Annotated in this window: 57 protein-coding genes (2 of these 57 only partly in view); 30 read left to right on the top strand and 27 right to left on the bottom strand. The window is 68.2% G+C overall.

All coding sequences use genetic code 11. The features are described 5' to 3' along the window. The 3 genes from NMI01S_RS31470 to NMI01S_RS31460 form a co-directional block, all read left to right on the top strand. Positions 1–1,776 carry the 3' portion of a VWA domain-containing protein gene (locus NMI01S_RS31470; RefSeq protein WP_063002362.1) on the top strand. Its footprint begins 177 nt before the window's first position, so only the last 1,776 of its 1,953 coding nucleotides appear in the window; the start codon falls outside the window, past its left edge; it ends in the stop codon at positions 1,774–1,776. A gap of 175 nt (positions 1,777–1,951) precedes the next feature. Next, positions 1,952–2,326 (top strand): PLDc N-terminal domain-containing protein, encoded by a 375-nt coding sequence (locus tag NMI01S_RS31465; protein ID WP_063002361.1) that lies wholly within the window; start codon positions 1,952–1,954, stop codon positions 2,324–2,326. A gap of 33 nt (positions 2,327–2,359) precedes the next feature. Beyond that, entirely contained in the window at positions 2,360–2,563 is a 204-nt protein-coding gene (locus NMI01S_RS31460) for a DUF8691 family protein (RefSeq protein ID WP_063002360.1), read from the top strand. A 25-nt stretch (positions 2,564–2,588) separates the two neighbouring features. On the opposite strand, the gene NMI01S_RS31455 is transcribed toward NMI01S_RS31460, so the two are convergent. Further along, entirely contained in the window at positions 2,589–3,185 is a 597-nt protein-coding gene (locus NMI01S_RS31455; protein WP_157126458.1) for an Rv1733c family protein, read from the bottom strand. Positions 3,186–3,369: 184 nt separating this feature from the next. On the opposite strand from NMI01S_RS31455, the gene NMI01S_RS31450 reads away from it, so the two are divergent. Both NMI01S_RS31450 and NMI01S_RS31445 read left to right on the top strand, forming a co-directional pair. Next, complete coding sequence (locus NMI01S_RS31450) at positions 3,370–3,543, top strand: CsbD family protein (RefSeq protein ID WP_030518399.1); 174 nt, start codon at positions 3,370–3,372, stop codon at positions 3,541–3,543. Between the two features lie 237 nt (positions 3,544–3,780). Next, positions 3,781–4,248 (top strand): STAS domain-containing protein, encoded by a 468-nt coding sequence (locus tag NMI01S_RS31445; protein ID WP_063002358.1) that lies wholly within the window; start codon positions 3,781–3,783, stop codon positions 4,246–4,248. A gap of 4 nt (positions 4,249–4,252) precedes the next feature. On the opposite strand, the gene NMI01S_RS31440 is transcribed toward NMI01S_RS31445, so the two are convergent. Beyond that, positions 4,253–4,627 carry a hypothetical protein gene (locus tag NMI01S_RS31440; protein WP_063002357.1) on the bottom strand — a complete coding sequence of 125 codons (375 nt, stop codon included), beginning with the start codon at positions 4,625–4,627 and terminating at the stop codon, positions 4,253–4,255. Positions 4,628–4,753: 126 nt separating this feature from the next. Between NMI01S_RS31440 and NMI01S_RS31435 the strand changes: the two genes are divergently transcribed. From NMI01S_RS31435 to NMI01S_RS31410, 6 genes are all read left to right on the top strand, one after another. Continuing rightward, entirely contained in the window at positions 4,754–5,944 is a 1,191-nt protein-coding gene (locus NMI01S_RS31435; RefSeq protein ID WP_063002356.1) for an alcohol dehydrogenase catalytic domain-containing protein, read from the top strand. Positions 5,945–6,133: 189 nt separating this feature from the next. Beyond that, complete coding sequence (locus tag NMI01S_RS31430) at positions 6,134–6,334, top strand: hypothetical protein (protein ID WP_063002355.1); 201 nt, start codon at positions 6,134–6,136, stop codon at positions 6,332–6,334. Positions 6,335–6,776: 442 nt separating this feature from the next. After that, on the top strand, positions 6,777–7,385 hold the full coding sequence (locus tag NMI01S_RS31425) for a sigma-70 family RNA polymerase sigma factor (RefSeq protein ID WP_063002354.1): 609 nt from the start codon (positions 6,777–6,779) through the stop codon (positions 7,383–7,385). A gap of 249 nt (positions 7,386–7,634) precedes the next feature. After that, positions 7,635–8,105: a putative copper homeostasis (lipo)protein LpqS gene (gene lpqS / locus NMI01S_RS31420; RefSeq protein ID WP_063002353.1), complete on the top strand. Its 471-nt coding sequence runs from the start codon at positions 7,635–7,637 to the stop codon at positions 8,103–8,105. Positions 8,106–8,203: 98 nt separating this feature from the next. Continuing rightward, positions 8,204–9,313 carry a PLP-dependent cysteine synthase family protein gene (locus NMI01S_RS31415; RefSeq protein ID WP_063002352.1) on the top strand — a complete coding sequence of 370 codons (1,110 nt, stop codon included), beginning with the start codon at positions 8,204–8,206 and terminating at the stop codon, positions 9,311–9,313. Beyond that, on the top strand, positions 9,310–10,584 hold the full coding sequence (locus tag NMI01S_RS31410; protein ID WP_063002351.1) for an MFS transporter: 1,275 nt from the start codon (positions 9,310–9,312) through the stop codon (positions 10,582–10,584). The genes NMI01S_RS31415 and NMI01S_RS31410 overlap by 4 nt, the downstream gene beginning before the upstream one ends. Before the next feature lie 55 nt (positions 10,585–10,639). Here the strand turns inward: NMI01S_RS31410 and NMI01S_RS31405 are convergent, their stop codons facing one another. Next, positions 10,640–11,068: a nitroreductase family deazaflavin-dependent oxidoreductase gene (locus NMI01S_RS31405; protein ID WP_063002395.1), complete on the bottom strand. Its 429-nt coding sequence runs from the start codon at positions 11,066–11,068 to the stop codon at positions 10,640–10,642. A gap of 111 nt (positions 11,069–11,179) precedes the next feature. Here NMI01S_RS31405 and NMI01S_RS31400 point away from each other — a divergent pair, with 111 nt between their 5' ends. Continuing rightward, positions 11,180–13,927: an ATP-binding protein gene (locus tag NMI01S_RS31400; protein WP_063002350.1), complete on the top strand. Its 2,748-nt coding sequence runs from the start codon at positions 11,180–11,182 to the stop codon at positions 13,925–13,927. Positions 13,928–13,979: 52 nt separating this feature from the next. On the opposite strand, the gene NMI01S_RS31395 is transcribed toward NMI01S_RS31400, so the two are convergent. The 6 genes from NMI01S_RS31395 to NMI01S_RS31370 all read right to left on the bottom strand — a co-directional run bounded on the left by NMI01S_RS31395 (position 13,980) and on the right by NMI01S_RS31370 (position 19,778). Then, on the bottom strand, positions 13,980–15,413 hold the full coding sequence (locus NMI01S_RS31395; RefSeq protein WP_063002349.1) for an MFS transporter: 1,434 nt from the start codon (positions 15,411–15,413) through the stop codon (positions 13,980–13,982). Positions 15,414–15,455: 42 nt separating this feature from the next. Beyond that, positions 15,456–16,271: an alpha/beta fold hydrolase gene (locus NMI01S_RS31390; RefSeq protein ID WP_063002348.1), complete on the bottom strand. Its 816-nt coding sequence runs from the start codon at positions 16,269–16,271 to the stop codon at positions 15,456–15,458. A 42-nt stretch (positions 16,272–16,313) separates the two neighbouring features. Continuing rightward, positions 16,314–16,682, bottom strand: a complete 369-nt coding sequence (locus NMI01S_RS31385) for a nuclear transport factor 2 family protein (RefSeq protein ID WP_036507740.1) — start codon at positions 16,680–16,682, stop codon at positions 16,314–16,316. 108 nt (positions 16,683–16,790) lie between these two features. Beyond that, positions 16,791–17,897 carry an NAD(P)/FAD-dependent oxidoreductase gene (locus tag NMI01S_RS31380; RefSeq protein ID WP_063002347.1) on the bottom strand — a complete coding sequence of 369 codons (1,107 nt, stop codon included), beginning with the start codon at positions 17,895–17,897 and terminating at the stop codon, positions 16,791–16,793. A gap of 65 nt (positions 17,898–17,962) precedes the next feature. Beyond that, positions 17,963–18,733, bottom strand: a complete 771-nt coding sequence (locus NMI01S_RS31375) for a maleylpyruvate isomerase N-terminal domain-containing protein (RefSeq protein ID WP_063002394.1) — start codon at positions 18,731–18,733, stop codon at positions 17,963–17,965. Between the two features lie 85 nt (positions 18,734–18,818). Next, a complete protein-coding gene (locus tag NMI01S_RS31370) occupies positions 18,819–19,778 on the bottom strand; it encodes an alpha/beta fold hydrolase (protein WP_218021172.1) in 960 nt (319 codons plus the stop codon). A 374-nt stretch (positions 19,779–20,152) separates the two neighbouring features. Here NMI01S_RS31370 and NMI01S_RS31365 point away from each other — a divergent pair, with 374 nt between their 5' ends. Together NMI01S_RS31365 and NMI01S_RS31360 are read left to right on the top strand one after the other, a co-directional pair. Continuing rightward, positions 20,153–20,842, top strand: coding sequence for a DedA family protein (locus NMI01S_RS31365; RefSeq protein ID WP_063002392.1), 690 nt, complete (start codon positions 20,153–20,155; stop codon positions 20,840–20,842). Positions 20,843–21,054: 212 nt separating this feature from the next. Continuing rightward, positions 21,055–21,912 carry an alpha/beta fold hydrolase gene (locus NMI01S_RS31360; RefSeq protein WP_063002346.1) on the top strand — a complete coding sequence of 286 codons (858 nt, stop codon included), beginning with the start codon at positions 21,055–21,057 and terminating at the stop codon, positions 21,910–21,912. Between the two features lie 30 nt (positions 21,913–21,942). On the opposite strand, the gene NMI01S_RS35480 is transcribed toward NMI01S_RS31360, so the two are convergent. From NMI01S_RS35480 to NMI01S_RS31350, 5 genes are all read right to left on the bottom strand, one after another. Next, the gene (locus NMI01S_RS35480) at positions 21,943–22,098 is read right to left on the bottom strand and encodes a hypothetical protein (protein WP_167669968.1); all 156 of its coding nucleotides are present in this window, start codon (positions 22,096–22,098) and stop codon (positions 21,943–21,945) included. Positions 22,099–22,175: 77 nt separating this feature from the next. Then, positions 22,176–22,316, bottom strand: a complete 141-nt coding sequence (locus tag NMI01S_RS35180; RefSeq protein ID WP_157126457.1) for a hypothetical protein — start codon at positions 22,314–22,316, stop codon at positions 22,176–22,178. Positions 22,317–22,471: 155 nt separating this feature from the next. After that, positions 22,472–23,098, bottom strand: a complete 627-nt coding sequence (locus tag NMI01S_RS31355) for a nitroreductase family protein (RefSeq protein ID WP_063002345.1) — start codon at positions 23,096–23,098, stop codon at positions 22,472–22,474. A 161-nt stretch (positions 23,099–23,259) separates the two neighbouring features. Next, on the bottom strand, positions 23,260–23,415 hold the full coding sequence (locus tag NMI01S_RS35475; RefSeq protein WP_086007330.1) for a hypothetical protein: 156 nt from the start codon (positions 23,413–23,415) through the stop codon (positions 23,260–23,262). 123 nt (positions 23,416–23,538) lie between these two features. Then, entirely contained in the window at positions 23,539–23,919 is a 381-nt protein-coding gene (locus NMI01S_RS31350; RefSeq protein ID WP_174554594.1) for a hypothetical protein, read from the bottom strand. 139 nt (positions 23,920–24,058) lie between these two features. Here NMI01S_RS31350 and NMI01S_RS31345 point away from each other — a divergent pair, with 139 nt between their 5' ends. Continuing rightward, positions 24,059–24,283, top strand: a complete 225-nt coding sequence (locus tag NMI01S_RS31345; protein ID WP_063002344.1) for a hypothetical protein — start codon at positions 24,059–24,061, stop codon at positions 24,281–24,283. Between the two features lie 10 nt (positions 24,284–24,293). Here NMI01S_RS31345 and NMI01S_RS31340 read toward each other — a convergent pair whose 3' ends face one another. Beyond that, positions 24,294–25,196, bottom strand: coding sequence for a Cof-type HAD-IIB family hydrolase (locus tag NMI01S_RS31340; RefSeq protein ID WP_245717106.1), 903 nt, complete (start codon positions 25,194–25,196; stop codon positions 24,294–24,296). Between the two features lie 149 nt (positions 25,197–25,345). Further along, complete coding sequence (locus tag NMI01S_RS31335) at positions 25,346–26,467, bottom strand: PucR family transcriptional regulator (RefSeq protein WP_063920925.1); 1,122 nt, start codon at positions 26,465–26,467, stop codon at positions 25,346–25,348. 300 nt (positions 26,468–26,767) lie between these two features. Here NMI01S_RS31335 and tatA point away from each other — a divergent pair, with 300 nt between their 5' ends. Next, positions 26,768–27,019 (top strand): Sec-independent protein translocase subunit TatA, encoded by a 252-nt coding sequence (tatA, locus tag NMI01S_RS31330; RefSeq protein ID WP_063002342.1) that lies wholly within the window; start codon positions 26,768–26,770, stop codon positions 27,017–27,019. Positions 27,020–27,151: 132 nt separating this feature from the next. Then, positions 27,152–28,267, top strand: coding sequence for an XdhC family protein (locus NMI01S_RS31325; RefSeq protein ID WP_063002341.1), 1,116 nt, complete (start codon positions 27,152–27,154; stop codon positions 28,265–28,267). A gap of 21 nt (positions 28,268–28,288) precedes the next feature. Here the strand turns inward: NMI01S_RS31325 and NMI01S_RS31320 are convergent, their stop codons facing one another. Genes NMI01S_RS31320 through NMI01S_RS31300 form a run of 5 tightly spaced genes read right to left on the bottom strand, consistent with a single transcriptional unit; the run spans position 28,289 to position 34,418 of the window. Continuing rightward, positions 28,289–28,789, bottom strand: coding sequence for a nucleoside deaminase (locus NMI01S_RS31320; RefSeq protein WP_063002389.1), 501 nt, complete (start codon positions 28,787–28,789; stop codon positions 28,289–28,291). After that, entirely contained in the window at positions 28,789–29,868 is a 1,080-nt protein-coding gene (locus NMI01S_RS31315; protein WP_063002340.1) for a hypothetical protein, read from the bottom strand. The genes NMI01S_RS31320 and NMI01S_RS31315 overlap by 1 nt, the downstream gene beginning before the upstream one ends. A gap of 34 nt (positions 29,869–29,902) precedes the next feature. Further along, positions 29,903–30,871, bottom strand: a complete 969-nt coding sequence (locus tag NMI01S_RS31310; protein WP_063002339.1) for an antibiotic biosynthesis monooxygenase — start codon at positions 30,869–30,871, stop codon at positions 29,903–29,905. Positions 30,872–30,885: 14 nt separating this feature from the next. Continuing rightward, a complete protein-coding gene (locus tag NMI01S_RS31305; protein ID WP_063002338.1) occupies positions 30,886–33,600 on the bottom strand; it encodes a molybdopterin-dependent oxidoreductase in 2,715 nt (904 codons plus the stop codon). Continuing rightward, positions 33,597–34,418, bottom strand: a complete 822-nt coding sequence (locus NMI01S_RS31300) for an FAD binding domain-containing protein (protein ID WP_063002337.1) — start codon at positions 34,416–34,418, stop codon at positions 33,597–33,599. The genes NMI01S_RS31305 and NMI01S_RS31300 overlap by 4 nt, the downstream gene beginning before the upstream one ends. Positions 34,419–34,862: 444 nt before the next feature. Here NMI01S_RS31300 and NMI01S_RS31295 point away from each other — a divergent pair, with 444 nt between their 5' ends. From NMI01S_RS31295 to NMI01S_RS31275, 5 genes are all read left to right on the top strand, one after another. After that, complete coding sequence (locus NMI01S_RS31295; RefSeq protein ID WP_063002336.1) at positions 34,863–35,297, top strand: hypothetical protein; 435 nt, start codon at positions 34,863–34,865, stop codon at positions 35,295–35,297. A gap of 690 nt (positions 35,298–35,987) precedes the next feature. Further along, complete coding sequence (locus NMI01S_RS31290; protein WP_157126456.1) at positions 35,988–36,779, top strand: hypothetical protein; 792 nt, start codon at positions 35,988–35,990, stop codon at positions 36,777–36,779. A gap of 86 nt (positions 36,780–36,865) precedes the next feature. Next, on the top strand, positions 36,866–37,504 hold the full coding sequence (locus NMI01S_RS31285; protein WP_063002334.1) for an HD domain-containing protein: 639 nt from the start codon (positions 36,866–36,868) through the stop codon (positions 37,502–37,504). Positions 37,505–37,543: 39 nt separating this feature from the next. After that, positions 37,544–38,464 carry an NADP-dependent oxidoreductase gene (locus NMI01S_RS31280; protein WP_063002333.1) on the top strand — a complete coding sequence of 307 codons (921 nt, stop codon included), beginning with the start codon at positions 37,544–37,546 and terminating at the stop codon, positions 38,462–38,464. Between the two features lie 203 nt (positions 38,465–38,667). Beyond that, on the top strand, positions 38,668–39,402 hold the full coding sequence (locus NMI01S_RS31275; protein ID WP_063002332.1) for an SDR family oxidoreductase: 735 nt from the start codon (positions 38,668–38,670) through the stop codon (positions 39,400–39,402). 151 nt (positions 39,403–39,553) lie between these two features. Here NMI01S_RS31275 and NMI01S_RS31270 read toward each other — a convergent pair whose 3' ends face one another. Together NMI01S_RS31270 and NMI01S_RS31265 are read right to left on the bottom strand one after the other, a co-directional pair. Next, positions 39,554–41,218, bottom strand: coding sequence for a phospholipase D-like domain-containing protein (locus NMI01S_RS31270; protein WP_063002331.1), 1,665 nt, complete (start codon positions 41,216–41,218; stop codon positions 39,554–39,556). A 404-nt stretch (positions 41,219–41,622) separates the two neighbouring features. Beyond that, complete coding sequence (locus NMI01S_RS31265) at positions 41,623–45,309, bottom strand: NACHT domain-containing protein (RefSeq protein WP_063002330.1); 3,687 nt, start codon at positions 45,307–45,309, stop codon at positions 41,623–41,625. Positions 45,310–45,535: 226 nt separating this feature from the next. On the opposite strand from NMI01S_RS31265, the gene NMI01S_RS31260 reads away from it, so the two are divergent. From NMI01S_RS31260 to NMI01S_RS31240, 5 genes are all read left to right on the top strand, one after another. Then, a complete protein-coding gene (locus NMI01S_RS31260) occupies positions 45,536–46,720 on the top strand; it encodes an acyl-CoA dehydrogenase family protein (protein ID WP_063002329.1) in 1,185 nt (394 codons plus the stop codon). A 49-nt stretch (positions 46,721–46,769) separates the two neighbouring features. Then, positions 46,770–47,675: a VOC family protein gene (locus NMI01S_RS31255; RefSeq protein WP_063002328.1), complete on the top strand. Its 906-nt coding sequence runs from the start codon at positions 46,770–46,772 to the stop codon at positions 47,673–47,675. Next, a complete protein-coding gene (locus tag NMI01S_RS31250) occupies positions 47,672–49,444 on the top strand; it encodes a 3-ketosteroid-delta-1-dehydrogenase (RefSeq protein WP_245717105.1) in 1,773 nt (590 codons plus the stop codon). Before NMI01S_RS31255 ends, NMI01S_RS31250 begins: the two co-directional genes overlap by 4 nt. Before the next feature lie 137 nt (positions 49,445–49,581). Beyond that, a complete protein-coding gene (locus tag NMI01S_RS31245) occupies positions 49,582–50,718 on the top strand; it encodes a 3-ketosteroid-9-alpha-monooxygenase, oxygenase component (protein ID WP_063002327.1) in 1,137 nt (378 codons plus the stop codon). 32 nt (positions 50,719–50,750) lie between these two features. Further along, on the top strand, positions 50,751–50,981 hold the full coding sequence (locus NMI01S_RS31240; RefSeq protein ID WP_063002388.1) for a hypothetical protein: 231 nt from the start codon (positions 50,751–50,753) through the stop codon (positions 50,979–50,981). A gap of 70 nt (positions 50,982–51,051) precedes the next feature. Here NMI01S_RS31240 and NMI01S_RS31235 read toward each other — a convergent pair whose 3' ends face one another. After that, positions 51,052–51,366 (bottom strand): MmyB family transcriptional regulator, encoded by a 315-nt coding sequence (locus NMI01S_RS31235; RefSeq protein ID WP_245717112.1) that lies wholly within the window; start codon positions 51,364–51,366, stop codon positions 51,052–51,054. Between the two features lie 17 nt (positions 51,367–51,383). Between NMI01S_RS31235 and NMI01S_RS31230 the strand changes: the two genes are divergently transcribed. Next, positions 51,384–51,626, top strand: coding sequence for an SDR family NAD(P)-dependent oxidoreductase (locus tag NMI01S_RS31230; RefSeq protein WP_218021170.1), 243 nt, complete (start codon positions 51,384–51,386; stop codon positions 51,624–51,626). A gap of 70 nt (positions 51,627–51,696) precedes the next feature. On the opposite strand, the gene NMI01S_RS31225 is transcribed toward NMI01S_RS31230, so the two are convergent. Beyond that, positions 51,697–52,470 (bottom strand): IclR family transcriptional regulator, encoded by a 774-nt coding sequence (locus NMI01S_RS31225; RefSeq protein ID WP_245717104.1) that lies wholly within the window; start codon positions 52,468–52,470, stop codon positions 51,697–51,699. 203 nt (positions 52,471–52,673) lie between these two features. On the opposite strand from NMI01S_RS31225, the gene NMI01S_RS31220 reads away from it, so the two are divergent. Next, positions 52,674–53,309 (top strand): TetR/AcrR family transcriptional regulator, encoded by a 636-nt coding sequence (locus tag NMI01S_RS31220; protein ID WP_245717103.1) that lies wholly within the window; start codon positions 52,674–52,676, stop codon positions 53,307–53,309. Between the two features lie 40 nt (positions 53,310–53,349). Here NMI01S_RS31220 and NMI01S_RS31215 read toward each other — a convergent pair whose 3' ends face one another. Both NMI01S_RS31215 and NMI01S_RS31210 read right to left on the bottom strand, forming a co-directional pair. Further along, positions 53,350–54,213, bottom strand: a complete 864-nt coding sequence (locus NMI01S_RS31215; protein ID WP_063002324.1) for an alpha/beta fold hydrolase — start codon at positions 54,211–54,213, stop codon at positions 53,350–53,352. A gap of 95 nt (positions 54,214–54,308) precedes the next feature. Beyond that, positions 54,309–54,971: a TetR/AcrR family transcriptional regulator gene (locus NMI01S_RS31210; RefSeq protein ID WP_063002323.1), complete on the bottom strand. Its 663-nt coding sequence runs from the start codon at positions 54,969–54,971 to the stop codon at positions 54,309–54,311. Between the two features lie 135 nt (positions 54,972–55,106). Between NMI01S_RS31210 and NMI01S_RS31205 the strand changes: the two genes are divergently transcribed. Beyond that, a protein-coding gene (locus NMI01S_RS31205) for a VOC family protein (RefSeq protein ID WP_063002386.1) crosses the window boundary here: on the top strand, positions 55,107–55,481 show its start. The gene runs 759 nt beyond the window's last position; the window shows 375 of its 1,134 coding nt (coding positions 1–375); it begins with the start codon at positions 55,107–55,109; its stop codon lies beyond the right edge, outside the window.

The following is a 55,481-nucleotide window of genomic DNA, read 5'->3' as shown; positions in this document are numbered from 1 at the left end:
CTGGACGAGCTGACCCGGCGGTTGTGGCAGCGCCGTGCCGAGCTCACCCGGCAGCACCGCCTCGACGGCACCCTGCAACAGGTGCGCGAACTGCTCGACCAGGCGTTGGAGGCCGAACGCACCGCACTGTTCCCCGACCCTTCCGACGATGCCCGCTTCGCCGAGGCCGAACTCGACGCGCTGCCGTCGAGCACCGCCGCCGCGGTGACCGAACTCGCCGACTATCAGTGGCGCTCGGAGACGGGCCGTGCCAACTACGAGCAGATACGAGAACTGCTCGGCCGCGAACTGCTCGACTCCCGCTTCCAGGGCATGAAGCAAGCGCTCGAGAACGCCACGCCCGAGGATGTCGAGCGGGTGCGGCAGATGATGTCGGATCTGAACCAGCTGCTCGCCGCCCACGCCCGCGGTGAGAACACCGAGCAGCAGTTCGCCGAGTTCATGGCCGAACACGGCGAGTTCTTTCCCGAAAACCCCCGCAACACCGAGGAATTGATCGACGCGCTGGCCGCCCGCGCGGCCGCCGCGCAGCGGATGATGAATTCGCTCTCGCCGCAGCAGCAGGCGGAGTTGAGCGAACTGATCGGCCAGGCCTTCGGCGATCCGCGTATCGCCGAACAGGTTTCGGCACTCGATGCCGCGTTGCGTGCACTGCGCCCCGGCGAGGATTGGGATTCGGGGCAGCGGTTCCGCGGTCAGGACCCGCTCGGTCTCGGCGAGGGCGCACAGGCGATGCAGGATCTGGCCGAAATGGACGCGCTGGCCGAACAACTCGGCCAGTCCTATCCCGGCGCCCGGCTCGAGGATATCGACCTCGACGCCCTCACCCGCCAGCTCGGCGCCGACGCCGCCGTCGATGCCGCCCGCCTGGCCGAACTGGAACGCGAACTGCGTCGCCAGGGCCTGTTCGAACGCGCCCCCGACGGGTCGCTTCGCTTGACGCCCAAGGCGTTACGCCGTCTCGGCGAGGTGGCGCTGCGCGATGTGGTCGGGCGGCTGCGGGCTCAGCGCGGACAGCGCCAGACGGTGACCGCGGGGTCGGCCGGCGAACCGACGGGCGCGACGCGGCCGTGGCTCTTCGGCGACACCGAGCCGTGGGATGTGTCGAAAACCGTGCGCAACGCGGTCCTTCGGTCGGCGTCGACCGGCAGCCGCCGGGTGTCGCTGTCGGTGTCGGATGTCGAGATCACCGAGACCGATCAGCGGTCTCGCGCGGCGGTGGCCCTGTGCGTCGACACGTCGTGGTCGATGGTGCAGGACGGGCGCTGGCTGCCGATGAAGCGGACCGCGCTGGCCCTGCACCAGTTGATCAGTACCCGATTCCGTTCCGACGCCCTGGAAGTCGTGACGTTCGGCCGCCACGCCACCACCGTCGACATCGCGGAGCTGACCGGCCTGGAAGCGGTGTGGGAACAGGGCACCAACCTGCATCACGCCCTGTTGCTCGCCGCCCGCCACCTGCGCCGCCACCCCGACGCGGTCCCGGTGGTGCTGGTGGTGACCGACGGCGAACCCACGGCCCACCTGGAGCCCGACGGCAGCTCGTACTTCAACTGGCCACCCGACCCCCGAACCCTCGCGGTCACCATGGCCCAGGTCGACGCCCTCGCGAAACTCGGCGCCTCGGTCTCGGTATTCATCCTCGGCGAAAACCCCAGGCTCGCAGCATTCGTCGATCTGATGGCCCGCCGCAGCGGCGGCCGGGTCATCGCCCCGGATCTCGACGGCCTGGGCGCGGCGGTGGTCTCCGACTACCTGAGCGGGCGGCGCCGATAGCGTCGACCGGGGAATGCGGTGGCGCCTTCGCAAGCTCACCCGCAACGGGTGAAGCGCCACCCGGGGCCGGGGCGTGAACTTGTCGGCGTACCGCGGTTGCCGCTGCCCGGGCCGGGAGCATGCGGTGGCGGGAAGCCGTTCGGAGGAAGCCGGACGCTGTCATCGAGGAGACGTCATGCCCGTGTGGGATGTGTTCTGGCTGATCATCATGAGTTTCGCGTTCGCCGCGTATCTGGTGCTGCTGTTCTGGATCTTCACCGATCTGTTCCGGGATCGCGGCACCTCGGGCTGGGTGAAGGCGGTGTGGGTGGTGTTCCTGTTCGTGCTGCCGCTGCTCACCTCGCTGGTGTATCTGATCGTGCGCGGCGGTGGTATGGCGCAGCGGTCGGCGCGGGCGGCGAAAGAGGCCGAGCAGGCACAGCACGCCTACATCAAGGACGTGGCCGGAACCAATTCGGCCACCCAGATCGCCGATGCCAAACGACTACTCGACGAGGGCACGATCACCGCACAGGAATTCGAGCAGCTGAAGAGCCGAGCCCTGGCCTGAGCCGTACGGCGCCGGTGATCGAGAGGCGGTGCGGTGCGCTACGAATTCTCCGTCGACGGCGAGTTGTCCGGCGACATCTGCGCCGAATTTCCCGAACTGGCCCGCAGTACCGTGGCCGCGCCCGGTACCACCACGCTGTTCGGCCCGCTCGAGGACTACACCGCGATGCGCAGCGTGCTGGCGCGCATCGACGCTTTGGGGCTGACGCTGATCGAGATGCGACGCCTGCCGGATTGAGGCGCCGGCCCATCGACGTGGCCGATCAGGAGTGGCCGTGTCCCACCTGCGGGCTGATCTGCCGCCATTCGCGTTCCCACTCGCCGGCCCGGCGCCGGTCCAGGGCGTAACCGGCGCATCGGGCCAGCCCGTAGGCCAGTGCCCAGCAGGCGAGCAGGGCGGCGGTGCCGGTGGCGATGCCCTTGGCGACGGCGGCGTCGTCGGCGACCGGAGGTGTGGTGGGATCGCCGGGACCGGTGAGCCACAACGGGATTCGGTCGCCGCGATGCGTGGTGCCGTCGACGTCGACCATCGCCTGGCCGGGATGCCCGTCCCGGTTCCACTGCGCCTCGGCGCGGAGCTGATCGGCGAACATGCCGTTGGGCGCCGGCATCCGGATCGGATCGCTCGTAACCTCGGCTGTCACAGCCGTTTTCGTGGCGTTGTCGGCGTGGATGGCGGCGAGTTCGGCCCGGTACTGCGCGGTGCCGGCGACGACGGCCAGCAGCACCGCGGCCAGCGCGCTCATGACCAGTGCGAGTCGCAGCGCCTGCTCGAGGCGGTCGGCACGGCGCATCAACGGCGAACGCGTCCAAGGCGCGACCCGCCCGGCTCGTAGCACCGCGAAGGTAGTACGCAGCATTTTCACTCTCCCACCACGACCGGCAGAGGCACGGTCGGAGGATAACCGTTCGCCGCCTCGACAAACGGTGTTCGGCGTGGATCTTCGTCACGGCCGGCCGCAGGTTTGACCCGGATCTGCGGGGTTATCGCTCCGATGCGACCCGCATCGTGCGGGTGGTCCGGCAATTCGGAAGGAGCACGGTATGAGTGCCATCGATAAGGCCAAGAACAAGCTCGAGGACGCCGCCGGTCAGGCGAAGGAGAAGCTCGGCGCGGCCACGGGCGATCCCGACAAGAAGAACGAGGGCAAGGCCGATCAGACCAAGTCGAACCTGAAGGACGCGGGCGAGAAGGTCAAGGACGCCTTCGACCACTGATCTCGTCCGGGATAAACCTCGTCGCGAGGCCCGGACCGGTGCGGCACATGCGCCCGGTCCGGGCCTCGTTCCGTTCCCGCGGCGGTGGTGGCGCACGCGCTGGAGCTGGGCTTACGCCGTTTCGGCTGTACAGACCGCTTCGTCTCTGTTATGAAGGTAGGGCGGGTCGGTCTTCATGTGGTAGGACGCCCGCAGCGGGCTCGCGCCCGTTGCCCTCGGCTCCGGTTGGAGACCTCAATGAGCTCGAGCGCCGAATTACGTCCCGTACCCACCGCCGATGAATCCGGCACACCTCACCTCGCCGAGGCGCGCCTGTCGGCAGTCGTGCGTACCCGCGGCCCGGCGCTGGTGCTGTCGTTCCGCGGTGAGGCCGACAGCTACACCATGCCCGGATGGAGAGAGCGCATCCGCTCCGCTGCCGAAAGCGGTATGCGCATCGTCGTGATCGACACCAGCTGCCTGAGCTTCCTGTCCTGGCGCGCCCTGCTGATGCTGGCCCGCGAGGCCGAGCACTACCGGTCCGCGGGCGTGCATCTGTGCCTGGTCACCCAGTCGCACACGATCATGCGGATCGCCGCGCTGGATGCGCTGACCCGGCAACTACCGATCCATTCGACGGTCGTGAGCGCGGTCAGCCGCGCCACCTACGACGCGGCCGGGCCGTACGACGCGGCCGGTCCCGCGATCGCAGCCACCCCCGGTTGAGCCGCTACTCGTCGGGAAGCGGGAAGTAGGAGTCGTCGCCGGTGCCGGATTCGCGCCGCACGATCTCCTCGACCGCTTCGGCGTCACTGGCGCCTTCGGGTGATCCGGTGCGGATCGAATCCAGGCCTTCGGTCGCACCGGATTCCGGCAGCGTCGGCTCCGCGGAAGGCCCAGCCCCCACATCCGGCTCTTCTTCGGCCAGTCGTTGGGACAGCGGGCGTTCCGTGCGCTGTTCGCCGGCCGTCATGCCGTAGCTGTCGACTCCCGACCAGTCGTCGGGCGGTTCCACGATCTCGTCGCCGTCGTCGTTGCCCACATCGTCGGAATCCAGTCCCTCGGTCGGGGTGAGCAGGTCTTCGTCGGATTCGTTTCCAGCCATGTGCTTCGCGTGCCCGCAATCGCCCGCGGCAAACCGCCGGCGGCGTGCCGGATTCGTTTGGCCACCCGGGCGGCGGGTAGGCCGACGGTGGCCGTATCCAGCACAGATGCAGATCGAGGTGACACGATGAAAGCAGTGACATGGCAGGGCCGGCGCAAGGTTTCGGTGGACGAGGTGCCCGACCCGCGGATCGAGGAACCGACCGATGCCATCATCGCGGTGACCTCCTCCGGAGTGTGCGGGTCGGATCTGCACCTCTACGAGGTGCTGGGCCCGTATATGAGCGCCGGTGACGTGCTCGGCCACGAACCGATAGGGGTGGTGGTCGAGGTCGGTTCGGACGTGCGGTCGCTGGCGGTGGGCGATCGAGTGGTGGTGCCGTTCCAGATCGCGTGCGGGCACTGTGTCATGTGCGATACCGGATTGCCGACGCAGTGCGAGACCACGCAGGTGCGCGAATACGGCAGCGGCGCAGCCTTGTTCGGCTATTCCAAGCTCTACGGGCAGGTGCCCGGCGCCCAGGCGCAGTACCTGCGGGTCCCGCATGCCGATTTCACCCACATCCCGATTCCGGCCGGACCCGACGACAGCCGCTTCCTGTATCTGTCCGATGTTCTGCCGACGGCGTGGCAGGCGGTGGAATACGCCGGCGTGCCCGACGGAGGCTCGGTCGTGGTGCTGGGACTGGGCCCGATCGGGGATATGGCGTGCCGGATCGCGGCCCATCGCGGATATCGCGTGATCGGTGTCGACCGGGTGCCGGAACGACTGCGCCGGGTGGCCGACCGCGGTATCGAGGTGATCGACCTGGAACAGATCGGTGCCCCGATCGGGGATGTGATCCGCGACCGCACCGACGGACGGGGCTCCGACAGCGTGATCGACGCGGTCGGTATGGAGGCCCACGGATCGCCCGTCGCGGAGTTCGCCCAGCGCTCGGCCGGCTATCTGCCGGCGATGGTGTCGCAGAAGTTGATGGACACCGTCGGTATCGACCGGCTCGCGGCATTGAACAGCGCGATCGATATCGTGCGCCGCGGCGGCACCATATCGCTGTCCGGGGTCTACGGCGGCATGGCCGACCCCTTGCCGATGCGCATCCTGTTCGACAAGCAGATTCAGCTGCGGATGGGTCAGGCCAACGTCAAGCGATGGGCCGGCGACATCCTTCCGCTGTTGCGGGACGGTGATCCGCTCGGTGTGGAAACCTTTGCCACTCATCGGCTTCCGCTGTCGGAGGCGCCGCGGGTGTATCACGACTTCCAGCGCAAGGCCGACGGCATGGTGAAGGTGGTGCTCGATCCCGCGGCCGTGTGATCGGCGGGGGCGTCGGCCGACGTGCCCGAATTGCCCGGCACCGCAAGATATTTGCGTGTGTCACCAGTGCCTTCGCAATCCATCGGCATACCGCTGCATAGACCGGGGAGCCCCGGGTAGTGCCTCTGATGTGGCCGGAGAGCACACCGGCCGCGTTCGAAGAAGTCCCTACTGTGAAGGAGGTCCGCAATGGCCGACCAGCACAATCCCGGACAGTTCGGCAACCGCAGCGACACCGAGGAACAGGCTCGCCGCGGCGGCCAGGCGAGCACGGGTAGTTTCGGCCGGAGCAACGCCGCCGATCCGCGCGAAGCGGGGCGCAAGGGCGCCCAGGCGCAGCCGACCGCGGCCAAGCAGGCCGGTGGTCAGCACAGTCACGGCGGTCGCTGACCCGAATCGCGACAGACGGACTCGACAGCGTAGGCCGGATCAGGGGATCCGGCCTACGCGGCTGTCTGGACCCGTGTATCGTGCCGTTGCGGCGGTGTGTGACAACGTTCGGGCTCGGATTTCCGCCACCCAAGTGGCAGCGAATCCAGAGCGCGGCAGCTACCGAATCATCTGCAGCCCGCAGCGGGCCTCGATCGCGGAATTACGACGTTCTCGAGATTGTTCCACTTTTGTGGTTAACATCTGGCACTCAGATTTCGATGCTAGATATGTCGTTGATTGTGACGGCAGCGATCGGTCGGTTCCAGCGGCTCGGATCGGGTATCACGCGTTCGGCCGCGAGCATCGGCGCTCTGCGACGCAAGGATTGACCAGGCGGTTCGGCAACCTAGCCGATTTTCACCGCAGGTAACGACTATCCCGCGAAACGAAACGGTGTGCGATGGACATCGATCAGCGTTACCGTCAGAGCAGTTCGACCACCGTCACGGCAGCGGAACTGGCTACCTTGCTGCACAAGACCGCGGCGGGGGACGCCGAATCCTTCGCGGCCTTCTATCGCAGCACCAACGCCCGCCTGATGGCCCGGTTGACCGCGATTCTGCGCAGTCCCGGATTGGCTCAGGAAGTGAGCCAGGAGGTCTATCTGCAGGCATGGTCCGCGGCCGGCGACTACGACGCCGGGCGGGCCAGCCCGATGGCCTGGCTGATGATGTTCGCGCACCGGCGTGCCGTCGACCGGGTGCGCTCGGAGCAATCGATGGCGGATCGGGAGCGCGCATTCGGTCGCGGTCAGTATCAGCCCGAATGTGATGTGGTGTTCGACGAGGTGACGCAGCGGCTGGACGAGCGCTCGGTCGCGGGGGAGGTGCACCGGCTGGGGCATCGGCAGCGGGAGGCGATTCTGCTCGCCTTCTACGGCGGTCGCACCTATCCGGAGGTGGCGCAGGATCTGGGTATTCCGCTGCCCACCGCCAAGGCCCGGATCCGGGCCGGATTGAAAACGCTCGGTTCCAGACTTTCCGAGAAATCGCGCGACGACACGAAGTGAGGACGGCCGGGTCCCGGTAGTCGACCTTTCTACCCCCTAGGGGTATATTGTGAGGTGTCGCCCGACTGGCGGCACCGGCCGTTTCGGCGGTTATGATCTACTAGTTGCGTACGTATTTAGTAGATGATATCGAGCCTGTGATCGCGTTCCCCAGCGGTGGGGTGACGTTCGGCTCGATGCTCGGCAGCACCGTGCGAAGGTGTTGCGCGACAGTGGCGATCGTGGTGAGGAGGCTGGGTTGGTGGATCGGTGTCCGACCCGGCGTGGACTCCGGCCTCGGGTCTGTTCGCCGCTGCGGTCGGTCCAGCGGCGGGTGCGGATGCGGTGAGCTCCGTCCTTCGGTCGCGGCGGGGTGTCGCGGCCATGATCTTCGTCGCCTTGCTCACTCTCGTTGCGCTGCATACCGATTGCGCGGTCGCCGATGCCGAGACGGCCGGTCCTTCCGCGTCGTCCGCCGCCCCGAAATCCGCACCGGCCCATCTCGGATCGCATCTTCCCGCCTGGGACGACTGCTGTGCGCACGACAGGCACGTCGTCCTGGATTCGGTGCTTCCGGCGGATCCGGCGAAGCTGTGGCCGCCCGGCCATCTGTGGGACGCGGTGGCTACGGTGACCGCCGCACGGCGGCACCATCGCGCGACCACCGTGCGCGGGCCGCCGGGCCCGCCGCCCCGCACCGGTCGCGACATTCTGACGCATCTCGGTATCGCCCGCCGCTGATCGGTCAGCGACAGGCCGCCGGCTCGTGCCGGTGGCCGGTGTCCGCTGCCCGCATCCGTACCGCCCGCATTCGGGCGGAGATACCGAAAGCGACAGTCATGGACGACATCGTGCTCGACCACCCGCAGCCGATCCCGGCAGCGCCGACCCCGGCGCACCGCCCGCGCGGCCTGGTCGGCAATACGCCGGTGCTCTGGATCGGCGAACCGCTGAGCGGCCGCGGTCGCGGCTTCTGGGCCAAACTCGAAGGCGCCAATCCGGGCGGCATGAAGGACCGGCCCGCGCTGCACATGGTGCGCAGCGCCGAACGCCGCGGAGATCTGCGGCCGGGTGCGCGCATCGTCGAATCATCCAGCGGCACTCTGGGATTGGGGCTCGCGCTGGCGGGGATGGTGTACTCGCATCCGGTGACAGTCGTCACCGACCCCGGAATGGAACCGATGGTGGTGCGACTGCTGCGCGCCTACGGCGCACGAGTGGAGACAGTCACCGAACCGCATCCGGCCGGCGGCTGGCAACAGGCGCGCCGCGATCGGGTCGCGGCATTGCTGGCCACCGAGCCGGACGCCTGGAGCCCCGACCAGTACAGCAATCCCGACAATGTGGACGGTTACGAATCGCTGGCCCTGGAGATGGTGCAGCAATTGGGCCGCATCGACGTTCTCGTATGCGCGGTCGGGACCGGGGGACACTCCGCGGGCGTCGCCCGGGTGCTGCGCCGGAACAATCCGCGACTGCGGCTGATCGGCGTGGACACCGTGGCCTCGACGATCTTCGGCCAACCGGCCGGGCCGCGTCTCATGCGCGGGCTGGGCTCGAGCATCCACCCCCGCAACGTCGACTACGACGCCTTCGACGAAATCCATTGGGTGGCACCGGCGGAAGCGGTGTGGGCATGCCGGACGCTGGCCGCCACCCACCACGCCAGCGGCGGCTGGAGTGTCGGCGCGGTGGCGCTGGTGGCGGGCTGGGCCGCGCGTGTGCACGACACCGGCACCCGGATCGCCGCCGTCTTTCCCGACGGGCCGCATCGCTACGCCGACACCGTCTACAACGACGCCTACTGTGACGAACACGGCCTGCTCGATGCCGATCCGCCCGTCGAACCCGACACGATCGGCCATCCCGCCGACCGAGTGGTGACGTCGTGGACGCGCTGCACCACCGTCGTCGACCCCCGCACCCTCGACCCGGAGCCCGCCGCATGAGTGTCCTCGCCCGATTCCGCAGCTTCGACCCGGCGGCCCGGTTGCTGATGGTCAATCAGTTCGGCATCAACCTGGGCTTCTACATGCTCATGCCGTACCTGGCCGGATATCTCGCAGGCCCGATCGGCTTGGCGGCGTGGGCGGTCGGACTGGTGCTGGGCGTGCGCAACTTCTCCCAGCAGGGCATGTTCCTCGTCGGTGGCACGCTCGCCGACCGGCTCGGCTACAAACCGCTCATCGTGGCGGGATGTCTGCTGCGCACCGCGGGATTCGCGCTGCTGATCTTCGCCACCTCGCTGCCGATGCTGCTGATCGCCTCGGCCGCAACGGGTTTCGCCGGTGCGCTGTTCAATCCGGCGGTGCGCGCGTATCTGGCCGCGGAGACCGGTGAGCGCCGCGTGGAGGCGTTCGCGGTATTCAACATCTTCTATCAGGCCGGCATCCTCGTCGGGCCGCTGGCCGGACTCGCCCTGCTGGTGACCGACTTTCGCGTGACCGCCGCGGCGGCGGCCGTGGTCTTCGCCGTGCTGACCCTCGCGCAACTGTTCGCGTTGCCGCCGCGACGGGCGAGCGAGCCCGCGGTGCGCACGACGGTGCTCCAGGATTGGCGGACCGTACTGGCCAATCGCCGTTTCCTGGCCTTCGCGGTCGCGATGATCGGTTCGTATGTGCTGTCGTTCCAGGTCTATCTGGCGCTGCCGTTGCAGGCCGGATATTTGAGCCCCGGCCACGCGCAGGCACTGACCTCGGCATTGTTCGTGGTGTCGGGCGTGGTCGCGGTGGCCGGGCAGCTACGCATCACCGCATGGTTCCGCCGCCGGTGGGGGACCGGCCGCGGCCTCGTGGTCGGCATGGGGGTACTGGCCGCGTCCTTCCTCCCGCTGCTGCTGGTGCCGGGCCCGCGCCCCTTCGGCACGGTGGCTGCCGTTGCGGCGCTGCTGATGTCGGCGGCGATCCTCGCGGCCGGGACCGCGGCGGTGTTCCCGTTCGAGATGGATACAGTGGTCTCGCTGTCCGGCGGCGCGCTCGTGGCCACGCACTACGGGTTCTACAACACGGTGGTCGGAGTCGGAATCCTGACCGGCAACCTCGTCACCGGCGTGGTGCTGGACGCCGCTCGGTCGGCCGGACTCGACGCGGTGGTGTGGGCCGGGTTCGCCGCTATCGGGGCGCTGGCGGCGTTCGCCCTGGCCGCGCTCGAGCGGAGCGCACGCGCGCAACCCGTTGGGGGAGAAGAAGTTCCGGTGGACTCGGTGCGCGAATCCGCGTGACCGGCGATGGCCGGCACTCGTCCGCCGCCATGGTGGCGGACGAGTGCCGGGCAGGCTATGCGCGCCGCAGTTCCAGCACCGGAATGGTGCGGATCCCCTCGGTTTTGCGGGCGTAGCCGGCGAATCCGGGATAGCGGCGGGCCTGTTCGGCGAAGATGCGGTCGCGGCGCTCACCGGTCACCTCGGTGACCGCCGCCGGGTAGCGGTCGGTGCCGCGTTCGATCTCCGTCGTCCCGGCGGTGGTCAGGTTGTAGTACCAGTCCGGATTGGTCGGCGCGCCGGCCTTCGACGCGAAGACATAGATGCTGTCCGGGTTCTCGTCGTCGGCCAGATACATCATCGGTGTCACCAGTTCGCGGCCGGATTTGCGGCCGCGATGATGCACCAGCACCATCGGCGCGCCCTCGAAATCGCCACCGACGCGTCCCTCGTTGGCTCGAAATTCCTCGATGATCGCGGTGTTCCAATCGCTCATGACCTGCATTCTGCTGTCGAACCGGTGGCCGCGGCGGGAGGCGCGCACGTGGGAATACCGGCGATGGTCGGTATGCGATGATCGGTCCGGTGTTCGTGATCCGATTCGTGGCGCGGTGCCATGGCTGAGCTGTACGGGCGGGCGGCCGATACCGCAGCCATCGCCGCCCTGCTGGACCGGGCCCGCGCGGGGGAGAGCGGTTGGCTGGTGCTGCGCGGCGAACCCGGAATCGGTAAGACCGCCCTGCTCGACCAGGCCGCCGATCTCGGCGCCGACCTGCGGGTCCTGCGCGGGGCGGGGGTGGAGATCGAGGCCGAACTTCCGTTCGCCGGTTTGCAGTTGCTGCTGCGGCCGGCGGTCGCGCATCTGCCCGCCCTGCCCGCGCGCCAGCGGGCGGCGCTGGAGGCGGCGCTGCGCCTCGGCGACGATCCCGGCGGGGATGCGATGCTGGTCGGATTGGCGGTGTTGTCGCTGCTCACCGAATACGCCGGCGATACCGGGCTGGTCTGTCTGATCGACGACGCGCAATGGCTCGACCGGGCCTCGCTGGACACGATCCTGTTCGCCGCCCGGCGGTTGTACGCCGAGGGGGTCGTGATCATCCTCGCCGCCCGCGACGGTGCCGCGTTCGCGCGGTCCGCGGATCTGCCCGAACGCCGCATCGCCGGGCTGGACTCGGAGGCCGCGGCCGCGCTGCTCGACCGCCGCGAACTGCCCGCCGGGGTGCGCCGGCAGGTCCTGTCCGAGGCACAGGGCAATCCGCTGGCCTTGCTCGAATTGGCCGGCTCCACACGCGACGGACGTCCCGGCGCGGCCCATCCCGGTGCGCTGGCGTTGACCGACCGCCTGCAACTGGCCTTCCACGGACAGGTCAGCCGGATGCCGAAATCGACGCAGGACGTGCTGCTAATCGTCGCGGCCGAGGAGTCCGGCGAAGTGTCGGCGGTACTGCGCGCCGCGGCCGCCGTCGGCGCCGGACTCGACGATCTGGCCCCCGCCGAGGAGGCGGGACTGCTGGTGCGCGGCGAGACGGCGGAGACGATCGCCTTCCGTCATCCGCTGCTGCGCGCCGCCGTCTATCAGCGAGCGCCGCTGGGACAGCGAGTGGCCGCACACCGCGCGCTGGCGGCCGCGCTCGACGGCCCTGCCGACGCGGACCGCCGTGCCTGGCACGCGGCCGCGGCGGCCACCGGCCCGGACGCGGAAGTCGCTGCGGCCCTGGAGGATACCGCTGCGCGCGCGCTCGCCCGCAGTGGCCACGAGGCGGCCGCCGCGGCCTACGAACGCGCCGCCCGGCTCACCGCGGACTCCGGGCTGCGCGCGCATCGGGAGGCGCTGGCCGCCCAATCGGCCTTGAACGCGGGCGATCTGGAACGTGCCGCGGCGCTCGCGCGCCGTGTGGCCGGAAGAGCCGGTGCGACAGCGGAATTGCGGGCTCGGGTCGCGCACGTCGAAGGGCTCGCCCACTTCTGGCAGGGCCGTTTCGCCGAGGCGGACGCATTGCTGCGCACGGGCGCCGCGCAGGTCGCCGGCCGTGATCCCGCGCTGGCGGCGACCATCCTGATCCAGGCCCTGCACACCGGCTGGTATCTGGGGGAACGGTATGTCCGCGACTGCGTGGCGCAGTTGACCGCGGTGCCGCTGGCCGACACCGATCCGCTGCACCCGGTCGTGACCTATATGGCGAGCGTCCTGGATCGCCGCGACACCGCGGGCGCACCAACGGAATTGACACGGACATTGGAAGAATCCGCGCGGCGGGGCCAGGTGCCGGATCAGGTGCGGCTGATGCTGTGCGGCGTGGCGATGGCCTGCGGCCAGGATGCCGCCGTCTACGGGCCGGCCGAGGCGCTGAGCCGGGAGTACCGCGGCGCCGGTGCCGCCGGCCGGCTGCCCACCACTTTGTTCTTCGCCGCCGAAGTGGAGATCTTCACCGGTCGTCTGCGCGATGCGCGAACCACCGCGGCCGAGGCGCTGCGTCTGGCCGCAGATCTGGGCCAGCGCCAATGGGTCAGCCAGCTCAGCAGCGTTCTCGCGCATATCCATGCCGCCGAGGGCGACGAGGACCGGTGCCGGCACTACGCCGAGGCCGGACTCGCCGACAGCACGCCCGGATCCGTCTCGCCCGGCGCGGCGTGGGCGCATTGGTCGCTGGGGTTGCTCGACCTCGGTTCGGGCCGGGCCGAATCGGCGCTGTCGCGCTTCGAGCGGCTGACCCGGGACCCGTTGCGCCATCATTTGTGCGCGATGCGTTCGATACCCGATCTGGTCGAGGCGGCGGTGCGGGTCGGGGCCGCCGACCGGGCCGCACCCCACGCCGATCGGCTCGCCGACTGGGCCGCCGAGGTGCGGCAGCCGTGGGCCGAGGCGCTCGTATTGCGTTGTCGCGCACTGCTGTCCGACGACGACAGCGCCGAGACCCACTATACGCGGGCGCTGAAGCTGCACGATCGCGAGGAACGTCCGGTGGAATACGCGCGCACCGCGCAACTCTACGGCGAGTGGCTGCGCCGGGCCCGCCGCAAGAGCGAGGCGCGAACGGTGCTGACCGAGGCGCTGGACATGTTCGACCGCATCGGCATGCGCCCGTGGGCCGAACGCGCCCGCAGCGAACTCGTCGCCACCGGTGCCGCGCCGAGCGGGCCTGGCGGACAACCGGATTCGCGGTCGAGCGCGGCGGTCACCGGGCTCACCCCGCAAGAGTTGCAGATCGCTCGCCTCGCCGCCCGGGGCCTGTCCAATCGCGATATCGCCGCCCAGCTGTTCCTCAGTCACCGCACCGTCGGCTACCACCTCTACAAGGCTTATCCGAAACTCGGAGTGACCTCGCGCGGTGAGCTGAAAACCATTGCGGATCAATTGCTTTGACGATCGCGGACATGCCGCAGCCCCGGTGGTGTGACCACCGGGGCTGCGATCTCTACTTCCGGAGGCGTGTGCCGGGGAGCAGCTGCACCAGTGCCGCGGTGAGCAGGCACAGCAGCGCCATCGGCACCAGACTCGCGACGAAGGCCGACGCGAATCCGCCGGGCGCCGCGAGCCGGTCGTAGAAGACGATCCCGACCACCGCGATCCCGATCGCGCCGCCGACCTGCTGCGCGGTGGCCAGCACGCCGCCCGCCGCGGCGGCGTGCCGCGGTGTCACGCCCGCCAGCACGATGCCCGGCATGGGTACTAGCGCCAGACCCATACCCGCGCCCGCGACGATCATCCCCGGCAGCAGGTCGAGCACCGAGCCGTCGGCGCCGAGCTCGTGCGCGGTGATCGCGAGCAGCAGATATCCGCCGGCCTGCAGCACCGCGCCGACCGCAACGACCTGGCGGCCGAGCCGGGCGGCCGCCCGCTCCGACACCATCGAGGTGAGCAGGTAGGCCCCGCCGAGCGCGAGGAACAACAGGCCCGAGCCCAGGGCCGACAGGCCGCGTCCCTGTTGCAGATACAGCGCCAGGAACAGGAAGAACGATCCCATGGTCATCTGGTAGCTCAGTGCGATCGTCGAACCGACCGCGAACGAGCGTTCGGCGAACAGCGCGGGATCGACCAGCGGCTCCCCGCCGCGGGCCGCCGATCGCCGTGCGGCGGTGACGAAGACGGCGATCAGCGCGGCGGCGGTGGCCAGTGAGAGCCAGGTCCACAGCGGCCAGCCCTGCTCTCGGCCCTGGATCAGCGGCAACACCACCGCCGCCAGCGCGGTCGCGACGAGGCCGACGCCGAGCCGGTCCAGCCGGGTCCCGCCGTCTCCGCGTGATTCGGGGACCAGCCGTGCCAGCACCGCGAGGGTGAGCGCACCCACCGGCACGTTGATCCAGAAGATGGTGCGCCAGCCCAGTCCGAACAGATCGGCCTGGATCAACAGCCCGCCGATGAGCTGGCCGAAGACCGCGGCCAGGCCCATGGCCAGCCCGTAGGCGGCGAACGCGCGCACCCGGCGCGTGCCGGTGAACACCACGCTGATGATGCCGAGGACCTGCGGCATCAGCAGCGCCATCCCGGCCCCCTGGGCGATCCGGGCGACGACCAGTTCGGCGGCGTCACCGGCCAGCGCGCAGGCCGCAGAGGCGAGGGTGAACACCGCCATGCCGAGGCCGTAGAGCCGGCGGCGGCCGTACAGGTCGCCGAGCCGTCCGCCGGTGATCAGTCCGGCCGCGACCGCGAGGCCGTAACCGGCGACCACCCACTGCATGGTGGCGCTGCTCGCGTGCAGATCGGCCTGGGTGTCGGGGATGGCGACGTTGACGATGAAGAAGTCCAGTGTGGCCATGAAGATCCCGGCCAGCAGGACGAGCAGGGTGGCCCGTGCGGGCGGTGCGCTCGCCGGGCGGGTGCCATGGGCGGGCAGGGTGGGTGTGGACATGGGTGTTCCTCGGGGATCGTGCTGCGGGACAGAGGGTTTCGCTCAACCCTTGACGAATTCCAGGAGATCGTTGTTGAACTCGGCGGCATGTGAGGTGTAGAGACCGTGACCGGCGGTCGGGTACTCCTTGTAGACGGCCTCCGGCATCAGCTCCGCGGTGCGCCGGCCGGTGACCTCGGCGGGCGCGGAGAAGTCCAGGGCGCCGTGCACGATGAGCGTGGGAACCGTGATGGCGCGCAACGCTTCCCGGTTGTCGCAGTGGAAGACCGCCTGCTGCATGTGCAGCGTCGCCCACGGCGCGGTCGACAGGCACTGACGGTAGGTGATGTCGATATGTTCGGGCGACACGTCGGGATTCAGGTGGCTGTTGAAGTAGATCTGCGACTGGCGGGCCAGCCACCGGCCGCGGTCGGTGCGAATGCTGGCGACCAGCGCGTCCAGCATGGCTTCCGGGATGCCGCCGGGGTTGTCGTCGGTGGCCTTCATGAAGGGCAGGATCGCCGCGAGGAAAACCACTCGGGCGACGCGGCTTTCACCGTGGCGGGCCAGATACCGGGCGATCTCAGCGCCGCCGGTGGAGTGGCCGACCAGGGTGGCGCCGCGCAGGTCGAGATGATCGAGCAGGGCGCCCAGATCGTCGGCGGTGGTGTCGATGTCGTAGCCGGTGGACGGGCGGTCCGAGCGGCCGTGGCCGCGACGGTCCAGGGCGATGCAGCGGTAGCCGCGCTCGGTGAAGTACGGAATCTGGTATTCCCACATCTCGGTGTTGAGCATGGCGCCGGCGACGAAGACGATCGGCTCGCCGGTGCCGTAATCCTCGTAGGCGAGGGTGGTTCCGTCGGTGGTGGTGAAGTACATGATCGATCCTTTGCGGAGTGAGTGTCGGTGTCGGGAGCGGGATCAGGCGCCGGTGGGCACCTTGTCGAGGAAGCCGAGGATCTGGCGGATGCGGCCGTCGTCGCCGAGCGCGGCGACGTCGAAGCCGATCACCAGCGGCTCCTCGCCCGGCCGCCCCAGATGCCAGGTGAAGCGGGCGATGCCGTGGTGGCTGTCGATCGGGCCGCCGAGAGTGAATTCCAGTCCGGCGAACTGCTGCTGGACCGCGGCGACGGCGGCGTCGAGTCCGGCGTGGCCGCGCACCGACACCAGCGGATCGGTGTATTCGGCGTCGTCGGTGAGCAGGTCGGCGATCTGCGCGGCGCGGGCGGCGGGATCGGTCTCGTTCCAGACGGCGAGGTAGCGTTCGACCAGGTCGTTGATGTCGCTCACGGGATTCTCCTTCGTGGTGGTGACGTTCCGACCACAAAGTTATGGAGTTCCGGGCGACGGGGAATCTGTCGCGCTTAAGTACTTTCGACTGTAGTGCCGGGCGACGTACTACCGGTCGGCGGCGGGATCGCCGAGCCGCCGCGACGGGTCCAGGGTGGCGGCGGGTTGTCCGGTGGTGATGCTGTCGGCGAGCGTGGCGCCCAGGACCGGAGCCAGTTTGAACAGATTGTGCCCGGCGAGGAAGGCGGCGCCGCCGTCCTGCCAGGCGGCCAGCCCGTCCTCACCCCACGGTAGCCGGGTCACCCAGCAGTGCACGTAGCCTTCCGGTTCGGGTGCGAGTCCGGGAAGTGCGCGCTGGACGTAGCGGGTGGCGCGCTCGGCCAGCCCGGCCAGCGCCGTGGGATCGACCGCGCCGCCGTCGTTGCTGGGCACGGAATCGCTGAGTCCGAGCGCGTAATGAGTGTTGCCGGGGAACGCGGCGGCATAGATTCCGGTTTCGCCGAAGTCGCCGCTGCTGTCCTGCAGTGTGGCCAGTGTGGCGGGCGGCGCCGATCGCGGGCGGAAGGTCACCCGGACATGTGCGGACACCTGCACCGGCAGGGCGAGGCCGAGTGTCCGGGCCAGCGGCGCGGTGCCGCGGCCCGCGCAGACGACGACGCCGCCGAAGTCCGAACAGGTTGTGCCGGTGCGTAATTCGACGGTTTCGGCCGTGGTGTGTCGCAGGGTGAGGACGTGGTCGGTGACCACCGAATTACGCAACCGCTCGGTGAGCGCGTCGATCGCGGCGACCGTGCGGATGGAGCCCCCGGTCGCGTCCAGCATGGCCGGTCCGTCGTAGTCGGCCAGCGGCGGCAGCCGGGTCGCCAGTTCCTCGGCGTCGATACCGCGGGCGTCGATTCCGGGCGTTCGCCGCAGGATCTCCAGCTTGTCCGCCACGCCGGCCCCGAGCGCGACCGCCCCGTCCCGCGAGATCAGTTCGGTGCCGAATTCGCCTTCCCAGTCGCGCCAGACGCGCCGCGCGGCCACCGCCATCTCGACCAGCCGGGGATCGGTGTGCGCGTGGCGGAAGATGCGGGAATGACCGGCCGACTGGCCGCCGCCGGGCCGGCCCGACTCGTACACGGTGACCGACAGCCCGGCCCGGCGCAGTGCGTGCGCGGTGGCCAGGCCGACGATTCCTGCTCCGATCACGGCGACATCGGTTGCGGCACCCATCTCCGCGGACTACCCGCCCGCACGGCCCGCAATCCCCGGCGGCACACCGAACGGTGGGCCTGGGCTCAATACCCGCCGAGCAGCGCGCGGAGCCGGCCCAGTTCCTCGGGGCCGGCGGTACTGTGCCAGCGCGTCGGGTCGGCCGGTCGTCGACCCCACAGGAACAGCGCGCGCACGGCCGGATCGCTTTCCACGGTCGCCCGTCCGCGCGGCGGCACCAATTCGATGGAGTTGCCGTCCGGCTCGGCGACGACCAGGACGTCGTCGGTGCCCGGCGCCCGCAATCTGCCCTCGATGCGGCCCTCGGGGCCGAAATCGATATCTCTGCTGCCGCGCGCGAGCAAGGGCGGACCCACATCGCGCACGCTGTGACGAGTTATCCACGGCTGCATGAGCATATCGATCGCCGTCGCGTCGTCGCCGGTCATATCCCAGCGGTGCAGCACCATCTCCTGACGCATGTGTTCGAGGAAGAAGTCCGGGGCGACGGTTCGCCCGGTCCAGCCGATCGCCTCCAGCGGAGACAGCGTGTCGATCACCTCGGCGGTCTCGACGAGTTGTTCGCACCGGTCCACGAACGCCGCCCACAACTCGGCGTCCGGCATCGCGCGGTAGGGCGCCTCCCGCTCCTCGAAACCGCGGGTCGGCACGGGGCTGCCCGCCGCGTGGGCGGCGAGCACCCGCGCGAGTTCGGCCGCGTTACCGGTGTTGTGGATCAGGACATCGCGGACGGTCCAGCCCTCGCACCAGGTGCCCGCGTCGGGCCGGCGCGCCTGCACGGCGCGGGCGAAGGCCTCCCATTCCGGCAACGCTTCGGCGGCACTGTGTGAAACCATCGGCATCTCCTCCGACCGGGCCCGCGGTGCCCGGTTGTCGTGGCGGATCCGTCCTGATTCGCGCATACCCCGCCGCTGCCGGAAGTCACCCGGTAGTTCGACCCCGCGGTGCGTATTCGTCGATGATCCGGACTATTTCGGCGGCGACGAGCCCGGGCCGCTGGGTCGGCACCATATGCCCACAGTGCTCGGCGACGACATGTCGGCCGTGCGGCCGTGCCGCGCGCCGCTGGTGTGCGGCGTTGATCGCGGCACGGGAGCGCGCCGAGATGCCGACGGAGGGGGAGTCGGCGGACACGATCGTGACCGCGACATCAGGGCGGTCGGGACCGGCGTCGCGCAATTGTTCGAGATCCGCTGTGTGGCTGGCGAGTTCGGCGGCGCGGGTTCGCATCGCCGCCGATGTGAAGCCTTCGGCGCGGAAGTCGGCGCGGGCATCGGCGGGTAGCGCGGTGAGGGTGTCGCGGTAGGCCAGTCGCAGTGCGCCGATCCGTGCGAGCGCGGCGCTGAGCCGCTGTCCGGTTCGGGCCGCTCGCCGCGACGACGCGGTGAACAGGTGGTCGCAGAATTCGTCGGTGGGGTCGACCAGGACCGTGCCCGCGATCCGGCCGGGCCGGTCCGCGGCGGCGACCCGCACGATCGGACCGCCCCAGCTGTGGCCGACCAGCACGAGGCGCGGTGCGGCGAAGCGTTCGGTGAGGTGATCGAGCAGATCGACGAGGTCGTCGGCCAGGCGCCGGAGTTCGCGCGGTGCGCTGTCGGGGGCGCTGCGGCCCAGACCGCTGCGGTCGTAGACCACGGTCGCCGCGTAGTCGTCGAATTCGCGCTGCACCGCCGCCCAGTAGGAGCGGGTGCAGGCGAGTCCGCTCTCGAAAACGACCAGGGCCGAACGATGGTCGTCTCGCCCGGGCCGGTGCATGTAGTACAGCCGGCGTCCGTCGCGGGTGGGCGCCGTGCTCGCCGTGCCCTGGCTGTGCGGTGCGGCGGGATCGGCTCGTTGCCGCGCGAATCGTCCCGCCCGAGTCCCCTGCGTGCTCCCAATCACATTGGTTAGCCTAACCTGACTCGCCCACGCCGCAGACCCGCACCTGCCGCTCGTCCTGTTCTGCCGTTCCTTCGGTGCGGGCACCGCGGTGGTGGCGATGGCCTCCGATGCGGCGGTCCTCGGACACATTTCCGGAGTGGTTCTGCTCGGCGCTCCGGAACAGGCTCCCGCACAAGACTTCTCGACGCCGCAGGTGCCTACCCTGGTACTGCGCGGTATCGACCGGCGCGCGCCGCTGGACGAGCGGCGCCCGCGCTTGCCGGACGGTCGAAATCCCCGATGCCGGACACGATCTGCCGCACGAACCCGAGCACCGCCGTGTGACCGGCGAGATCCTGGGCACTCGCCAGCAGACCAGGAAGGGTGTCGATGGCATGAACCAACTGCAGGATCTCGTCACCGGCGCGGCCGGGTCGCCGTGGGTGTACTTCGCGCTGCTGGGCGTCTGCGTCATCGACGCCTTCTTCCCGCCGGTCCCCAGTGAATCGGTGATCGCCGCACTCGCCGCCATCGGCAGTTCGACCGGGAATCCCTCGGTCTGGCTGCTGCTCGTCGCCGCCGCGATCGGCGCGATCATCGGCGACAACCTGGCCTATACGATCGGCCGCGCGATCGGCACGGATCGATTCGCGTGGATGCGCAAGCCGAAGATCCGGCGGGCATTCGACTGGGCGCGCGGAATGCTCGACAAACGCGCGGCCCTGCTGATCATCACCGGCCGCTACATCCCGGTCGGTCGCATCGCGGTCAACATGACCGCCGGGGCGACCGAATATCCGCGCCGGAAATTCGTACCGCTGACGGTTATCGGAGGCATCAGCTGGGCGGCGTACTCGGTGGCGATCGCCAGTGCGTTCGGGCGCTGGCTGCGCGATCAGCCACTGTTGGCCGCAGTGATCGGCATCGCCTGCGCGATCGTCCTCGGCTTCCTCGTCGACCGCATCGTGCGGCACTTCTTCCCGGGCACCGACGAGGACGAATCCGGCGACGAGCACGACGACGAAAACCGGGGCGAGGACGACGCGGGGGAGAGAGCGCAAGCACGTCGGCGACAAGCGACGTGACTGCGCATCGAGCGTCGTCACACGACATCGGCGCATTCAGGATCGTCCACACGACGCAGGCGACGATCCCGCCGACCTCGTCCTCCGGTCGGTCGGGGAATCCGTCCGCGGGTGGATGAGCGCGGCCCCTGCGGCCCGTTACTGTCGGCACCGCGTCGACCGGCGCCGCGCTCGCGGTTGTCGTTCGCGCACAGTCAGGGGAAGGCACGGACATGGACACGTTCACGCACGCCGGATTCGTCTTCGACGTCAGCGACACGCCACCGACCTCCGGCAGCGGAACGCCGGAAACCGTGATCCTGCTGCACGGTTTTCCGGAGGATCGCCACTGCTGGGATGCGATCACGACAGCCCTCACCGCGGCGGGCTATCGCGTACTGGCACCGGATCTGCGGGGCTACTCACCGGGTGCGCGCCCGGCCACGCGGTCGGCATATGCCACGGCGCGCATGACAGGTGACGTGTACGCCCTGGCCGACGCGGCCGGTGCCGAACGCTTTCATCTGGTCGGCCACGACTGGGGAGCCGCGCTCGCCCGGGCCGTCGCTGCCGAGCGGCTGATGTCGCTGACCGCCCTGTCGGTGCCGCATCCCATGGCCTTCGCGCGCGCCATGGTCACGAGCGGCCAAGCCCTGCGGTCGTGGTACATGGCCGCCTGTCAGCTGCCGTGGTTACCGGAACTCGTGCTCTCCGCACAGGGTGGCCGGGCGATGCGCCAGGCCCTGCTCCGCACCGGGCTCGATCCGGACTCCGCGAACCGGTACGCGGCACGGGCGGCGCGTCGACGGGACATGCGCGGCCCGGTCAACTGGTACCGGGGACTTCCGTTCGCGCTACGCCGCCCGGTCGGCTCCGTCGACGTCCCCACGCTGTTCTGCTGGGGCACCGCGGACCGTTACGTCACACGGTCCGCGGCGCAGGCGTGCGGGCGTTACGTCACCGGCGCGTATCGCTACGAAGCCCTCGACGGCGGCTCGCATTGGTTGCCCGAACAGGCCTCCGACCGGGTCGCCGCCCTGCTCCTCGAGCATTTGCGAGTTTCGGTGGCCGGTGTCGCCGACCGTTTCTGACCGAGCTGCCGTCGCGGATCGGGGCGCGGATCAGTCGGGTGGTTCCTGGGCGTTGTCCTCGGTGCCGACATCGTCGGCGACCTCCCGGGTCGCCATCCCGCCGTTGTCGCCCTCGTCCACCGGCCCGGGCCGCCCACCTCGCGGTTCGTCGGTATCGTCGTCGTGCGGATGATTCGGATGGGACATGAATCCGTCCTTTCTCCAGGTTCGTGGCGGACTACCTCGACAGCCCGGCGGCAAACGCCGGCTCCCGTTCGCGTCGGCTAGAGCGAGACAAGCAGCACGCCGGCCGCGACGATCAATGCGGCCCAGACCATCAGGACGAGGACGGCCGACCGGGCGTCCTCGGGTTCGCTCGTCGTGGCCCGGCGGCGACGGTGGGAAGCGGTGATCGAAACGTTCACGAGCTCTCTCCTTCCGCGATCTGTCGGTACTACCGGTCGGCCTACCCCGAACCCGAAGCGCCACAACATTTTCCGCACCTTCGGCGTATGGGTTGTGTCACATCGTCCGGGAACCCGGTGGCTTCGAACGTCGTCCGGCGAGAGTCCGGCCGCCGTCACCAGCCGTTGATGTGCAGGACCGAATCCAGATCCACACGTGGGCCGGGGCGGAAGTCGGTGCCCTTGGTGTAGGCGACCGGGAGTAGCACGCCCTGGCGGACGTCGTCGGGAAGGCCGAGAATCTCCGCCACCTCGCGCTCGTACTGCAAATGCAGTGTCGTCCAAGCGGTTCCGAGGCCGCGTGCGCGCAATGCCAGCGCCAGGCTCCACGCCGCCGGGAGCAGTGACCCCCACAGGCCGGCCTGGTTCTCGGGCAGCGCGGTGGTGCCACCGGTGCTGATCGCCCCGATCACCAGTACCGGAACCTCGGCCATCACCTCACGCAGATAATCCGAACTCGTGGCGATGCGGGCGGCGCTCTCGTCGGCCGGTTCGCCTCCGGCTTCCCGGTACGCCAGATGTGAGCGCCGGTAATGCTCGGCGACCTGCGCCTTGATCGCCGGATCGGTGAGCACGATCCACTGCCAATGCTGCCGATTGCCTCCCGACGGTGCCTGCAGCGCCACCTGCAATGCTTCGCGAATCACGTCCAGCGGCACCGGCCGGGTCAGATCCAGGCGGCGGCGCACCGCACGCGTGGTGGTCAGCAACTCGTCCGGGGTGAGCGGAAGCAGTTCGGTCACTACGGGTCTCCTTCGGGATCGGCGTATACCGTCCAAGGATGCCCGACCCGGGTTTTGTTCCCGGATGTGCGAGGCGATGCGGTCCGCGCGGACGCACAGCGAAGCGCGTACTTCCCCCGCACGGGGGAAGTACGCGCTCCGGAGAAAGGAATTCGCTACCGCTAGAAATAATGCGCGCGGCCGGCGACCGGACGTCCGAACGCTCCGAGCAGGGCGAGGATCGCGCCGATGACGACGGCGATGATGCCCAGGGTCCAGAGGATCGGGATGCTGAAAACGAACCCGAGAACGAGGAGGATGACTCCCAGAATAATCATGTGAAACTCTCCCTTTGCCTTTTGTTATCCAGGCGCTGCCGCGTTCGGCCGTACTTCGATAACAAATCGCAGATACCCGGCCTCGACGGGCGTAAACAGAACGTATCGGGAGAGAATTCGGGCTCAGGGAGCTCGGGCCAGCCACCGCCAGCGCGGCAGCTCGGTGCCGACGGTCGCGACCGCCGGCACGGTGACGAGGACGGCAACCCAGGCCGGCCAGGCGAACCAGGCGCCCAGCACCGCCGCGGCGATCAGCACCAGCATCATCGCGATGGTGGCCCAGCCCGGAACGGCGACCAGCACCTGCTTCTTGTCACCGCGGGTCGCGAAGATCGACGGCACGCCGATCAGGACGATCACCGCGATCACCGCCGCCGCCACGGACCACGACGCCAGCGCCCACGGCGCCGCGACCCAGGCGATCAGTTCCGTGGCGAATCGCGCGATGGCGGGGCCACGGCCCTGTTCGGTGAGATTCGGTGAGACATCCGCACGTTCGGACATATCGCTCAGCCTCGCACGTTCGTGTTCAGTTCGTCGGGTGAAAGCCACAGCGTGCCTTGGCGATAGCCGACCGAGTCCGCGACCATGCTGCGGGAGGGTTTCACCCGCGCGGGTATCGCCGGCACGCGAAGCGAATTCGATGCCTTCGCCGCGCGGCGAGGTCGTGGTCATCTCCGCGCTGCGGGCCAGTCGGTTGCACGCTCGGCATCACGACACCGTCCGCGAATACCAACGCCGATTCGCCGATGGGGTGAACGGCCGGTTCGAAGACGCGGACTCCGAGCACATCGTGCCGGCCGAATGCCCGGATCAGGTGGCCGCCGCGGTGCTGCGGGTGGCCGGAGCGCAGGAGCGCGCGGTGTGACGCTCGGTGCTCAGGAACCGAACAGCCGCGCCAGCACCGTCACGACGCCGTCCTCGTCGTCGGCGGGTGCGAGGTAGCGGGCGCGGGCGCGAACGTCGGGGTGAGCGTTGGCCATCGCGAACGACCACCGCGCGGCATCGAGCATCTCGAGGTCGTTGAGGTAATCGCCGAACACCGCGGTCCGGGCCGGTGGGATACCGAGTGTCTCCTGCAGCGACCGCACCGCGCGCCCCTTGTCCGCATCGCGGCTCATGATGTCGATCCAGTGTTTGCCGGACACCACGACCTGCTCGCGTGCGGCGAGGGATCCGAAAACGTGATCGGCTGTCCGCTCGGCATCGGTGAAGTCGTAGATCGCCAGTTTCAGCACCTTGTCGGTCACCGCGGTGAGATCGTCGACATGCTCGAGGCGGGCGTAGTACTTCGCCGCCTCGGCGACGAACGCCGGATCCGTGCGCTCGATATAGGCACTGTCCAGGCCGCACACCACCAAGCCGAGCTCAGTGGCTTCGGGCGCTTCCCGCACCGCCTGCACGACCTGTTGCACGGTATCGGCATCGAGGCAGGTCGCGGATACCGTGACGCCGGAATGGACTATCAGGCAACCGTTCTCGGCGATGTAGGACATTCCGCCCGCCGCCTGCTCGAACAGTGCGGCGAGTGTCGCGTACTGCCGCCCGCTGGCCGGCACGAAGGTCACTTCGCGCGAACGCATCACCTCGAGCAGTGGCCAGAACGTGTCGGGCACGGTCCCGGCCTTCGTGAGCAGGGTGCCGTCCATATCGCAGACGACCAAGCGCACGCCGTGGTCGCCGGGCGGTATCGAGGACCACGATGGTGGTGCCGGGTCGGCCGAACCGCCCAGGGGGCCATCGTCTTCCGGTAGTTCGTCGCTTGCCGATCCGCTGCGCACCTGTCCACTTTCGTCGTCGACGACGCCGTGGGCACGGTCGTCGTCGCCTCTGCTGTGACGTGGCCAGTATGTACGACCCGTGCCGCCAGTCGGATCCATCCCCGAGGGAGGTGCACGCTCCATCTCCGCCGGGGCCGTCGTCGGGTGCGTCAGTGGGCCGGCATATGCGCGCGATAGGCGCGGGCGACGAGCGCGGCCCGGACCTGGAGCAGTCCGGAAGGTGAGGTCGGGTCCACTCCGATCAGCCGGCCGATGCGTTTGAGCCGGTAGTCGACCGTATTGGTGTGAACGCGCATCTCGTGTGCGGTGCGCTGCCGATTCAGCTCGTTACCGCAGTGCCGCACCAGCGTCTCGGTCAGTTCCGGATGGTCGTCGAGCGGGTCGAGGAGGGTGCCGAGGATTTCCAGCGCCGGTCCGGGCCGCGTGAGCTGATATTCGAGAGCGAGGTCGCGCATGCGGTAGAGGCCGGGCCGGCATCGCAATGCGTGCACGGTGTCGAGCAGCTCGTGCGCTTGGGTGGCCGCCGCGGGGACAGCGGCCCGGGTGGCGTGGACCGCCGTGGCGGTGATCGGTGTCCGGGTGGCCGCGGCCAGCGTGTGCACGACGTGATCGAGACAGCGGTCGGAACCGACGACCGGATAGGGGACCAGCACGGTGCCGCCGCTCGGGGACAACTGGAACAGCACCGCGCCGTTGTTCATCCGTTCCAGGACGGCACGGGCCCGGTGCATGGTCCGTCGCGCCCGGACCGAAACGTCGCAACCGGGGCGGTCACCGCCGGACTCGGTCGGGAACGACATCGCCAGCACCTGGTAGCGGTCGGCGAGTTCCACTCCGCATTCCCTGGCCGCCGCGGCGGCGGATCGGCCGCCGAGCAACGCGGAGGTCACCGCGTCGCTGCTCGGCCGGTAGTCCTCGGCGGCGTCGGGAACCGTCGCCGAATAGGCGTCCGCGATACCGGTTGTCACGATTTCCAGGGCGTCCAATACGCGACCGACCGACGTCACGATCGTGTCGACGTCGTCGCCGGAACTTCGCATCGACCCCAGGTGCCGCCGGAATGCCTCGAATACCGTGTGCTGAACGGTCTCGAGTGTCAGCCCGCACCGGACCCAGCGGTCCGCGGCGGTGGTCAATCGCGCGGCCGCGCCCGAACAGCTTCCGCCGAAGGACAATTCGTCCAGAACGTCGTGGCACCGGCCGGTGATCTCGTCCACCTCGACGGGCAACTGCTCGACGGACGAAGGGGCCGCGGCAATCTCGACACCCATGGCAACCTCCACCTGCGTTCCGGTGCACATCACACGCGACCGGCTCTTCGACTCTGTCGCTGCCGACCCGGTGACCACCACGTCGGCAACGGCGAGTATGTTACTGCACATTCACATGCTGTGGTAGCTTTGTAAAACTTCATCAAGCCAGGTGAAAGCGCAATTTACTTCCTTTGCAGCCGTGGCAAGTTATCATGAACTCGTCCAATGCCGACGCCGGGGACGAATGGTCTCGCCGGTGGATTCCGCCGGGCCGACGGTCACCGTCCGAGCGGCTCCGGCGCACGAACGGAGGCTCCGATGGGTTCGTTGAGTCCGACCCACTGGCTCATCATCGCACTGGTGGTCGTGGTGTTGTTCGGCGCCAAGCGCCTGCCCGACGCCGCCCGCGGCCTCGGCCGTTCGTTACGCATCTTCAGAAGCGAAATGAGCGAGATGCACTCCGAGGATTCCGGCTCGCCGCACCCCGCATCGGCGCCCGCGACTCCGCTGGCGCCCACGCAACCGGCGAATCCCGCATCGTCTGCCGTCGAGAATCGGCACACGAGCTGACCGCCGCCGGTCATCGATCGCCGCGGCTCGTCGACGCGTTGTGGCGGCACGAGGCTGCGGGGACGGGCATCATTCAGGGATGCGGTTACAGCAGGCGAGCGCTGCGGCCACGACCGAAGGGCGCGTACGGCAGTGCGCGACATCCTGGCGGCACTGACCTCCGTCTGGCGATCCGGTGGCACCGCCGGTGTCGCCACGGTGGTCCGCACCCGGGGATCGGCGCCGCGACCTGTGGGCGCGGCGATGGTCGTGGCTCCCGACGGCACCGTGGCCGGATCGGTCTCCGGTGGCTGCGTGGACGCGGCCGTCTACGAGCTGGCCGCCGAGGTGGCGGTGACCGGACGGCCCCGGCTGCACAGCTACGGGGTCGACACCGACGAACTGTTCGGTACCGCTCTCACCTGTGGCGGTGAGATCGACATCTTCGCCGAGCCGATATCCAGGAAGACGTGCCCCCACCTGCCGGTGGTGATCGCCGCGGTCGCCGCGGACCGCCCGGTCGCGATCGCTACCGTCGTCGCGGATTCGGACCGTGCGCGGCCGGGCCGGCGGCTGATCGTCACCCCGGATGCGATCCATGGCTCGCTCGGATCCGCCCGAGCCGACGCCGCGGTGGCCGAGCGGGCCCGCGAACTGCTCGCGGCCGATCATGCCGAGCTGATCGGCTGCTCGCCGTTGGAGGCCGGCACGGACGTCTTCGTGAACACCTTGGCTTCCCGCCCGCGGCTGTTGATCTTCGGCGCCATCGACTTCGCCGCCGCGCTGGCACAGCAGGGCGCGCTGCTCGGATACCGGGTGACGGTCTGCGACGCCCGTCCGAGGTTCGCGACCGTGGACCGTTTCCCGGCCGCCGACGAGGTCGTCGTGGACTGGCCGGATCGCTACCTCAGCGCAGAGGCCCAGCGGAATACCCTCGACGGCCGGACCGTCGTCTGCGTCCTCACCCACGACCCGAAATTCGACGTCCCCTTGCTGCGGGTGGCATTGCGGCTCCCGGCACTCGGTTACATCGGCGCGATGGGATCCCGGCGCACCCACGACGATCGGCTGCGCCGGCTGCGCGCGGCCGGAGTCACCGATACCGACTTGTGCCGGCTCGCCAGCCCGCTCGGTCTCGACCTGGGCGCTCGTACCCCACAGGAAACGGCGGTGTCGATCGTCGCGGAGATCATCATGCGCACCCGCGGCGGTGCCGGTCACCCGCTGACCGAACTCGGAGGACGGATCCATCACGACCCCACGCCGTGACACGGCGCGAATACCGTTGTGTCACAACGATGCGCCGCCATGCCGTTCTTCGAACAGCTTGTAGACCTCCACGGCATCGGCACGCGGCAGATAACGCATCGGCAGCCGCCGCTCATTCCAGGGTTTGGCGAACTCCGCGTAGAAGGTGGCGGGTTCGAAGTACTTGTCCCTCCCGCCCGCCATATACGGCGCGCAATCCTCCCGGGTGGCCAGGAAGACGACCTCGTCGGGCGCGCAGTGGTACAGCGCCGCCAGGCACATCGGACACGGGTGGGCGATCGCGTAGACCGTGCACCCGGTCAGATACTCGGTGCCCAATGTCCGGCACGCCTCGCGGATGGCGTGAATCTCCGCGTGATCGGTCGGATCATGAGTACTGGCAACACAATTGCTGCCCTCGGCGAGAATCGCGCCGTCCTTGACGATCACGGTCCCGAACGGCAGCCCGCCCGCGGCGACACTGTCGCGAGCGATGTCGACGGCACGCTGGGCGAAATCCGCGGAACTCGTCGCCTCCGGCATCAGCCGACCGGCTCCGGGCGGATCGGGCATCCGACATCCTCCAGCCGTGCCGGGCCGGTGCCCTTGGCGGGATCGGTCTTCCACGGCCAATCGTCGGAACGGAACGGCGCCAGGGGCGGCAGCACCGGTTCCCTTCCCCGCGCGGCCATTTCGCGTTCGATGGCCGCGCGCCCGCCGCCACCGAGCAGTTCGACGTCCATCAGGTAGTAGTCGCGGAAGAACACCATGCCCAGCGAGCGGTCGGCGACGATGCGGCCGAGCACATCGAGCAACTTCTCGGGCGTGGTCTCGAATTCCGTCGTCTCGACCAGCAGCAACCGGTCGCCCATCGTCTCGGTGCCCATGAATTGGACGAGAACGCTGTAGAGGATGTTGTTCTGCCGCGCGACGTACAGCGAGTTGCTCACCGCATAGGCGCGCTCCCAGTCCTCGCCGAGATTCGCCTTCCATTCGTCGAGGACCGACATCCAGTGGCCGACTTGAGCTCCCGAGCCGATACCGATCGACCGGGCCGAATACGGTTCGGTGTCGCGAATGTATTTCTCGACGTCGTGGTAGCTGTAACCGCCCCGGGCGAGGCATTCGTCCATGAAGGTCAGATTGCGGTGCAGGATCTCGTGCAGCACCGCGCGGTCCTCGTCCGAGATCTCCAGCGCGCCGAGGTTGTCGAAGGCGGTGCGGTGCTGTGCCCGGTACATCTCCAGCGGCGGACGCCACAGCTGATTCGCATACGCGTTGGATATGTACGGTGCGACGATCTCGTAGATCGCCATCGTGCTGTGGCCCACCGACTTCGCCAGCTGGTAGACGATCGGCACCGGCGGTGCGACTTCCGGTTCCCGGCCGGGCCGGTACAGGATCATCTGCCCACCCGCGCCGGTGAACAGCGCCAGGATGATGGGCACCTGGTCGAGCATGTTCTGTTTGAATTTCTCCAGCGATGTGTCGTACAGCTGCAACATGGCGGCGTTCAGCGCCAGTACCGACTGTTCGGCGACGGTGCGGGCGCTGGCGGGCGGCTCGTCGGCGATCACCGGGCGCATGAAGGCCGGGACCGTGCTGCCGTTGGATTCGGTCATTGTCGTCACTTCTCCTTCTCGTTGTGGGCCGGTGTCACGGCAGATGCCAGAACACGGCGGTCACCAGCCAGAACAGCACCGTCCAGAACGTCATCACGGCGGTGATGAGCACCGCGCCGCGGATCTCGATCGCCTTCCGCGGCGACCCGGGGGCCGGCTGCAACCAGCGTTGGAGCAAGGGATTCACATAGCGCGGCATCGTCACGAACGTCATGACGAAGCTGGACAACAGATTTCCGATCAGCATGCCCAGCCACAGCGGCATTCCCGCGGGCGCCAGCGCCAGCGAGAGCAGCACGACCGTCGGATACAACCCGACCCACACCGCGATCGACGTCTTCGTCTGCGACGGTGCGTGTGCGGGACCGTCCTCGTCGAAGGCGAACCAGCTGCCGAACGAGTTGTCGATCGTGCGTAAGCGGAAGTCGCTGAACCGTTTCCCCTCCTCGAGCAGCCGCTGCCGCTCGCTGGAGGTCAGCCAGCGGTCGAGGTCGGCGGCGCTGTCGTAGCGGTAGAGCATCGTCCACTCGTCCTGCACGCCCTCGATCGGCCGGAAGATCTCCGATCCGCGGAAACCGGGAAACCCGTTCTCCGCGTGGCGAAGTCGTTCCTGCCACGCCAGGAACTCATCGATCTGCTCGGGAACGACTCGATGGGTCACCACCGCGGTGACGAGGGTGTCGGGCGGTGCGGCCGCGCCGGTGACGATCTGCTGGGTGGGCGGGCCGTCGAGATAGCGTCGCCCCTCGGCGAGGCTGTCCTGGCGGGTGGCGCTGTTGATCCACGCGCGCAGATTCGGAATCGAGTCGAAGCGGTAGATCAGCGACCAGTGCGCGTGCGGCTGGGCCGGTGGGTCGATCTCCGCGGCGATGAATCCCGGATACTGCGCCGCCATGCTGTTGAGCCCGTGCTGCCAGGCCAAGAACGCCTCTTCGCAGCCGGGACGAACCTTCTCACCGATGATGACGGTGGCGGCGTGTCCGGCCGGCGTCTCGCGGGGCATCGTGGTCTCCCGGCTCAGCCGGTCGAGGTCAGCCGGGATGCCCGCAGCGCCGCGAAGATCCGGTCGGGCGTCAGCGGTAGCTCGCGGTAGCGGACACCGGTCGCGTCGTACACCGCGTTGGCCAGAGCGGGCGCCACGGGATTGACGCAGGATTCGGCGATGCCCTTGGCTCGCACCGGTCCCGCCGAATCGGTCGAGCCGACGAGGATCACCTCGGTGCGCGGAGCGTCGGCGTAGGTGGGGATGCGGTAGTTGCGCAGCGTCGGATTGGTGACGACGCCGTTGGTCATCAGATGGTGTTCGGTCAGGACGAAACCGACGCCCTGGACCACACCACCTTCGATCTGTCCGCGGACCTGTTCCGGGTTGATCACTACACCGGCGTCGATCGCCTGGACGCTGTAGAGGATCCGGATCTCGCCGGTCACGCGGTGGACCGCGATCCGGAATCCGTGTGCGTTGCAGGACAGGCTGCGCGGCGAGCCGTACGCCTTGCGCGATTCGGTCAGTCGCGCGCCCCGGCTCCGGGCGGCCGCCGCGAGGTCGGCCAGTGGGACGCGGGTGTCACCGCAGCGCACGGCGTCGTCGTCCATGGCACACGATTCCAGGGCGACACCGGTGTAGTCGGAGACGAAGCGCAGGATCCGGTCGCGCAACGCCGCGGCGGATCGCGCGACGGCGTTGCCGGCCACGAAAAGCCCCGCGCTGGCGAAGGCACCCGTGTCGAAACCGGTTCTGTCGGTGTCGGATTGGACGAGCCGGATCTGCGCCGGCGTGGTTCCCAGCTCGGCTGCCGCGATCTGGACATGCGCGGTCGAGGTGCCCTCACCGAATTCGACTGTGCCCACGGCGATCTCGTAGATTCCGTCGTCGCCGAGTGTGGCCAGCCCGACCGAGATGTGTTCGGTCGGGGGTGCGGTTTCGTGTATCGAGGCGGCGGTGCCGACGCCGATCGACCAGTCCGCGCCCAGCGCCTGCCCGTCCGGGTGCGCGCGCAGTGCGGCGTCGACGCGGTCGATACACGCGCCCAGCCCGTCCTCGGTGAAGGCGACGTCGTCGGCCTCGTCGTGTATCGACAGCAGCGCCTCGCCCGGGCGAACGATGTTGCGGCGCCGCAATTCCAGCGGGTCCATGCCGAGCGCGACGGCCAGTTCGTGCATCGCCGATTCCATCGCGAAGACCGGCTGGGTCATGCCGTAACCGCGCAAGCCGCCACTGGGCAGGGTGTTGGTGTAGACCACGTAGCCGTCGAACTTCTTGTTGGGGCAGCGGTAGGCGGCGACGGCCGAGCCCCCGGCGAACAGCGTCTCGCCGCCGTGGTTGCCGTACGCGCCGGTGTTGGAGACGTTGCGGAAGTGGATCGCGGTCAGGGTGCCGTCGGCGCGCGCCCCCAGCTTGACGGTGATCTTCATCGGATGGCGGGTCGGGGCGCTGGTGAACTCCTCCTCACGGGTGTATTCGAGGCAGGTCGGGCGACCGGTGTCCAAGGTTGCCAATGCCACCAGGTCTTCGCTGAGCACCTCCTGTTTGCCGCCGAAACCACCGCCGACGCGTTCGCAGAAGACCCGGATCCGGTCGGGGCGCAGGTCGAACAGATGGGCCAGTTTGCCCTTGGCGACCCACGGAGATTGCGAACTGGTCCGCACATGCAGCCGGCCCGCCTCCATCCAGGCGATCGATCCGTGTGTCTCCAGATGCACATGCTGCACCCGCGGTGAGAAGTACGTGCCTTCGTGAACGACGTCGGCCTCGGCGAAACCCGCTGCGGTATCGCCGATTTCGCCGTGCAGCTCGATGAGGACGTTGTGGGCCGGATCGTGGACGAACGGATCGTCGGAGCCGTGCAGTTGCGGCGCGCCGAAGCCCATCGCCTGCTCGGGATCGAACACCGCGGGCAGCACCTCGTATTCGACGACGACCCGGCGGCAGCCCTCTTCCGCCGCGGCGATCGAATCGGCGAGGACCGCGACGACCCGCTGGCCGACGAAACGCACGACGTTGTCCAGGATGTAGGTGTCGTCGGGGTCGACGAGGTGGTCGGTGTGGACGGCGGTGGTGAACAGCTTGCGCGGCACGTCTTCCCAGGTGTAGACGCGTTGTACGCCCGGCACGGCGAGCGCCGCGGACTTGTCGACGGAGATGATGCGCGCGTGCGCGTGGGGGGAGTGCAGCACTTTCAGATGGAGCATGCCCTCGGGTGCGGTATCCATCGTGTACTCGGCGCGGCCGGTCACCACGCCGGTGGCGGCCGGTGCCGCGACGCTGGTGCCGATCACCGCGCCCGGCTCCGCCACCTCGATCGCGCAGACGCCGTTGATCGCGTCCTCGACGGCCCGATAGCCGGTGCAGCGGCAGAGGTTTCCCTTCAGCGCGTGTGGCAGGTCCTGCTTCTGTTCGTCGGTCAGGGCCGCCGCGGTCATGATCATGCCGGCGGTGCAGAAGCCGCACTGGAATCCGGGGGCGTCGCGGAACTGCCGCTGCATCGGATGCGGATTCTCGGGCGTTCCGAGGCCCTCGATCGTCGTCACCTCGTGTTCGTCGGCGCGGAACGCCGGTGTGATGCAACTGTGCACGGGACGACCGTCCAGCCAGACCGTGCAGGCACCGCAATCGCCGGCGTCGCAGCCCTTCTTCACCCCGAACCACCCCAGGTGCCGCAGGAAGGTCCGCAGGCACTGCCCGGGCCGTGGCTGCTGGGAGAACGTCTTGCCGTTGACGACGAAGCTCATCTCGCGCCTCCGAGTTCGGCCCGGAGTTCCTCGGCGTAGTGGCGGGCGAGGTGTCTGCGGTGCTCCGGTGTGCCGTTGGCGTCGGCGAACCACACGTCCGCCGGGATCGCGTCGATACGGTCCCGCACGGTGTCGGCGCCGGGTGCGGAATCGAAATGCAGGACAATCGGATACGCGGTTGCCGCCGTGATGCTGAGGCACAGCTCGTCGGTGCCCGGCGTTCGGGTGGCGACCATGAATATCGTGGACCTGCCCAGCTTGGTCAGCGTGAATCGCCGGTGCGCGTACGATTTCCGTAACGCCTCGGCAGGGATATGAATGCTTCGAAGTATTTCGCCCGGCCCCAGCGCGTTCAGATGATCGCCGCCCACGAAATTCTCGGCCGCGACCGTTCGCTCCGTCCCGTCCGTCGCCCACAAGCGATAGGTCGCCTCGAGTGCCACGCTCATGGTGATCATCGGACCGGCGGGCAGCGACATGCAGATGTTGCCGCCCACGGTGGCGGCGTTCCATATCTTGAACGACGCCAGGAACGCCTCGCAGCTGGTCCGCAGCAGTCCGCCGGCGGACCAGTCCTCCGGCGGAGCGAACTCGTGCAACTCCTTGATCGTGCACGTCGCGCCGATTTCCAGGCCCTGCTCGGTGGGCGCCAGGCTGGGCCAGCCGAGCGCGGTGAGATCGATGAGCCGGCGCAAGGTGGGCTGCGGTTCGGAGAACAACCACGTCCCCCCGGCCAGCCACGCATCTCCGGCGTGCCAGTCGGAACCCGGGCGGGCCGAGGGCCGGCGAATGACGTCCTCGACGGTGTTCAGATCCATACGAGCCTCCAAGACCCGCGACCGGCTCTGCTGGACATATCGACTGTAGAGTTTTATGTCGATACCGGGGGCGTTTCGCAATATTTCGCTTTTGCCGATAAATTGCTTGAGTTTTTCTCGCATATTCGATCAGTGGTCTGCGGCGACGGATCGCCGAAACTCGCGTCGCGATGGCGCCCGCGGGCCCGGGGGAACGACCGCCGCAGCCGCATCATCTCTCCCTGGTGGCGAGGCAGTGGCAGTGAGAGTGTGCCGCGAGGCTGTGTCGAGGACCTCCACCCTGAGATCCGGGCTCGCATCCGAAAGCGGTTGAGCTCGGCCGGCTCCGGCGGCCGCGCGGAGCCGCGTGTGCGAAGTGTCTTGCCGAGAAGGTTGTTTGACGATCCGAAAGCCGGTTATTTCCGAACTACAACAGTCCATCGATGTTGAGAATCGGTAGTAGCCATGATTGTATTCATCGGGTTGATCATTCTGTTCGCCGCAGTGGTGGTCGGAATCGCCGCAGCGCTGGCAAATTCTGGCGATACGCACGTGCTGGCGACCGAATTCACCGTCTTCGGCGCCCATTTCACTCCCACTCAGAACGAGCTGTTCGCCGCCGGTGCCGCCGTCGGCGCGGTCGGAATGCTCGGTTTGGGCATCGCCCTCACCGGGGCGTTCTCCTCGGCGCGCCGCCATGCGGAGATCCGCCGCGAACTGCGGCACTCGCGCCGCGAAATGACCGCCACTCGTAAGGATCTCGCGAAGACACCGCCGGCCCAGCCGGTCGTCGCGAAGCCGGCGCCCGCGCAACCGGCGGCCGCCGCGAAGCCGCGCCTGCGCAATCCGTTCGCTCGCCGCGGCAGCGGAATGTCGCGTACCGCGCAACCGCAACCCTGACGCCGACCCGCCTCGGCGGTCGACGAACCACGAAACCGGCCTGGGATACGCTGCGTGCCAGCGTATCCCAGGTCTTCGTCTGCTCGTACTCCGCTACGGACGCTTCGAACCGGAGGCGAGTGTGTTCGTCTCCGAAACCGCCCGCCGCGTTACGAACGCTGCACGAACCTGAGATGGTCCACGCTCCCCACGGCGGCCACCAACGCGAGCACGTAGACAACGACAGCCACCTGCCTTCCCATGGACTCTTTCTATGCCTGGTCGCCGCGGCGAGAGGAAATTTCGGGGAAGGTCTCCTCGCGAATCGGTCTGCTCCGCGGTCGTGTTCTGTGGCCCGGGCTGTGGCCGCGGCGGTGTGAGTCGCCGGGACGGTTGGCGGCTGACCAGCCGCCGACCTGACAGCTAATCGTTGGCATCGGTAGGCAGTACTCCACCCTGGGCTGCGCGGATGCCTCGAGTGTCGCGCGCCTCCGATGGACTGCCGTAAATTTGCCAAATCCCGTAGGCGACTGCGGCCGCAGCGCGTATTCGAGGGTTTCGAAACCGGAAATCGTCATTCGATCGACGCACGTGAATTCGCCGTTTCTCCGATGTCCGGCGCCCGCGAGTGCTTAAACTACCTCAGCCGCAACGTACACGCATGCGAGAGGGTCGGGAACAACTCAGAGATATCCACCCGGGAGGTGTGAAATGCCGAAGGTCGGTCATCGGCGCATGTCACGTCCGATGTTGATTGCGGGCATGTTGCCGCTCGCGGTCATTTTAGGTACGGGAGTGGCTACCGCATCTCCCGGCAATCTCGTTCTCGCCCCGGTCGACGCCGCGCAGGCGCCCGGTGTACCGCCGCTGGCAGTGGACTGGCAAACACTGGCAAGCGATGTGCAGGGGTTGATCCCGTTCCCGATGCCGTTGCCGCCCGCAAACGGTCCTGTGGTCCAAGACAATTCGGCCGTCGTGCCGCGGAACGCGCCCGTCGGCGACGCTTGGGCCCCGGCCGTGACGGCTGACGCACTGACCGCCGACACCGCGGCCGCGGTACCCGTCGATCCGGTGGCCGCCCCTCCGGCCCAGCTCGCGGATGCGCCGCCCGTGGAGGAGCAGCATCCGGTCGAGACGTTCTGCGAGCAGGTTCCGGCCGATCCCGATCGATGCGCCGCGACCGTGGTCGACGCGGGCGTCGGTGCGGCCATCGGCGCCGGCATCGGTGCGGCTATGTCCGCGCCGCTCGCGATCCCGGCCGCGGCGCTCGGTGCGGCGGCCGGATTCGTCGTCGGCCTCCCGTTCCTGCCGACCGGCGTGGTGGTCGGTCCGCTGGTCGGCGCTGCGGTCGGCGCCGCGATCGTCGCCGGTCCCGCGGCCGCGCTCGGCGGGGCGCTCGGCGCGGCGGTCGGCGCGATCGTCGGGCTCACCGCGCCGCTGCCGAACCCCGCTCCCATCGATGCGCCCCTTCCCGCCGATGTGGCCGGCCCTGCGGCGACGTAGCGCACGGCTACCGTTACGGTCTCATCCCCCCGTGGTCGTCCCGACCACGGGGGGATGAGGTATGCAGAGTCGGAAGGGGTCACGTCATGCCAGAGGTCATCGCGGGGTTGAGGATTCCCGATACCGCGGCGGTCGTCGAAGCGACCCGGCTCGTCCGGGAGACGACCAGCCCTCTCATCTACCACCACTCCAGGCGGGTCTTCCTCTTCGGCTTGCTCCACGCCGAGAGGCTCGCCCTGACTCCCGATCCGGAACTGTTGTACCTGGCGGCCATATTCCACGACAGCGGCCTGCTGACCCCTTTTTCCGGCATCGTTCAGCGTTTCGAACTCGACGGCGCCGACCACGCGCGGAAGTTCCTTGCGGCGCGGGGCTTTTCGACCTCCGCGGCCGAAACGGTCTGGACTGCGGTAGCGCTGCACACCACGCCGGGCATTCCGGCTCGGATGGCGGCGGAGATCGCGGCCACGCACCTCGGCGTCCTCACCGATGTGGTCGGCTTCGGCATGGACGGACTGGAGCCCGACCGGCTGAGCGAAATCCTCGCCGCCCACCCGAGGGGGGATTTCAAGAAGGAGTTCCTGCGAACCTACGTCGCCGGCCTCCGGAACCGCCCGGAAACGACCGACGGCACAGTGAATTCGGATGTGCTCGAGCATTTCATCCCCGGCTTCCGGCGCACGACGACGGTCGAGCGGATCCTCGGCTCGCCGTGGCCGAGCTGATCGGCCGCCGCGACGCCGCCGCCCGGAAAGGACTTCAGCATGCGAGCGATCACCGTGCGCGACCGTGATTCCGGTATCGCCGGGCTCACGTTGACCGACATGCCCTACCCGCACGCCGCGGAAAACGATGTCGTGGTGCGGGTGCACGCCGCCGGCTTCACGCCGGGCGAACTCGAGTGGCCGGCGACCTGGTCCGACCGCGCCGGTCGTGATCGGACACCTTCCATCCCCGGGCACGAACTGGCCGGTGTCGTGGTCGAACTCGGCTACGGAACCACCGGTCTCACCGTCGGCCAGCGGGTTTTCGGGCCGACCGACTGGGCGCGCGACGGATCGCTGGCCGAATACACCGCGGTGGAGGCTCGCAACCTCGCCCCGCTCGCGGCCGATATCGACTACACCGTGGCTGCCGCGCTGCCCATTTCGGGCCTGACCGCATGGCAGGGGTTGTTCGACCACGCGCACCTGACCTGCGGCCGGACGGTCCTGATTCACGGCGCCGCGGGCGGTGTCGGCTCGATCGCCGTGCAACTCGCGCGCGAGGTGGGCGCGCACGTGATCGGCAGCGGCCGCGCCGGCGACCGTGACATCGTGCTCGGACTCGGCGCGCAGGCCTTCCTCGACCTGGACGGCGACGATCTGCGGGACGCCGGTCCGGTGGACGTGGTATTCGACGTCATCGGCGGCCGAATCCTCGAGCGATCGACCGAATTGGTACGTCCCGGTGGCACTCTCGTCACCATCGCCATGCCACCCGCCACGCAACCCAGGGACGGGCGGGCCGTCTTCTTCGTCGTCGAACCCGACCGGGCGCGCCTGGCCGATTTGGCCGAGCGGGTCAGGAACGGGCGGCTCGAGCCCGTCGTCGGCTCCGTGCGACCGCTCGCCGACACGGGTTCTGCGTTCGCCCGCCGCCACCGCACGCCCGGCAGAACGATCATTCGGATCGCCGACGAATAGCGAGGCCGGCCGCCTCCAATTGGAGACCGCCGCGATCGCACGCGCCGCCGGGGTGTCGAAAGGACCGATACTATTGCTGCGCTGAACTACGAAGCCGGCACGGCACTTGCGCTCCACCGACCGAGGACGGCGCTACGCCCTGACACCTGTGGCCTGGGTGTTCCGGGCCTCCGAGTTCGAACACCCCAACCGTAGGAGCATTCATGAAAGTCTCCGTCATCGGCACCGGACTGATCGGCTCCCAGGTGATCGAGCGTCTCACCGCTGCGGGAAAGGAGGCGACCGGGCACTCCCGCTCGACCGGCCTCGACCTGCTCACCGGGCAGGGCCTCGACGACGCGCTGGACGGCGCCGAGGTCGTCGTGAACGTGACCAACTCGCCGACCTTCGACGACGCGTCCCTCGACTTCTTCCGCACCACGGTGACCAACCTGCTGGCCGCCGCGGAGGCGGCGGGCGTCGGGCATCTGGTGACACTGTCCATCGTCGGCGTCGACCGGGTGCCCGCGCTCGCCTACTACCGGGCGAAGACCCTGCAGGAGAACCTGGTCGAGGCGGGACCGATCCCGTACTCGATCGTGCGCGCCACCCAGTTCATGGAGTTCATCGCGCCGACGATGGACTCGACCACCGAGGGTGACACCGTCCGCCTGCCTACCACCCCGATCCAGCCCATCAGTTCGGCGGAGGTCGCCGCCGAGGTCGCGGCGGTGGCCGCCGGCGCGGCGCTGCAGGGCATTCGCAATATCGCCGGCCCTGACGTGTTCCCCCTCGACGAACTCGGCCGCCTCACGCTGGAAGCCACCGGCGACCATCGCCACGTCGTCACCGACAACACCGCGGGCCTGTTCGCCGCGGTCGAAGGCGACGAACTGACAGCGCCTCCCGGCGCCCATCTGGCCGCGACCCACTACCGCGACTGGCTGCGCTCGCACTGACCGAGTAGCCGGGCCGGGCCGGTCGAAGGGATCGGCGGTCGCGTCGCTGTCGCGAGTACGGGTAGGGCGGCATGATCGTGCGCGAACGGCGGTCCCGAGTGGCCTCGCACGTCTTGCCAGGTGTCGACCCAGTGGTCGGGCTCCGCGCCGGCTATGCGACCCAGAACTCGATCTCGCGGACCTGAGGGCTGTCGGGCTTCAGATACCAGCTCTGCCAGGAATCGCTGTCGATCAGGCCCTGCCATCGGAGATTCGGTGGTTGCAGGTGCCGGCGGAAGCGCCACCGGTACTGGTTGTAGACGGACATGATGTTGGTCGCGTACGCGTCGGCCAGACCCGGCGTATCGCGAATGAGGAGCAGGTTCTCGTCGTTGGTCCCGCTGGCTTTCGGGCCCAGGTTGTGCGACCCGGTGAGCACGACGGGGTTCGCCCCGAGGGGATCGATCACGATGACCTTGCTGTGCACCATCGCGAATGCTCGATCCAGCTTCTTCAGTTCTTCGCGGAAGAACATCGTCGGCGCGTCGATGGCCGCGGGGAGGACGACGTCGAAATCGGCCTTCTCCGTGTTCTCTTGATCGAACAGGTGCACCGGGTTGGCCGTGGTGCTCGGGTCCTGGTTGAGGACGCCGCGAATGTAGAGGCGCCGGTCGTCGGGTCGTCCCGCGCGAGCCGTGTCGAGGATCGTGGTGAGCAGGGTGTCCTTGGGTCCCGGATTGAACATCAGGAAGAGGATGCCGGTCTCCGCGCCCGTGATGAGCGTGCGTGCGTCGTCGAGGTCGACCTGTCCGACGGTCGGGGTGAACCACAGTCGCACCCGGGCCGGATCCACCGTCTCGTCCCGGGGTGTGCTGTTGTCGGCGCGCAGGCTCGCCGGTGTGGCGTCGCCCGCCTGCTCGAGCAGGTCCCACTGGTGCCGATACTGCTCGGCGAGGTCCGGGTCCTCGATCAGGAGTGAATTGTTGGCCTGGGTGCACAACCCGGTCATGGTCCAATTCTGGCTGCCGGTCCACACCCATCGCGGTGTGGAGTCCCGGTCGCAGACGACCAGGAACTTGTTGTGTCCCAGAGCGCGCGGCGAACACATCCGATCGTGCAGGTCGATCTGCCCACGCAACGTGTCGCGCGCGTCGGCGTTCTGATCGTCTCCCTTCTTCTTCACGCTCCCGTTCGCCAGCACGATGTGCGCGTGGTCGCCGAGCCGGGCCAGGGCGGTTTCCAGCTGAGGATCGTCGAGTTCGTACAGCGCGGCGTACACATCGGATCCGTCCCGGGCAGCCGTGTCGAGCAGTGTGAACAACCGCGCGCCCAGTGGTCCGGCGAGGTAGTTGCGGAGTGGGTCGCCGGTGGTCTCGAGCACGGTTTCCAGTCTCGCGTTCTGCAGTTCGTGGCCGGTGACCCCCAACCGGCGCGAGACCCATTGTGCGGCAACGATTCCGCGGTTGAATACCGCCTCGATATCGGGCGATGCCATGTGCGTCAGGGTGATCTCGTCGGTCCAGTCGCTCGCGGTGTCCGGGTCGGGGCGGAGGTTGGCTTTGTCGTCCCCGATCATCGGCAGGACCCGATATGCGATCTTGTCGCCGGGGTCGGCCATGTAGTCGATCCATTGATATTTCTGAATCGGCCAGTTCGTGGACGCGCGACGTTCGCCGGCGGTGGCCTGGTCGTCGGTGAAGCCGACCCAGGTGCTGACGACCTCTTCGATGCCGTTGCGTCGCCGCATGAGCGCGAACCCGCGGCACCCCGGAATGAACCCGTCGGGTTTCCATGCGATCAGCGCGTCGTCGCCGTTGTGATGAATTCGTACCAACATGTCCTTTCGCCCTTCGGAAGGGATTACCAGGGCGAACGGATGAACGCATTCGACTCCGGGAGAGCAGCCCGCAGGAGGCGGCAGAACCCGCCACATCGCGGATGAAAGTCCTGGAAACCGGATCGCCTGGCGATCCAAAAGATATGGTGCCCTTGAATTCTAGTGGTTGCCACAGTGTGCGGGGAGGGTCGTGCATACTCGAATTCGGCTCATATCCCCAGTTGAAAGCGGGTAGTGTGCTACCCGGGTTCGCCACCGTTCTCGCCCGTCATAATGGAAATGGTGTGCGCTGCCCCGGTGGCCTGCTTCGATGTTCACGAAAGTGCGATGTTCACGAAAGTGCGGCGCAATTCGATTTTATCGATTTCATCGACGTGAATTCCGCCGCCGCCCGCTGTTGTCGCTCATCGAGGCGACGGTAGTTCGAGCACACGGTTGTCGTAGGGGTTCGTGACGTACAGGTTGTGCGCATCGTCCACGGCGAGGGACTGCGGCTTGTCGAGTCCGGTCATGTGCACCGCCTCGGGGGTCGCCGATCCGGCGCGGAGTTTCATCACCCGGCCGTTCCAGTCGCAGACATAGAGGGTGTCTTCGGAGTCGACGGCGATCCCGGTCGGTTTGTCGAGACCGTCGAACGGCAGAGCCGTCGGGACGGTGGAGCCGGTGGTCAGCTTCACGACGCGATTGCGGCCCGCTTCGTTGGCGTATACCGCCCCCGCGGAGTCGATCGCGACACCGGTGACATGGTCGAGTTTCGGGAACGGAAGGGCGGTCGCGGTCGTCGATCCGGCCGGCAGCTTCCAGACCGTACCGGTGCCGTTGTCGGAAACGTACACATCGCCCGATTCGCTGACGTCCAGGCCGAAAGGCTCCTCCAGTTCGGGGAAGGGCAGGGTGGCCGGGACGATCGATCGGGGACCCAATAGGAGAACGTGACGGCTGTCGTGGTCGGCGATATAGAGGTTGTTCGCTCGGTCGACCGCCAGTGTGAAGGCCAGTCCGAGATCGGTGATCCGGAGCATGGACGGCGCCGGCGCATCCTTCGGCCATCGCCACAGCCGGCCGACGGGGGAGGTGTCGTCGACGAGGTTGGCGCTCTTTCCGAACGTCGTGCCGGCCACGTACAGGGTTCCGGCGTGGTCGACGGCGACACCGAGGGGCAGGGAAACATCGTCGAAGGGGAGGGTGGCCGCGTTGCTCCGCGCGAGCCACTCGCGGTGTTCGTACGCGTGGTGTACGAGCCCGGCGACGGACGAAAGTGCCAGGACCGTCGCGGCGGCGAGGACGAGGGCTGTGTAAGCGCGGCTGTGTCGGAACGGCCGTCGTGCGCCGGCGGCGAGCCGGTCCTGCAACAGGGCATGCCGGAATTGGTAGACGCTGCCGACCTGGCGGAGCACCCCGCGGCGATGGGCGGTGCGATAGAATTCCATGTCCCGCAACGGCATTCGCCCGTCGAGCCACAACCAGAGGGATGTGATCGTGTGCCGGCCGGAGGCCGTGAGGAAATACGAGATCACGAAGAACGCGACGGCGAAGACGCCGATGTCCTCGGCGCCGAGCGCGGCGGTCGGGCTGATCGCGGCGTGGAGCCAAGTGGCCGCGCCGGCGGCGACCGCGTAGGCGAGGCTGTAGATGACGGCCGCTCGCCGATCCAGGTGTAGCGATGCCAGTGGTCCCATCGGCCGGTCCAGCGTGATCGGCCGATCCAGCGCGACGGCGAGTATTCCGATGGCGAGGCCGAACGGCGGACCGACGAGAAAACAGTCTCGTGCCTTCTGCCCGGCGTCGGGCAGGTCTGCCGCGAACCAGAGCGTCACCGCTCCCACTGTCCCTGCGATCGCGGAAACGATGAGCAGACGCAGCAGCCTGCCTCGCAGCCGCAGTTGCAGGGTCATCGGCCGGGATTCCCATGGCAGGAATGCGAGGATGACCGCAGGACCGAGGACGAGCCGGATACCGTCCTTCGCGGCGCGCAACGCCGCGCCCCACACTGCCCCGTCACTACCGAGCACGTCTCTCATGATCGGTAGCACGACCGCGCCGGCCAGTACCCCGACCATGGTGACCGTGACCGCTGCGAAAATCCGCGGCTGGCCCGTCGTGGTCCGATCGGCGCCGGCTGCGAAAACCGGCCGCAGAATGCGACGGCCGAGTCGCACGCCGAGTGCCGAGCAGACCCCGGCGATCGGCCCCACCGTCAACCACTCGCGCGGCATGTCGAGAACTCCGTCCCGTAGGGACTCGTGCTTGACCACAACACTTTCAGCCGACATGCCGATCGCATGGATCAGCCCGAAAACGATCCCGACCACGGCCGCTGTGCCCGCGATCGGCCCGACTTCCGCCCGGAGGCGTCCGGCAGTCGTCTCGGCGATTCGAGGTGATTCCCGGAGGACAGCGGTGGGCGACCGTGTCGGGGGTACGCGCAGGAAACCGACGACGAGGGCGATGAGCAAGAAGCTCTCCGCGACGTATTGCGCGGTGCCGACCGCGCTGTGGGCTATATCGGACCGATAGCTCGTGTCGATCCATGCCCGGTAGGTCAGCCCGCCGACGGCGAGCGCGGCGACCGAACCGAGCGCCATCACCATGGTGAAGCGCGCAGCTCGGCGCCGGAATGTCGGTCTCTCACGGTCCAGGTCCGCCAAGGTGAAGAAGCCGACGACGATCGCGGCGAGCAATCCCAGCCGGACCGACCACTCGACACTTTCCCCCCATCTCGTCGATGTGAAGCTGCCGGTCGGCCATGACGCTGCGGTCGTCACTGCTACCACGAGTACCCCGACCGCTAGTCCCGTCACCGCCGCGAACAATGGCGAGGGAATGGCGAGATACCGCCTCCACCAAGCTAATTCACGATCCCCGCAGCGGTCGAGGTCACCGGCGAGGAACCGCAGTCGGCGTTCGGCGTCGACCGCCGCGTCGCCGTTGCGGCCCGCGGGCGGGCTGTCACCCGCATAGCCGGCGGGAACCGCTTGGTCGAGGAGATGAGTCTCGACGGCCTCACGGGTATCGAAGACGGTGGCGTCGAGGAGCTCACCGGGGTCGGCGCGTCCCTCACTGTAGGCGGCGCGCGCCAGCGAGGTCATCAACGGTGTCGTCAACACCGAGGCCAGGCGATCTCGCGGATGCTCCTGCAGATGGGTGAGGACGGGGTCCCATTTGTTCGGTCCCCGCCGGGGCGCCGATGTGACCCTCAGATAGGACGCGACCTCCTCGAGTCCGAGTGGGGTCACTTCGATCACCGCGGCGGCTGTCACGACATCGCCGGCGGTTTCGACCGCGGCCTCGTACTCCGCGCAGCGGCTGGTCAGCAGGAGCCGGTCGCCGACGGTGAGGGTGCGGTTCACGGCGGTGATCACCTCGGAACGCACCGCTTCGGGGGCTTCGTCGAGGCCGTCGAGAACCGGCCAGATCCGGCCCCCGGTGATCAGATCGTGCGCCAGCGTCGCCCCCGACGCGGCGCGGCCGCCGAGAAGTGGATAGTCCACGCACAACCGCGTCTCCATCCATGCCGACAGGCTCGCTTCGCGCGGATTCCACGACGCGACCGGCATCAGAACCGGGACGGGATCGCCACGGCTTCGGCGTCGCACCGCGGTGAGGGTGAAATGCATCGCGAGCACGGATTTGCCCGACCCCGGTTCACCGAGGACCACCAACCGCCGCGAGGGGATCCGCTCGAAGACCTCGACGATCTCGTCGAGCCGTCCGCCGAGTTCGATCGGGGTATCGCAACCCTCGACGCCGCGGATCACCTCCCAGTAATCCATCACCCCGTCTCGGCCGCAGTTGTCCCAGTGCAGTCGCAACGGCCGCGGGTCCGCCAGCCGGCGCAGTCTCTCCTCCGCCTGCCACTGCTCACGCACCGCGCCGGCCAGCGCCTCCAAGGCGGCATCGGGATCGACCATGGTCCGCTGTCCCGGCCATCGTGCCGCCACCGCGGTCAGCACGCCGATGACCGCTGTGATCAGGCCGGCGACCTTTCCGATGGTTTCCCATCCGGACGCGAGCCAGACCCACAGGATCAGTCCGGTAACTCCGATCAGGGCGATTCCGGCAGGCAGCCGGCGCGCCCACTTGGTACCCACGACACCATCCCTCGTTCGGAAAGGCCACCGGTACGTCCGAGCCGGCGGCTCGCCTCGGCGTGAAGGCAATGGGTTCAGCGTGGCTCGCCCGCGCGTGGTCCACACGAGTAGTCCGCTACCTCAATCGATCGGGCGGCTCGTCGCCCGGGCCCCGGCCACGATCCGGTGTTCCGATGAGTAGGAGACTCAGGTCACAAATGGGGGGCGAGCGGCCAAGCTGGGCCGTATGTCCAACACAGTGATCGGCAGTATCGACAGCATCGCCGAGGAGATTCGCAACGGGGCCGACGAGGGTGATTCGCTGGGCCGGCTGCCCGACGACATGGCCAAACGGCTGAAGGACGCCGGCGTCATCCGGATGCTGCAGCGCAAGAAGTACAACGGCTACGAGTCGCATCCGCGCGAGTTCGCCGAGACGGTGATGAAGACCGCGAGCCTCTACGGTTCCGCGGGCTGGGTGGCCGGGATCGTCGGCGTGCACCCGTGGCAGCTCGCCTTCGCCGATCCGAAGGTGCAGGAGGAGGTTCTCGGCGAGGACACCGACACCTGGATGGCCTCGCCGTATATGCCGGGCGGTGTCGCGGTGCCGACCGACGGCGGGTATGTGATGAGCGGGCGCTGGCAGTTCTCCTCCGGCACCGATCACTGTGACTGGATCTTCCTGGGCGCCCTGGTCGGCGATGCGGACGGCAAACCGGTCATGCCGCCGCAGCCGCTGCACGTGATCCTGCCCCGCTCGGACTACGAGATCGTGGCGGACTCGTGGGATGTGGTCGGGCTGCGCGGCACCGGCAGCAAGGACATCGTGGTGACGAACGCCTTCATCCCCGATTACCGGGTGATGGACCAGGGCAAGGTCATCGACGGGAGCGCGGCCGCCGAATACGGCGTCACGGAAACGTTGTACAAGATGCCGTGGTCGACCATGTTCCCGCTGGGCATCACCTCGGCGACGATCGGCATCTGTGAGGGCGTGCTGGCCGCCGGAATCGACTATCAGCGGAATCGGGTGGGGGCCACCGGAACTCTGGTCAAGGACGACCCCTACGTGCTGCACGCACTCGGCGAATCCGCCTCCGAGATCGATGCCGCCCGTCAGCAGTTGCTGGCCAATGTCGACCGCATCTGGGACCTGGTCGACGCGGGCAAGGAGATCGATTTCGAAATGCGCGCCCGAGTGCGCCGGGATCAGATCCGGTCGGCGTGGCGAGCGGTCCGCGCCGCCGACGACATCTTCGACCGCGCGGGCGGCAACGCGCTGCGCATGGACAATGCGCTGCAACGATTCTGGCGCGATGCCCACGCCGGGCTACACCATGCCATTCACGTCTCCAGCACGACCTATCACGCCGCGGCCATGTCCTCGCTGGGTGTGGAGGTACCGCAGGGACCCCTGCGCGTGATGATCTGACCGAGCCCGAACAGAACGCGAGTTACTTCATGACCGAAAGCGGTTGTTCATGACAGAGATCAAGGGGCTCGGCTACGTCCGGGTGCTCGCCACCGATATGGATCGCTGGCGAGAATTGGGCTTCGATGTGCTGGGATTCGCACCGGGCTTCGGGGACGAGAAGGACGCGCTGCATTTCCGTATGGACGAGCGCCCGTCGCGGATCACCGTCGAACGTGCCGATGTCGACCGGGTGAGCGCGGTCGGCTGGGAATTGCGCGACGGGCCGGCGCTGCGCCGGCTGGAGGCGATCGTGCGGGACGCCGGATACGAATACACGCCCATGTCACAGGAATTGGCCGACCGCCGCAAGGTCGAAGCCGGTATCTGCCTGACCGATCCCGGTGGCACACCGCTGGAGTTCTTCCACGGACCGGTCCTCGAACACAGTCCGGTCGTCACCAAATACGCGCAGCGATTCGTCACCGGCGCACAGGGACTCGGTCACGTGGTGATGCCGACCGCCAACTTCGAGGAGTCCTACACCTTCTACACCGAAACGCTGGGATTCCTGTCCCGCGGCGCATTCCGGATGCCCTCGCCGCCGGGAACCGGGCCGTTGCGCATCAGGTTTCTCGGCGTGAATCAGCGCCACCACAGTCTGGCGATCATGCCCGCGCTGGAAGGTCGCGACCCCGGGTTGATCCACGTGATGGTCGAGGTCGATTCGCTCGATGCCGTCGGGCAGGCCCTCGATCAGGTGATGGCACGGGATTTCCCGGTGTCCTCGACACTCGGCCGCCACACCAACGACAAGATGATCTCCTTCTACGTCGGGGTGCCCGGCGGCTGGGATATCGAATACGGGACCGCGGGCGAACCGGTCGACGAGGCCTACTACACCGCCGAGGAGATCACCGCCGACAGCTATTGGGGCCATGAATGGTTGTGGGCCAAGCAGATGAAGCAAGCATGAAAGGCCGATCGGCGATGAACTCCAGCGAAAACCACACAGCCGAGCACGAAGTCGATCTGCTGGTCGTGGGATCGGGCACCGGACTGGCCGCCGCGCTCACCGCCGCCGAGGCGGGATTGTCGGTACTGGTCGTGGAGAAGTCGGAATATGTCGGCGGTTCCACGGCCCGGTCCGGCGGGGCGTTCTGGGTACCGGGTAATTTCCTGCTGCGCGAACGGCAACCCGCCGACGATGCCCGCGCCGCCGCGGCGTATGTCGAAGCGGTAGTGGGTGATTCGGCACCGCAGGAACGTGGCGCGGCCTTTCTCGAACACGGGCCCGCCGCCGTCGAGATGCTCGCACGGACCACTCCGATGACATTCATGTGGGCCGACGGCTACTCCGACTATCACCCCGAACTGCCGGGCGGATCGGCGGCGGGACGCACCTGCGAGTGCAAGCCGTTCGACGCGTCCCGGCTCGGTGCGCACCGGTCGCGGCTGCGTCCCGGGGTGATGGAGGCCTCCGGGCTGCCGATGCCGGTGACCGGCGCGGATTACAAGTGGCTCAACCTGATCGCGCGCACCCCGCGCAAGGCACTGTGGCGCGGGATGAAGGCGATGGCGATCGGTGTGGGCGGACTCGTGCTCAAACGTGAGTACATCGCCGGTGGGCAGGCGCTCGCGGCGGGCCTGTTCGCGGGCGCGATTCGCGCCGGGATTCCGATCTGGACCGACACCTCGCTGGTGCGGCTGCTGGTGGGGGAGGACGGCGCGGTCACCGGAGCGGTGGTCGACCGTGACGGCGTCCGCACCGAGGTCACCGCCCGGCGCGGAGTGGTGCTGGCCGCCGGTGGGTTCGACCACGACACCGAGATGCGGCGAAAGTACCAGTCGGACAGGCTGGTCGAGCATGCGAGCCTCGGCTGCGAAACCAATACCGGCGATGCCATCACAGTGGCGCGGGAGGCCGGTGCGGCGATCGGACTGATGGATCAGGCATGGTGGTTCCCGGCCGTGGCCGCGCTGCCCGGCGGGCAGCCGGCGGTGCTGCTGGCGGAGCGTGCGCTGCCCGGATCGTTCATCGTCGACCAGAGCGGGCGGCGCTTCGTCAACGAGGCAACGGACTACATGTCCTTCGGTCAGCGGGTACTCGAGCGCGAGCGCGCCGGTGATCCGGTGGAGCAGATGTGGCTCGTCTTCGATCAGCGCTACCGCAACAGCTACATCTTCGCCGCGGGCCTGTTCCCCCGGCAGCCGTTGCCCCGGCCCTGGTACGACAACGGCATCGCGGCGACGGCCACCGATCCGGCAGGCCTGGCACGGGCGATGGGTGTGCCCGCGGACGCGTTCGCCGCGACCTTCGACAGCTTCAACGCCTCCGCGCAGCTGGGTGTCGATCACGAATTCGCCAGGGGTGCAAGCGCATACGACCGCTACTACGGCGACCCCACGATCGGCCCGAACCCGAATCTGCGGCCGCTGGGCAGGAAGGGGCCCTTGTACGCGGTGAAGCTGGTGCTGTCCGACCTCGGCACGTGCGGTGGTGTGCGCGCGGACGGCTCGGCCCGCGTCCTGCGCGAGGACGGCAGCGTCATCGAGGGCCTGTACGCGATCGGCAATACGGCGGCCAATGCCTTCGGCAACACCTATCCGGGCGCGGGCGCGACGATCGGACAGGGATTGGTCTTCGGCTATATCGCCGCGAAAACCGCTGCGGCCGCTGCGGGAGACCGTCGACAGCCGGGAAGTCACCATGGCTTACCGATCAATTCGCCGGCGATTCGATGAGAAATTCCGGCCAGTGAAATCCACTGCTACGCAGTGACATTCGTGATGTTAGAACGGATGTGCGGTGGAAGCCGTCCGCGACGGCGCGGATATCCAGCCCGCTTCCACCACATTTCTCCTTTCCAAGGACGGTGGACATGACAACGACGCATGACGAGGTTCGCCAGATCGAGGCCGGGACGGTGCCGACGCGGTTCGCACGCGGGTGGCATTGTCTCGGGCTGATCCGAGACTTCGCCGACGGCCGGCCGCATTCGGTCCAGGCCTTCGGCACCAAACTGGTCGTCTTCCGTGGTGAGGACGGCCGGGTCAACGTTCTCGACGCGTTCTGCCGGCATATGGGCGGAGACCTGTCCGACGGCGAGGTCAAGGGCAACGAGATCGCCTGCCCCTTCCACGATTGGCGCTGGGGCGGCAACGGGCGCTGCAAACAGATCCCGTACGCCCGGCGAGTGCCGCCTCTGGCACGGACCCGGGCGTGGACCACGCTCGAGCAGGACGGCATGTTGTTCGTCTGGAACGATCCCGAGGGCAATCCGCCGCCGGAGGGAGTGACCATCCCGCGGATCGCGGGCGCGGGCGACCCCACCTGGACCGATTGGCATTGGTACACCACCGTCGTCGACACGAATTGCCGGGAAATCATCGACAACGTCGTGGACATGGCGCATTTCTTCTACATTCACGGTTCTCTGCCGACCTTTTTCAAGAACGTTTTCGAGGGGCCGGTGGCGACGCAGTATTTCGAAAGTGGCGCCCGCGACGATCTGCCGGGACCGGTGGGTCAGCCGCAGCTGCTCGGTACCTCGTCGGTGGCCTCGTATTACGGGCCGTCGTTCATGATCGACGACCTCGTCTATCACTACGAGCACGGTGACTACAAGACGGTGTTGCTCAACTGCCACTATCCGATCGATGAGAATTCGTTCGTGCTGCAGTACGGCATCATCGTCGAGAAGTCCGACACGCTGCCCGAGGATCAGGCGATGGCTACCGCCGTCGCGCTCGGCGACTGGGTCAAGCTCGGCTTCGAGCAGGACGTCGCCATCTGGAAGAGCAAGGCGCGCATCGACAATCCGCTGCTCTGCGAGGAGGACGGCCCGGTCTATCAGCTGCGCCGCTGGTATCAGCAGTTCTACGTCGACGTCGCCGATGTCGCTCCCGAAATGGTCGACCGGTTCGAATTCGAACTCGACACCACGCGACCGCTGGCCGCCTGGCAGGAGGAGGTCCGCGAGAACGTCGCCCGCAAAGCCGCGGAGGCGGCCTCGTGACGCCGATCGACGAACGCATCCGGGAGGTGCCCATGGCGCCGGTCGAGTGCCGGCACTGCGGTGCGCGCGTGCTCGCTCGTAAGAGCAGTTGGGCGCAGACGAGCATTCAATGGGACGCGGAGTCGAGTGCCGCGTGCGTGGAACGTCATGCCGCCGGCGCACTCTCGGACGCGGCGATGCAGCACTGCTCGCAGCTTCGTGAATCGATCCGGGCCGCTGCGGAATCCGGAGAATTGCGCGTGCTCGACAGCGCGGCGCGCTGAGCGGGTATCGAGACGACGGGCCCCTGCCGTCATCGGACGACAGGGGCCCGTGCGGTACCTCCTCGATCGTTCATCGGACCGGTTCGGTGTGCATCGCCTGTGTCCCCACGACGGTCAGCAGCGCGAGCTTCTCGGCGGTGCCGGTCCCGGCGCGTGGGGTGAACCAGAGCAACCGCTGGCGGCTGTCCTCGCTGAAGAGGCTGAGGCAGTTGAGGTCGAGCATGCCGACGGTGGGGTGGAGGATCCGCTTACGCTCGTCTCTGCGCACCCCCACGTCCTGGTCGGCCCACAGCGCCCGGAACTCCGGCGACTGCTGCACCAGCTCGTTCACCAGTTCGGTCGCCTCGCTGTCGCCCGGGCTGCGCCGCCCGACTGCCGCGCGCAGGTCGGCGACGAACGAGCGTGACCGCGAAATGGGCGGTGGTCGGGTTCGCCGAGAACCTCCGCCTGCACGCCACGACCCGCGGCGTCGGAGTCACGGTCGTGAACCCGGGCATGATCGACACCGCGTTCTGGCACGGCCAGGTTCCGCCCGTCGCGATGAGCCCGGATGCGGTGGCCGGGGCGATCGGCTTCGCGCTCGATCAGCCGGTAGGCGTCGACCTCAACACGGTGACGATCCGTCCGATCGGCCAGCCCGCCTGACCCGGGGGTAGCGTGCGCACCGGTGCTCGTGTGCACGAAAGGACCTGTGCCGCACCGCTACTCGTGACGGTCAGGCGTGTACCGGCCGCGGACCCCTCCGCGGCGCCGCCAGCGCCACGCGCCGGATCTCGTTCGCCGCCAGCCGCACGTCCGAGACGACCGCGCTGGTTTTGATCGAGCGCGTCGGACCGCACAGCGATACCGCCACGCGACCTCGGTCGACATCGATGTCGAGCGCGGCCGCCACCACCGTCACTCCCAGCGCGCAGCCCTGCGAGTCCACCGCGACCCCGCTGCGATTGCGAACTTTGTCCAGTTCGCATTCCAGTTGCCGGCGAGTCCGCACGCTGTAGCAGGTGGGCGCGCTGGCGAAGGGGAGGTCGGGCCACTGCTCCGGTTCCATCGCGGCGAGCAGTGCGTGCCCGGCCGCGGTGAGCTCGACGGGCTGGCGAGCGCCGACGGCCCACTGCCGGCCCGGAGTGGGCCAGGCGCCCACGCGATTCAGATGCAGGATTTCCGCGCCGGACAACAGGCTCAGATGTGCGGTCAGGCCCGTGCGCCGGTGCAGTGCGGTCATGACGGCCATCGCCACGTCGTTGACGCTGCGCTGACGCACCACCTGCGATCCGAACTCGAACATCCTTATGCCAAGGACGTATTCGAAGCCGTGGCGTTCCACCCAGCCGAGTTCCACGAGTCGCTGCAGGATTCGATGCGCGGACGAGCGCGGGAGATGTGAACGCCGGGCGATATCGGCCAGCGTCATGGGTCGCTGCCCGACGAAGGCCTCCAGCAGGGACGCCACGCGATCGATCATCGCGTTGGGGGTTTGTTCGAGCTGCACCGTTGCCACCTGTTGCCTCCAACCGCCAGACATGTGCAGAATATGACTACCTGTCAGATTCTGACAGGTTTGAGTGTAAGGAGGGCCCAGGTGGATGTAAAGCAGATCACATCGATGTGTCCGGCCAGAGAGACGGATGCGAAGCCCTCCAGGCGATTTCCCGACCGCGTTACTGTGGACTGCGATCAAGGAGGACAGAGGTCGTGAACAAGTCGTCCAGGCCGACGCTGACCGAACGCCGCGCGGAGGAGTTGCGCCTGGCCATCGCGAACACCGCGCGCGATATGTTCGTCGCCGACGGCGACACCTCCGCGACCGTGGAGCGCATCTGCGAGTCGGTCGGGATCGCGCCGAGGACCTTCCACCGCCACTTCCCGGTGAAGGAAGATGTCATGGGGCCGCTGTTCCGGCGCAGCCAGGCGATCATCATCGACTTCCTGAAGAATGCGCCGGCCGACGCCGACGTCGCCGAAACGCTGGCGCGCGCGTTCACCACCGAGGTGTACAAGCGCCGGACACCCGAATCCGACCGCAAATTCATGACGTTGATGATCCATACGCCGCAGTACCGTCTGCGCTGGCTGGAATGGGGCGAGCAGCTCTGCGAGCCGATCACGGAATTCCTTTCGGCGAGAGTCGAACTCGGTGACGATCCGTTCCTGCGCAGACTTCCGGCGGAGCTGATCGTGCACACCAGCCGCCAGGCCTACATCCAGTGGGTCGACGAGGAGGTCGGCGGCGATTTCTCCGAGGTGGAGGCTCTGCAGCTGCGCGGTATGAAGATGCTGCTCGTCGGTCTGCGGGCGGTGATGGCGCAACCGTCGGTGCCGGTCCCGTAATCGCACGGGGGGTGCGTCGGAACCGGCGCCGACGCGGTGACTAGCGGGCCAGGAACGCCGAGACGGTCGCCTCCCACGCCTGCTTCTGCTCGATCATCACCCAGTGTCCGCAGTTCGGGAAGATGTGCACCTCCCCGCGGGGCAGGGTCCGCATCGCGATCAGTGACATGTCGACCGGGCTCACCCGGTCGTCGCGCCCCCACGTGATCAGCGTCGGAACGGAGATCCGGCGCAGATTCGCCCAGCCCGGCGTGACATCGGCGGCGCGCGCTCCCTCTGCCATGCGCGCCAGCGCCGCGCGGCCGTACATCCGCCGTGAATTCTCCAGAACGCCGGGTTCGGTGGCCTGCTGCCACCGCTGTTCGATCAGCTCCTCGGTCAGCAGAGCCTGGTCGTAGACCATCGAGCGCAGCCAGGCGACCAAACTGTCGCGGGTCGGATTCTCGACGAACTCGCTGAGCCGGATGATCCCCTCGCCCGGCTGCGGACTGAAGATGTTCGTGCCGATGCCGCCGATGGTGACCAGGCGCTCGACGCGCCGCGGCGCCGCGAGAGCGAATTCCGTTGCCACGAAACCGCCCATCGAGTTGCCGATGATCCGGACGGTCTCGAGTCCGAGCCCGTCCAGGAACGCGGTGACCGCCAGCTGCGCCGACATCATCGGATGTGCCGCACCGAAGTCGTCGCTGACCCCGAATCCGGGGAACTCGAGCACCAGCGTGCGGTAATGCTGGGCGAAGGTCGGCACGTTACCGGCGAAGTTGCGCCAGCCGGTGACGCCGGGCCCGGACCCGTGCAGCATCAGCAGCGGCGGGCCCTCGCCGCTGTCGCGGTAGCGCAGCACGCCGTGTTCGGTGGGCAATTCCAGTAGTTCGGGTACCGAGCGGGTATCGACGGAGGTCATATCCCGAGCCTGCCATCGCCGCGCCGCGTCGTTACCGACATTTCCCGGTCAGCGGTCGACGGATCGATGGCCGACTCTCCAGGTCGGTGGGCGGTTCACGCGACCGACGTCTCGCGCCGGGAGTCGTCGAGAGGTGGCAGCGGGCGTTGGACTATCTCACGCGCATCCTCGCGCGAGAGGCCCATCATGCGTAGCAGATCTTCCGCCACCGAATCGGTGGCCTCGGCGTCATCGCGGTCGGGTTGGTCGTGCAGCAGTCGCCCGAGGCAGATCGTGGCGCCGGCGACGATCGTCATGGCCAGTTCCGGGTCGCGGACGTCGAATCGGCCTGCCTGGACCGCGGATTCGATATCGCGGCGAGCGCGGGGCGCCAGCCCCTTCTGTGAGGTGGCCAGGTCGAGGCCGTCGTTGATCAGGACTTTGCTGAGGGTGGGATTGCGGCGGTGCATCCGGCCCGTCAGCCGGAAGCTCTGCGCGAACACCTGCGCCGGGTCGTCGAGGTCTTCGCAGAGCAGGTCGAGTAGCGCGCCGTGCCGATCGAGAGCCTCCTCGACCGCCACTCGGAACAGCTCCTCCCGGCTGTGGAAATGGTTGTAGAACGATCCCATTCCGACGTCGGCGGCTTGGGTGATCTCGACGATCGGGACGTTCGATTTTCCTTCCGCCATCAGCGTTTGCGCGGCAGTCACGAGGGCTGCGCGGGTGCGTGCCTTACGGCGCTCGAGCCGGTTCGGCTGGGATCCAGTCTGTGCGGACATCGCGGCATCACCTCTTCTGACATACGTGATCGTCATCGTAGCCGCTCCTGTCAATGCTGACGAAATTCTCAGCGCCTCTTGACTGTGGATATCTTCGTGAGTGACGATATCGTCAGTTTCTGGAAGGAGCGGCCGATGAACGGCCATCACGACGTGCACAGCGACCTGCACAGCGAGCACGGCGCATTGCCGGGAGAGCATCCCGGGCGGGCGCGCAACCCCGTCGTCAAGGTGCTCGACCTCGCGTGGCTGGAGTTCGAGAAGCCCGATCTCGACAAGGCGGAGACCTTCGCCCACGCCTTCGGCTTCGCGACCGCGATGCGTACGCCCGATCAGCTGCATCTGCGTGGCACCGATCCGGGCGCACCGTGTGTGCTGATCCGGCGGGGAGCCCGATCGCGATTCGTCGGCCCGGCCTTTCGCGCCGCTGAATCCGCCGACTTGGCACGCCTGTGCGAGGCGTCCGGCCGTCGGGTCGCGCCGCTGGACGAGTCGCTCGGGGGAGTGACC

It is taken from the genome of Nocardia mikamii NBRC 108933 (genome assembly GCF_001613505.1).
GTDB classification, from domain to species: Bacteria; Actinomycetota; Actinomycetes; order Mycobacteriales; family Mycobacteriaceae; genus Nocardia; species Nocardia mikamii.
Note: the sequence above shows the minus strand (reverse complement) of the source record. Positions and strands in the feature narration are given on the sequence as shown.

Coding starts and splice junctions, on each gene's coding strand:
- NMI01S_RS31465 (WP_063002361.1), top strand. CDS start 1,952: ATGCCCGTGTGGGATGTGTTCTGGCTGATCATCATGAGTTTCGCGTTC.
- NMI01S_RS31455 (WP_157126458.1), bottom strand. CDS start 3,185: ATGCTGCGTACTACCTTCGCGGTGCTACGAGCCGGGCGGGTCGCGCCT.
- NMI01S_RS31450 (WP_030518399.1), top strand. CDS start 3,370: ATGAGTGCCATCGATAAGGCCAAGAACAAGCTCGAGGACGCCGCCGGT.
- NMI01S_RS31445 (WP_063002358.1), top strand. CDS start 3,781: ATGAGCTCGAGCGCCGAATTACGTCCCGTACCCACCGCCGATGAATCC.
- NMI01S_RS31440 (WP_063002357.1), bottom strand. CDS start 4,627: ATGGCTGGAAACGAATCCGACGAAGACCTGCTCACCCCGACCGAGGGA.
- NMI01S_RS31435 (WP_063002356.1), top strand. CDS start 4,754: ATGAAAGCAGTGACATGGCAGGGCCGGCGCAAGGTTTCGGTGGACGAG.
- NMI01S_RS31430 (WP_063002355.1), top strand. CDS start 6,134: ATGGCCGACCAGCACAATCCCGGACAGTTCGGCAACCGCAGCGACACC.
- NMI01S_RS31425 (WP_063002354.1), top strand. CDS start 6,777: ATGGACATCGATCAGCGTTACCGTCAGAGCAGTTCGACCACCGTCACG.
- NMI01S_RS31415 (WP_063002352.1), top strand. CDS start 8,204: ATGGACGACATCGTGCTCGACCACCCGCAGCCGATCCCGGCAGCGCCG.
- NMI01S_RS31410 (WP_063002351.1), top strand. CDS start 9,310: ATGAGTGTCCTCGCCCGATTCCGCAGCTTCGACCCGGCGGCCCGGTTG.
- NMI01S_RS31405 (WP_063002395.1), bottom strand. CDS start 11,068: ATGCAGGTCATGAGCGATTGGAACACCGCGATCATCGAGGAATTTCGA.
- NMI01S_RS31400 (WP_063002350.1), top strand. CDS start 11,180: ATGGCTGAGCTGTACGGGCGGGCGGCCGATACCGCAGCCATCGCCGCC.
- NMI01S_RS31395 (WP_063002349.1), bottom strand. CDS start 15,413: ATGTCCACACCCACCCTGCCCGCCCATGGCACCCGCCCGGCGAGCGCA.
- NMI01S_RS31390 (WP_063002348.1), bottom strand. CDS start 16,271: ATGTACTTCACCACCACCGACGGAACCACCCTCGCCTACGAGGATTAC.
- NMI01S_RS31380 (WP_063002347.1), bottom strand. CDS start 17,897: ATGGGTGCCGCAACCGATGTCGCCGTGATCGGAGCAGGAATCGTCGGC.
- NMI01S_RS31375 (WP_063002394.1), bottom strand. CDS start 18,733: ATGGTTTCACACAGTGCCGCCGAAGCGTTGCCGGAATGGGAGGCCTTC.
- NMI01S_RS31365 (WP_063002392.1), top strand. CDS start 20,153: ATGAACCAACTGCAGGATCTCGTCACCGGCGCGGCCGGGTCGCCGTGG.
- NMI01S_RS31360 (WP_063002346.1), top strand. CDS start 21,055: ATGGACACGTTCACGCACGCCGGATTCGTCTTCGACGTCAGCGACACG.
- NMI01S_RS35480 (WP_167669968.1), bottom strand. CDS start 22,098: ATGTCCCATCCGAATCATCCGCACGACGACGATACCGACGAACCGCGA.
- NMI01S_RS35475 (WP_086007330.1), bottom strand. CDS start 23,415: ATGATTATTCTGGGAGTCATCCTCCTCGTTCTCGGGTTCGTTTTCAGC.
- NMI01S_RS31350 (WP_174554594.1), bottom strand. CDS start 23,919: ATGTCCGAACGTGCGGATGTCTCACCGAATCTCACCGAACAGGGCCGT.
- NMI01S_RS31345 (WP_063002344.1), top strand. CDS start 24,059: ATGCCTTCGCCGCGCGGCGAGGTCGTGGTCATCTCCGCGCTGCGGGCC.
- NMI01S_RS31335 (WP_063920925.1), bottom strand. CDS start 26,467: ATGGGTGTCGAGATTGCCGCGGCCCCTTCGTCCGTCGAGCAGTTGCCC.
- tatA (WP_063002342.1), top strand. CDS start 26,768: ATGGGTTCGTTGAGTCCGACCCACTGGCTCATCATCGCACTGGTGGTC.
- NMI01S_RS31320 (WP_063002389.1), bottom strand. CDS start 28,789: ATGCCGGAGGCGACGAGTTCCGCGGATTTCGCCCAGCGTGCCGTCGAC.
- NMI01S_RS31315 (WP_063002340.1), bottom strand. CDS start 29,868: ATGACCGAATCCAACGGCAGCACGGTCCCGGCCTTCATGCGCCCGGTG.
- NMI01S_RS31310 (WP_063002339.1), bottom strand. CDS start 30,871: ATGCCCCGCGAGACGCCGGCCGGACACGCCGCCACCGTCATCATCGGT.
- NMI01S_RS31305 (WP_063002338.1), bottom strand. CDS start 33,600: ATGAGCTTCGTCGTCAACGGCAAGACGTTCTCCCAGCAGCCACGGCCC.
- NMI01S_RS31300 (WP_063002337.1), bottom strand. CDS start 34,418: ATGGATCTGAACACCGTCGAGGACGTCATTCGCCGGCCCTCGGCCCGC.
- NMI01S_RS31295 (WP_063002336.1), top strand. CDS start 34,863: ATGATTGTATTCATCGGGTTGATCATTCTGTTCGCCGCAGTGGTGGTC.
- NMI01S_RS31290 (WP_157126456.1), top strand. CDS start 35,988: ATGCCGAAGGTCGGTCATCGGCGCATGTCACGTCCGATGTTGATTGCG.
- NMI01S_RS31285 (WP_063002334.1), top strand. CDS start 36,866: ATGCCAGAGGTCATCGCGGGGTTGAGGATTCCCGATACCGCGGCGGTC.
- NMI01S_RS31280 (WP_063002333.1), top strand. CDS start 37,544: ATGCGAGCGATCACCGTGCGCGACCGTGATTCCGGTATCGCCGGGCTC.
- NMI01S_RS31275 (WP_063002332.1), top strand. CDS start 38,668: ATGAAAGTCTCCGTCATCGGCACCGGACTGATCGGCTCCCAGGTGATC.
- NMI01S_RS31270 (WP_063002331.1), bottom strand. CDS start 41,218: ATGTTGGTACGAATTCATCACAACGGCGACGACGCGCTGATCGCATGG.
- NMI01S_RS31260 (WP_063002329.1), top strand. CDS start 45,536: ATGTCCAACACAGTGATCGGCAGTATCGACAGCATCGCCGAGGAGATT.
- NMI01S_RS31255 (WP_063002328.1), top strand. CDS start 46,770: ATGACAGAGATCAAGGGGCTCGGCTACGTCCGGGTGCTCGCCACCGAT.
- NMI01S_RS31250 (WP_245717105.1), top strand. CDS start 47,672: ATGAAAGGCCGATCGGCGATGAACTCCAGCGAAAACCACACAGCCGAG.
- NMI01S_RS31245 (WP_063002327.1), top strand. CDS start 49,582: ATGACAACGACGCATGACGAGGTTCGCCAGATCGAGGCCGGGACGGTG.
- NMI01S_RS31240 (WP_063002388.1), top strand. CDS start 50,751: ATGGCGCCGGTCGAGTGCCGGCACTGCGGTGCGCGCGTGCTCGCTCGT.
- NMI01S_RS31215 (WP_063002324.1), bottom strand. CDS start 54,213: ATGACCTCCGTCGATACCCGCTCGGTACCCGAACTACTGGAATTGCCC.
- NMI01S_RS31210 (WP_063002323.1), bottom strand. CDS start 54,971: ATGTCCGCACAGACTGGATCCCAGCCGAACCGGCTCGAGCGCCGTAAG.